This is a genomic window from Streptomyces sp. S3(2020), assembly GCF_013044505.1.
GTDB lineage: Bacteria > Actinomycetota > Actinomycetes > Streptomycetales > Streptomycetaceae > Streptomyces.
In genome coordinates, this window is record NZ_JABERD010000026.1 from 1 (window position 1) to 57,671 (window position 57,671).

The following is a 57,671-nucleotide window of genomic DNA, read 5'->3' on the forward strand; positions in this document are numbered from 1 at the left end:
GGGTTATGCGGCAAGCGGTGTGGAGAGACCCGCCGACCGGTTTCCCCTGACCTTTCGGCCTACCGGCATTCGCTTCCTGGACCATCCTGTTCCTGCCGGGGGTTTGGGCCTTCCTTGCGGTCGGCTTACCGGACGAATCCGGACCCCGACAGGGTTTCCGTGTTCCGCACGCTGAAGATGCGGCTGGGGTGGGCGCCCTCTCTACCCCGTGGCCGGCGGTGTCCCACTTCCGTTGTTGCTTGCACCGGAAGCCGCCTGTGCCTTGCAGCACCGGGCCCTCCCCTGCGAAAGCGAGCCATCTCAGGGGTCCCATATTCCGAGGCATTAACCAAGGGTTCACGCGTGTTCGCCCGTCCAGCCTTCCCCTCGCCTGTGGCCTTTCGATGGTCGAAGTGCCCTTGGGCTTGAACGCTCAGCTTCACACCCCGCCGTTACCAGCGACGCATGTGAGCGCGGGGACGCAATCGAGACACTAATTCGGAGGAATTCCTTGTCTGAACCTCTCCACGAGAATCACCTCACTTCCGAACGTGCGGCCTCACGTCGCACAGCAAGATGGAGGTTCGGACACTCCCCCGCAGGGGGAGCGCCCGAACCCGACCCCGCCCCGGGGGTGGCGAGGCCCGTCCGGCACCAAGGGGCGCCGGACGGGAGGGCTGCGACCGAAGGCGGATCGCAGCCGGGAAAGGCCGGCCGCACGCGCCGGACCCAGATCAAGGGGAAGGCGCGTCTGCGTGAGAAGAAGCAGCGTCCCGCTCAGAGCGTCCGCCTCAGCGATCACGAGCACGCCCTCATTCAGGCAGGCGCCGATGCCGTGGGCATGAGTCTGGCCGGTTTCCTCGCGCACTCCGCGCTGGCTGCCGCCCGGGACCAGTCCCGTACCGCTGCCACCATCGCCACCGAACGCGATGTGCTCACCGAGCTGTTTGCCATGCGCCGGCAACTCGGCTGGGCCGGCAGCAACCTCAACCAGGTGGCCAAGGCGCTCAACTCCGGCGGCGACGTGCCCTACGTCAAGGAGGTACTCGGTGACGTCCTCCGCGCGGCGAAGGCCGTGAAGAAGGCCGTCGACCGGGTCGCCAACCCCCAGGAACAGCAGGAGGGTGAGGCGGCTTGATCCCCAGCATCCACCGGCAGGGCAGCAGCACGTTCGGTCTGCTCCGCTACCTCTACGGCAAGGGCACGCACGAGGAGCACGTCGATCCGCACCTGGTCGCCTCCTTCGACCACCTGGCCCCCGACCCCGGCCGTGACCCCTCGGCCACCAAGCAGGACCTCGCTGACCTCCTCGACCAGCCCCTCCACCTCCTCGACCAGGATCAGCGGCCCGAGCAGCACGTGTGGCACTGCTCGGTGCGCGCCGCCCCCGACGACCTGGTCCTGACCGACGAGCAGTGGGCCGACATCGCCCGCCGCATCGTCGCGGCCACCGGCATCGACCCCGGCGACGGCGCGGGCTGCCGCTGGGCCGCCGTACGCCACGCCGACGACCACATCCACATCATCGCCACCCTCGTCCGCGAAGACGGCCGTCGCCCCGACCATCACCGCTCCGGCAAACGTGCCCAGGCCGAAGCCCGCCTCATCGAAGCCGACTACGGTCTGCACCGCGTCATCCCCGGCGACGGCACCGCCGCCAAACGCACCACAAGCGCCGAACGGCACAAGGCTCAACGCCAGGGCCGGGAACGCCCCGCCCGTGAGGAACTGCGCGAGACCGTCCGCCGCGCGGTCGCCGGCGCCGCCTCCACCGACGAGTTCCTCGACCGCCTCAAAGACGCCGGGCTCCTCGTGCGCACCAGGGTGCTGCCCTCCGGCGACCTGAAGGGCTACACGGTCGCTCTGCCCGGTGACCGCAATGGGGACCAGGAGCCGATCTTCTACGCCGGATCCACGCTCGCCCCCGACCTGTCCCTGCCCCGCATCCAGGAACGCTTCGCCACCGACTCCGCCCTGATGGAGACCATCGACGGTGAGCAGCCGGAACGCCCTACCAAGCCCTCGGCACCCGCAACGGCTCGGCGCACCACCACTCACGCGGCCTGGGCGGCACTGCTCGTCCTCGACCACGGCGACGACGAGGGAGCGGCTGCCGCCCAGATCGCCGCCACCGGCGAGGTCCTCGACGCCCTTGCCAAGACCTCCGCTCTCCACACCCGCGACGAACTGCGCCAGGCGGCCTGGGAGTTCGAGCGGGCCTCCCGCTCCCACACCCGAGCCGAGTTCCGCCACGCGCAGGACCTGCGTCGGGCAGCCCGCGACCTCGTGTACAGCGGGCCCGCGTTCGGCCGGGGCGAGGACGGAGCGACCACGGCCATGGCGATCGACATGGTGTTCTTCCTTGCCCTCGCCGCAGCCCACTGGCACGCCCAACGTCAACATGCCCAGCAGGCCGAGGCCGCCCTCCGGGCCGCCGAGCACCTACGGGCCGCCTACCAGCAGGCAGCCGCCGAACCCCTCACCGCGCTACGCGAACGAGGCCGCCGTATCGCCCCGTCCCTGCGCCGCCACCACGCCACCACCGTGCACACCGCCCTGCCCGACCTCGCCGACACAATCCTCACCGAGCCCGGCTGGGACGCCCTGGCCGCCACCCTCGCGGACGCCGAACGCGTCGGCCACAATCCCCGCGCCCTGCTCGCCGAGGCCGCCGCGCGCAGGGAACTGGACACCGCCGATTCCGTAAGTGACGTTCTCGTCTGGCGTATGCGTCGCGCTGCAGGTCTCCCGTTGTACGCCCCAGCGCAGGAAGCTACCCGGGCCAACCGCCCCAACCATCACGTGTCCGCCGCGCGGACGATGCCGGTACCGTCCGCATCGCGAGCACAGCGCCGTTGATCACGGCACAGACAGCGAAGGTGTTGAGGGGCCTGATTAGCTCTCGGTAAACACCATGACGGGTCCGACCACGGTGTGGTCGGACCCGTCATGGTGTATTCGCCCAACGGCCTACGTCGGTCGGGTGTCTCTCCGCGCCAAGAGCCCAACGCCTGTGTCTGTGCCTGCTGTCAGGCTGAGCACCAGCCGCCCTCAGATCTTCAGGAGAAGAGCATGAGTACCAACCTCGGTCCGCTGGTCATCACGCGCCGCAGCGGCAGTGAGCCCATACGGGCCAACGGTGAAACAGTCGGCAGGCTCAGCGACTTCTGGAGCTGGGCATGCTCCGACCTGGCCAACAACACCATGCGCGGCGTCTTGGCCGAGTACCTCGTAGCCACCGCACTGGGCGCGGCCACTGGCACCCGAACTGAATGGGACACGGTTGACATCCGTACGCCGGAGCGGTGGCGCGTCGAGGTGAAGTCGACGGCGTATCTGCAGTCGTGGGCACAGTCCGCGCTGTCGAAGATCTCCTTCGACATCTCACCGGCCTCAGGCTGGGACGCCCAGACGGGCGCCACCTCAGCCGAAGTACTGCGCCGCTCGGACGTGTACGTCTTCTGCCTGCTGCACCACCAGGACAAAGCGACCCTCGATCCTCTGGATCTCGACCAGTGGACCTTCTACGTCCTGCCCACCCAGATCCTGGACGAACAGTGTCCGAGCCAGAAGACGATCAGGCTGTCCAGCCTGGAGCAACTCAGCCCCCTGGAGACCGACTTCACCGGCCTGCCGAAAGCAGTAGCCACGTGCGCTGAAGGCTTGCGATAGCTGCGAAACGGCAGGCTCAGCCCACGCCGTGAGCCTTGTCGGTGGCCTTCGCCACGTGGGCGTCAACCAGGGCCGCGCTGCCAGAGACCACTACGACCACCGTCCCGGTACGGACGGCTGTCTGCTTGACCACGCTGCTGCGTCCGCCGACGGTGAAAGTGAGCAGTTGGCTCCACCTCTCCTCGCCCAGCTTCGGGGCTGGCAGCTTCCGCGTCGTGACCGTGACAGGAGTCGAGCCGACGAGCAGTTGGTACCTGGGACAAGAACTCATGGCTCCGAAGATCCGGCTCACGCCCTGGGAGAGCTTGTCCTCGGCACCGCTGTACAGCTCCTCGGCAACCTCCGAGTTGTTGTCGGCATACACGAAGGACGCCGCCTCCTTGCGGGGGAAATCGAGGCCGGACCCGGTGGCCGCGTCGCTGCCAAACTTCTCCAGCACCGGGCAGCCGATGACCGTGACGTCGTCGTGCCGAAGGGCGGGCTCGGGCTTTCGGGTGTAGCCCTCGCCCAGGTCGCTCTCGTTCAGCAGCCGTTTGTTCAGCTCGGCGGAGGACAGCAGCACGGACGCCGAGGAGGTGCTGGCGCCGCGGTGCGCGGGTCCGGAGGACGAGGACGAGGTGCCGACAGGCTCAGTGCTGCTGGAGCAGCTGGCCAAGGCAAGGACGGTGAGGGCACTCAGGGCGGAGGAGGTCGTGATGGAACGGAACACGCGAAAACCCCTTGGTGATGCGAGAGAAGTCGTCTGACCAGGTCGGCCCTCCCGGTACCGACGAACGCAAGGGTGGAAGCAGGGGCTTCGCGAGTTCAATGGCCGAGGTATCGCAGACCCTGTTCGAGGGTGGGGTGGAAGCGGTCGACCGGGCCGGAGTTGCGGTTGTACCAGGCGGCGTCCAGGCGCGACTCATGCGTCTCGTGCCCGGCCGCGCAGCGCAGCCAGACCGAGTCGTCGCGCAGGCAGAAGACAATCCAGTTCCGGTACGCACCGCAGTGGCACTGGTAGACCTCACCGTTGATGACGAGCGGCATGTCCCAGCGCATCATGAATCCGGAGACGTCCTGGCGACACGGCGCCCGGAAGTCCGGCGGCAGGAAGTCCGGCGGCACCAGGGCCGCCGGTGCCTCCGGGGACGGCATAGCGAACGGGCCGGGTCCGTCCAGCAACGGCCACTCGGCATGCATCGCCAGCGCCGCCTGGGCGGCACGCTGGACTTCGCGGAACTCTCGGTCCGCACGGTTGCGTCGGAACAGCAAGGTCGTCCTCTCTGTCGTCTTGCGTATACGGGGAAGGCACCTGGAGGCGGTGCTGAGGGCCCTGGACTTTCGTGCCGGGCGAGTCGTCAGGTCCGGCGGATGATGCTGAGCCGGTCGTGCCCACGCGCGGGCAGCGTCTGGCGGGGCACCGGTGCCGAGGAGGCCAGCGAGGAAGCGAATACGGCGACCAGGTCATTCGGGACGCTGGCGCTGAAGCTCGCGCACCACAGGTACGGATCACCGAGACCCAGCTCCGCCCAGGCTTGCCAGCCCGTCTGTCCAGGGCGCGGATCGGCGTCCCCGACGAGCGGAGGCAGCGGCTCCAGGGAGACGCTGGCGGAGAAGCCAGAGTCGAAGGCAGCGGTACGAGGACGATCCGCGTCGCGGAACCAGCCCCGAGAACCCAGCTCTCCGAGCACCACCTCCGGCCCGTCGAATCCCGCGTCCGGTGCCCTGCGGGCGTCGAGCGCCAGCAGGAAGTCGGTCAGCACCTCGTGCGGCACTCCGGCGGTGAAATACGCGTTCCACTCCGCCATCACGGAGTCGGTGTGCGACCGGGCACTCACCTGCCAGCCCACCGGCAGGCCGCCCAGCTCGAACGGGTACGAGGCAAGCAGCCATTCGGCGCCGCGCAGCCCGTCCGGGCTGACGTACAGCAGGGTGTCGCGCGCGGTCGGCCACACGCGCCAGTCAAGACCGGTCAGGGTGTCGCTGACCCGCTCGGCGAGAGCGCCGTCGTCACCGGCCAGGTGGCGCGGGGTGACCCAGTACACCGGGTCCTGCGAGTCGGAAGGGAAGGGTTCGTCGGAGTGACGCGAGTGCAGAAGCACCTCCAGGGGGATCGGCGTGAACTACCAGCAGAGCGTTGTACGTTGGCATGCTGTGCCATGTCGATCCAGTCATTCCGGGCTCTTTCTCGTCTGCCGTAGGCGAACTGGCAGAACGACGCAACGGTTGTCCCCGACGGGCAAGGGCCGGCACCTCACCCGCCCGGGCTCGTGGAGGCCGCGCACAGCCTGTGTTCGGACGCCATCAACCACTCGGTGCGCGATCGTGGAACCCTTGGAGCTGAGCAACGGAACAACCCGGGTGAGGCCAGCAGGCCGAAGGCCGGCCCTTACGGCACGCACCAAAGAGGGGCAGACGGCATGACGACGAGCGAGCTGATCTCGTTCGACTCAGCGGCGGCAGCGAGCATCCTGCGCAGAGCCTGTGGCCTGGCCGGGCTGAACGCCGACGGAGCGGAACTGGTCCGGCTTGGGGATCACGCCGTGTTCCGCCTCGATCGCGGCCGGGTTGTCTCCCGAGTCGGCCGCCACGCAGACCGCCTGCCGTCAGTGCGCCGTGAGGTTGCCGTCGCGCAATGGCTCGCAGCCGAGGACTACCCCGCCGCACGCCTCACCACGGAGGCAGAGCAGCCTGTCGTCGTCGATGGCCACCCCGTCACTTTCTGGGAAGGGCTGGGCGACGGCGAGACGTACGCGAGTACACGCGAGATGGGCGAACTCCTGCGGAGACTTCACCAGCTGGAGGCGCCTCCCTTCTCTCTCCCGGAACTCCGCCCCTTCGCCAAGGTCGACCGACGCCTGAAGCGCGCGGTGCTCCGTGAGGACACCCATGTGTACCTCTCCGCCCTGGCGCAGGAGTTGTCGGCCGAGTACGACGGGCTGGAGTTCGCCCTGCCACCGGGGCTTCTGCACGGTGACTACAACATCGGCAATGTTCTGCTCGATGCCGACGAGCTGCCGACGGTCATCGACCTGGACGGCTTCGTCGTCGGTCCCCGTGAGTGGGACCTCACGCAAACGGCCATGTACTACGACAGCTTCGGCTGGCACACGGAGGCCGAGTACACCGACTTCGTGGAGGGCTACGGCTTCGATGTCCGGCAATGGTCCGGGTACAGCGTGCTGCGGAGCGTCCGAGAATTGTTGATGGTCACTTGGCTCGCGCAGAATGCCGGCACGAATCCACGGGCGGCGGAAGAGGTTGAAAAGCGGGTCGAGTCGTTGCGCTCTGGCGGTTCTCGCCGGGATTGGGCCCCGTTCTAAGCTGCTTCGGCCTGCTGCCAGAGGCGGAAGGTGCGGGCTTGTTCCGCAAAGTGGCGGAACTCTCCGGCTCCCCTTATGTGTTTGGTGAGGCGTCCCTGAAACTCGCGCACATACTGCGTACAGCGCGCTGATTTCAGGCCCTCGCCGAGGCTGAGGGCGCTCATGGCGATCTCGCATCCGCGCCCTATCTCCCCCTGGTTGATGTACGCCTCGGCTTGCACCATGGTCGCGAAGAAGTCGCTGCGGTTGTTGACCCCGTCGCCGAAGATGGAGCCGGCGCCCCGCTGGGTCGCTTCCACGGAGCGCCCCAGGTCCCGGAAGCAGTGGATGATTTCGGCCGCCAGCTCGATCTCGTCGAAGTACGCGATGTAGGGCGGGTCGCTGTCGGCGGTGCGCAGGCTGAGCTTGTGCTCCGCCTCCACGAGGGCCAGATCGCAACCTCGCTCGTCGCCGAGGCGGGACAGGGCTCGCGCTTCCATGGCGCGGAACTGCGCGGTCATCGTCGGCCCCAGGCTTGCTCCCGGGCCGGTGTACGCGGCGCGGGCCAGGCTGACGGCCTCCTGGTAGCGCCCCATGAACGTGGCCTGGTGGCTCATCGCCGACAGGATGCTCCCGCCCAGGAGCCTGTCGCCGGCGGTTTGTGACATGCGCAGGGCCTGGATGAAGTACCGCTGGGCGATGCCGTGCAGACCGCTGTCGTACGACATCCAACCGGCGAGGAGGAGGGCTTCGGCCACCGCCGAGTGGAGCTGCTTGCCCACGACATCCGTGTACTGCCCGTCGAGCATCGGCCGGACGTCCGTGTGCAGGTACTGGATCAGCGCGCGTCGGGCGTGGCCGCCGCCGAACCGTCCGTCGAGCATGCTGAAGGCTTCTGCGGTTGAGCGCACCATCTCCACGTCTACGGTGCCGATCGCCCGGTCTCCTAAGCGTCTCTGCTCGCCGTCCGGTGGGGCGACGAGCCAGCGCAGGGCGGCGGCGTTCCATGCGGCGGAGTCCGGCAGCGCCCTGACCAGGGTCGCGGCTTCGGCTAGGTCGGCGCGCCATAGGTCGATCACAGTGCTGGCCGTGGTCTCGGGGCGGTCGGCGAATTCGAGTCCGAGCTCGGGGCGTACGGAGGAGACGGCCGCGTCGCCCAACCCGACGTCATCGATGGTCAGGTGCCGTCCGAGCCTGCCTCCGACGGCGTCCGCGATGAACTGCGGCATGTTGCCCCGCGGTATCGACCCCTTGAGCCACCGAGTGACGTACGTGTGATCGCAGGTGATGTCTTCGCCACGGCGGGCGCCGGCGGCGACTACGGCTCGGGCGAGCGACTTGTGGGAGAAGTCGGCTTCCTGCATGAGCGCGGCCAGCCTGGCGTTCTGCTCTGCCATCGGACCCCCGGGAGAACGGCCGTAGTGCCAGCTTGACGCGCTGTCACTCTACGCAGGTCACGGCCGGGGTGCAGGGCGTTCGGCACAGGAGTGCACGAGTGCACCCCCAAGTACACGCTCCCGAACTCGCAGCTGTGCGACGACAGTTGCATTCGTCGTCGCACGGGCTGGTCGGCGATTCCGAGCCCAACTCCCCCTCAAAAAGGGCCGGATAGAAATCCCAGCATGCCTCATTGCCACCACGGGCCTTTGATGGCGTGCGCCCAAATCCAGCCCACTATTCGTCCCCTCTGGGTTCTCCAGAAAGGTGGTCCCGTGATGTCAGCTCACCACCTCATCGTGATCGGTTTCGATGAGATCGTCGCCAACAAGTATCTTCCATGCATTCGCGATGCAATAAGGTCCGGCCACATCAATTCTTATTCGATCATCGACCTGGAGTCGCAGCGAACGGAAATCGACCGGCGTATCAGCACGGCATCCGTGAAGCCGCGAGGAGTCGTCTATCTCCCGGATTCCGGCGACCGCGCCCAGGAGACGCCGCAGGAGCTCATCGAGGCCGCTGTCCGGCGCCTGCGGGTACCCGGCGTACCGACGAAGGTCTACATCGCCACGGAGGTGCGGGCGCACGAGGCGTACCTGCGCTTCTGCGTGGAAACCCATCTCGACTCCCTGGTCGAGAAGCCCGTACTGGCTCCCGTCGTCGACGGCCGGTTCAGGCCGTCGGACATCACGAAGACCATGGAGGAGCTCATCGGAGCCGCCGCCGTGTCCACCGCGCAGCACTCCGTCATGACGCTCAGCCGGTACCACCAGATCTACAACGAGAACGTCATCGCCTCGCTGAGGGAGCGGATGGAGCGGTGGGAAGCGCCCCTGACGTCCTTCCATCTCAGGGCGGCCGGCGGGGTGTGGAATCTCCAGCGCGAGTTCGAGAGCCGTGACGATCACCCGTACAAGTACGGCTACGGGATGATGATGCACGGCGCCTACCACTACGTGGACCTCGCCACCCAGATCCTGGCCCTCAACGCGGACGTCTTCCCTGACCTCCAACTCCGGCTGGAGCTCAGCGCCTTCGGCGCCTTCCCCGTCGATCAGCACCAGCGCGTATCCCAGCCGCTCGCCCGTCGGTTCGCCGACGGCGGCGCAGGATGGCCGGCGGACTCGGATGCGGTCTTCCGCTTCGGCGAGACCGACGTGACCTCCACGTTCCGCCTCGTCGATGCCGCAACGGGAAGGACCATCTCCCTCGGGACGCTGTCATTCGAGCAGACCACCCCCTCCATACGCGACTGGGCCGATCTCCCGGACGGCCTCTACAACGTCAACGGCCGCACCTCCAGCGTCGACATGGAGGCCCAGTTGTCGACGCTGTTCTCCACGCACGTCCACTGCTACGACATCCCCCGTGGCTTCAGCGCGGACGGAATCGACGCGTTCGCCCGCGTGACCACACGCGCCAACGCCGCGCTGCTGCCGGATGAGCAGTACGTGGCAGAGGAGTCGTTCGACGGCCTCTTCCACAGCGACAGCAACCGGCAGCTGATGCAGCAATGGCTGCGCGGCTCCGAACGCCGCAGTTCCCTGGCCAGCCACCTTCGGCCCATGCAGGTCACCGAGGCACTCGCCTCGTCGGTGCTCACTCCCGGTCACCTGGTCTCGATGCCCTTCTAGGCACCGAGCCGCTCCAAACCACCCAGGTCAACGAGGAGTCACCCATGTATCAGCCCGTCTCGAAGGCATCCGTGCATGCCTTCTACGAGGACGCCCTCCGGCAGGGCCACAGCACCGCGGAGAACCTTCAGGCCGCCACCTCGGAGCGGTTCAACACGCTCCTGGAATCGATCGACGACCAGGCCCCGCGTACCGCACTGGATCTTGGATACGGGGCAGGGAACTACACCCTGGCCCTGGCACGTGCCGGGTTTCGCGTGGTCGCCGTTGATCAGGTTCCCTGCACCTGGCTTCTCCGCCGCATCGGCAGCGCAGGCGAGTGGGCCCACCGGATCGAACCACGCCGGTGCCTCGCGGAGGACTTCGCCATCGAGGAGGACTTCGGGGTCATCGTGGCCAAGGACGTCCTGCACTACCTCGACCGGCACAACGTCGAGTCCCTCCTCCGGCGCGCGGTAGCGCAGGCCCACGGAGCGAACCACCACTACCTCGAAGTCTTCACGAGCATCACCCGCAGATCGCCGAGCGGTCAACCGCTGCGCATCGAGGGCGAAGCCGACTACCAGCCGGATGCCTTCCAGCGCGTCATCGAGGAGATCTACGACGGCTGGGACCTGACCTTCCACTGGTCCGACCACGCGGAGCAGGACAGTCGAACCGGGCGCACGTGCTTCGAAGCGACCCGAGCCACCGTCATCGCGACCAACCCGGCCGCCTGATCCCCGACAGGGAGATGCCATGAAGACGAGCACGCCCGACGGGATCAGCTTCGTCATCCCGTGCTTCAACTCGGGGGACTACCTCCTGGAAGCCGTGGAGTCCTTGATCCAGCAGCCTCATGTGTTCCCCTACGAAGTCGTAGTCGTGGACGACGGCTCCGACGACGCGAACACCCTTCGTGCCCTCAGCCTGTGCGCCAAGCGCGCCGAGGTCCGAGTCGTCCGCCAGGAACACAGCGGGCATCACGCCGCGAGGAACGCCGGCGTCGACGCCGCGAGTTTCGCGTACGTGATGCAGCTCGACGCCGACGACAGGCTCGCCACCGACCCCGAACTGCTGAAGGCGGGAAGCTACCCGGACCGAGCGGTCAAGTTCCTCAAGGCACACCCCCACCTGGCCTTCGTCCACACCATGTCGCGAATGATCGGCGACTTCGACGGGCTCACGATCTCCTCCTACCCGTGCCGCGAGGAGCTGATCCTGCGCAAGCACCACGTGCCCACCTCGATCGTCTGCCGTCGTGACGACGCCATCCGCGGCGGTCTCTATGACCCTCAAGTACGGAAGTGGGGGGACTGGGCGTTCGCCGTGAACCTCCTCGCGGGACGCTTCCGCCGAGGAGCCGCCAACAACATCGTGTGCATCGCCGGACCACTGCACGAATACCGCGTCCACTCGCGCACCCGGCGGGTCTCGAACGTCGAGGTGTCCGAGTTCGACATGACCCTGTTGGTCGTCGAGAAGAACCTCGATCTGTTCCGCGACCGCTTCGACCGCAACGACTCCGCCGAGGACATCACGCGCGACGTGCTCGCCTCGAAACCGTGCAGACTCGTCGACCTGATCCGCATGGCCGAGTACGACCTCGACCAGGCCCTGGCCGTCGCCCGGCAGCGGGAGTTCACTCTGGCCAGCCCCTTCGAGGGCCTGGGCATCCCGTAACGAGAGCCCGTTCCAGCAAGTAAGCGAGCCCCGGACACACCCTGTGTCCGGGGCTCGCTTCTCTGCCTTACCTCGCCGCTACGCCGACGGCAGGTTGTCGATCTGGTTCTGCAGCCGGACGATATCCCCTTCGGCCTTCGCGAGACGGGTCCGGATCTTCTCGACCACGTTGTCCGGGGCCTTCGCCAGGAACGCCTCATTGCCGAGCTTGGCCTCCGCCTGGGCCTTCTCCTTCTCGGCCGTGGCAAGATCCTTGGCCAGCCGCTTGCGCTCGGCTGCGACGTCGATCGTGCCGGACAGGTCGAGCGCGACCGTGGCGCCGGCGACCGGGAGGGTCGCCGTGGCACTGAAGCCGTCACTCTCCGGCTGGAGCCGGAGCAGCTGACGGATGGCGGCCTCGTGGGCAGCGAGTTGCGTACCCGACAGGTCCAGGCGCGCCGGGACCTTCTGACCGGGCTGCAGGCCCTGGTCCGAGCGGAAGCGACGAACCTCGGTGATCACCTGCTGGAGGCTCTCGATCTCCGCCTCGGCCGCGGCATCGCGGAACCCGCTGTCCGTCGGCCAGTCGGCGATCACGACGGACTCGCGGCCGGTGAGCGTGGTCCACAGCGTTTCCGTCACGAACGGAACGATCGGGTGGAGCAGGCGCAGCGTCACGTCCAGGACCTCGCCCAAGACGCGTGCCGAGACCTTGGCCGCGTCGCCGCCGGCCATGAACGTCGTCTTGGACAGCTCGACGTACCAGTCGAAGACCTCGTCCCACGCGAAGTGGTACAGGGCATCGGCGAGCTTCGCGAACTGGTAGTCGTCGTAGTAGGCGTCCGCCTCGGCCACGACGGTGTTCAGCCGGGACAGGATCCAGCGGTCCGTGGCCGACAGCTGCTCGGCCGGGGGCAGCTCGCCCTCGATCGTGGCGCCGTTCATGAGCGCGAAGCGGGTCGCGTTCCAGATCTTGTTGGCGAAGTTCCGGGACGCCTGGACCCAGTCCTCGCCGATCGGCACGTCGGTACCGGGGTTGGCGCCCCGCGCGAGCGTGAACCGCAGAGCGTCGGAGCCGTACTTGTCCATCCAGTCCAGCGGATTGACCGTGTTGCCGAACGACTTCGACATCTTCTTGCCGTGCTCGTCACGGACCATGCCGTGGAACGCGATGGTGTGGAAGGGGACCTCGCCGTCCATCGCGTACAGGCCGAACATCATCATCCGGGCGACCCAGAAGAACATCAGGTCGTAGCCGGTGACCATGGCCGAGTTCGGATAGAACTTGGCCAGGTCCGCGGTCTTCTCGGGCCAGCCAAGCGTGGAGAAGGGCCACAGGCCGGACGAGAACCAGGTGTCGAGAACGTCGGTGTCCTGCTCCCAGCCCTCACCGCTCGGCGGCTGCTCGTCGGGGCCGACACACACGGTCTCGCCGTTCGGGCCGTGCCAGACGGGGATCCGGTGGCCCCACCACAACTGCCGTGAGATGCACCAGTCGTTGAGGTTGTCGACCCAGTCGAAGTAGCGCTGCGACAGGTCGGCGGGGTGGATGTCCACCCGGCCGTCGCGGACCGCGTCACCGGCCGCCTTGGCGAGCGTCTCGACCTTCACCCACCACTGCAGGGACAGGCGGGGTTCGAGGGTCGTCTTGCAGCGCGAGCAGTGGCCGACGCTGTGGACGTACGGCCGCTTCTCCGCGACGATCCGGCCCTCGGCACGCAGCGCGGCGACGATCGCGGAACGCGCCTCGAAGCGGTCCAGGCCCTCGAAGGGGCCGTGGACGGTGATGACGCCACGCTCGTCCATGACGGTCAGCGACTCCAGGCCGTGCCGCTGGCCGATGGCGAAGTCGTTGGGGTCATGGGCGGGAGTGACCTTGACGGCACCGGTGCCGAACTCCGGGTCGACGTGCCTGTCGGCGACGACGGGAATCGTGCGGCCCGTCAGCGGCAGCGCGATGCGTCGGCCCACGAGGTGCTTGTAGCGCTCGTCGTCCGGGTGAACGGCGACGGCGGTGTCACCGAGCATGGTCTCCGCACGCGTGGTGGCGACGACGACCGTGTCGTTCCCCTCGCCGTACTTGATGGAGACGAGCTCACCGTCGTCGTCCTGGTAGTCGACCTCGATGTCCGAGATGGCCGTCAGGCAGCGTGGACACCAGTTGATGATGCGCTCGGCGCGGTAGATCAGGCCGTCGTCGAACATCTTCTTGAAGACGGTCTGGACGGCACGGGACAGGCCCTCGTCCATGGTGAACCGGTCACGGCTCCACGCGACGCCGTTGCCCAGACGCCGCATCTGCCCGGCGATCTGACCGCCGGACTCGGCCTTCCACTGCCAGACCCGCTCGACGAACGCCTCACGGCCGAGATCGTGGCGGGACTTGCCCTCCTTGGCGAGTTCCCGCTCGACGACGTTCTGCGTCGCGATTCCGGCGTGGTCCATGCCCGGCTGCCACAGCGTCTCGTAGCCCTGCATGCGCTTGCGGCGGGTGAGGGCGTCGATCAGCGTGTGCTCGAAGGCGTGGCCGAGGTGGAGGGAACCGGTGACGTTCGGCGGCGGGATGACGATGGTGTACGCGGGCTTGTCGCTCTTCGCGTCAGCTTCGAAGTAACCGCGCTCTACCCAGCGCTCGTACAGCGTCCCCTCTACCTCGGCCGGCGTGTACTGGGTCGGCAGTTCGGGGGCGCTGTTCGGCCCGCTGTCGGGGCGCTGAGTGTTGTCGGTCACGACGGCCATTCTAGGGCCGCGGCACTCCTCGCCTCGCCTGACTATTACGCGCATGCCGTGCCACGGTCAGGACAGAGAAGTGGTCGCACGGAGGAATCCAAGTGTGACCAAGAACGCTCCCGTGCGACCGATTCTTAGCCTACCCCTCCGTCCCGACGGAACCGCAATTCTCCGGGTCACTCCAGGACGCCCGACGGCGCCACCCTGACGCATCACTTGAAGAAATGGGTCGTGGAGGTGTCGTGTTGTCGGCACTCTGGCGCGATGTTGTTGAAGCTGACCGGGTCCAGTTGCTCGGGTAAGACAACCTTGGCCTACGTTGCGGCTGCCCGGATGGGGAAGATCGCCGTGCACGACTTCGACGAGCTCGGTGTACCTGAGGACGCCGACCGGCACTGGCGCCACCGTATGACCGAGATGTGGGTGCAGCGGGCGTTGGCGTACCAGGACCGCGGTATCGATCTTCTGCTCACTGGACAGTCCCCTTTGGGCGAAGTGCTGGCCGCCCCCTCCGCTCCGTTGCTGGATGGCATCGCGGTGTGCCTGGTCGACGTCGCTGATCCAGTCCGGCGCACTCGCCTCGCCGAGCGAGACGCCGGACGGTGGGACTCCCAGGCGATCGACGCCTTCCTCGGCTGGGCCGAATGGCACCGCAAGCACGCCGTCGACCCATCTCACCGGCGCGACGTCATCATCGAAGGCAGCTGGCCCGAGATGGTCTGGAGCCGCTGGACCGAGTGGAATGCCGGTGATCCCCGGTGGCAGACCCAGCTGCTCGACACCACGGGCCAACCGGTCGTGGAATCCGCGGGCTGGGTAGAGCAGTGGATCGCCGACCAGCGTGACGCGCACCGGGTCGGTCAGCTCCCCCTGGGCTCTGGTTGGTCTTCGTGATCCGCACCACAGCCTTCGGGGTCCCCGCCCACTCCCACGGTGATCGGCGAAAACTCACCCGTATCCAGCGTGAGTACGTCACCATCTCTGCATGAACTGGGGAGGAACCTGTGGGTAAGCGCGAACGCCGTCGCAAGAGAGAACGCTCCAAGAAGAAGCACCAACCTCAACAGCAGCCGGCCACTGCGCAGCCCATCATCCGGGAATACCCGGAGAGCGACCCGCGCATCCGTATCGTGATCAAAGACGACGCGCCTGAGGACGCACAGAGGATCAGCCTCCTGTACTGGGAGATCAAGAACGACGGCACCTGGGCCCGAACCGTCAGCAGCATTGGAGTGGCCAGCAATATCGGTGCGATAGCGACGGCACACTCTCACGCCATCCTGCTCGGCTCCCCCTGCGCGAACTGCTCTGAGCCAATCACCGTCACCAACCGGTCCTGGGCAAACAAGGTTGGGGGAAAGTATCTCGACGTCGATTCCCCCTCCTACCTCTGCTGGGACTGTACGGCGATCCAGAAGCGCGAGGAGGCGGAGCAGCAGCGGATTGCCACCGAGCAGAAGCGGGTCGCGCTGGAGCGCGAGAAGGAAAAAGCCGAAGAACTCAAGCGCCTGATCACTGAGGCCATCGAGGACGAGGAGGCAAAGAACGACTCCCCCGGCTGCCTCCCTGAAGACAATCCGCTGGCTCTGGCCCTGTACGTGGCGATGGTCAGCTACGCCACTCGTATCCCTGGGAAGCCGCTTCCCAGTATCACGGGCATCGGATCCATGGGCTGGACTGGCGACACGGCTCGGGACAGGGATCTTCTGCTCGCGCTCTACCAGGCGAACGCGATCGCTATTTCCCGGGAAACCTCGGCTCAGGCTTTCAGTATTTCCAAGGACGGTGACGACATCGCGTTCGTGATCGACGACGTCGTTTGGCGGCTCATCGGCGACCGATCAGCCGCGCAGGAACGCGCCGAGAAGATCACGAAGAGCTTCAAAACCAAGCCTGGCCCTCAGGGCGCCGCAGCGCGCGAAGTCTTCACCTCGTTGACGGACGAGATGGAGGTCGCCGACGTCGTGTCGTACCTCAACGGCCTGCTCATAAAGAACTACGACTACCCCGAAGTCCCGGAAGCGCGGCGCGAAGAGCTCGCGGAGGTCATCCGCAGAGGTTTCGGCCACGGATACACCTCTGGACAGATGTTCTGTTTCGCGTGGCGGGCCGCAGACTCTGCCGCAGGCTGGAAAGAGCGCAACCAGCCTATGGGACCACCAGAAGCCGCATCTGCCTCGGTGACCATCCTGAACGGGAAGATCGACAAGGCGATCGAACTCCACCATTCCATTCCGGAGTTCGACGTCCCCCGCTGGCACGGGACTCCCCTCGCGCTCAGCAGCTTCCGGAGGCTGGCCGCAGATATCCGTTGGGTATACAGCCGTGAGGTCATCGACGCGTGTCCACACTGCGACCACAACGGCCTCAAGGAAACCCTTCATCCGGAGACCGAGGCGATCACCATGGTGCGCTGTACCCATCCCTTCGAGATTCGGGACGAGCTCCAGGATGAAGAGCCGAACTGGTGGGACGACGCACCTGATCCAGCAGACGTCTGAGCCCAATACCTGCTGGCCGAAACCAGGGCTCAACCGTGCGGGCCCTGGAAGACCCCGTGTACGACTTCACGTTTTCCCGGCAGCGCACAGAGAGGCAGCCTCGACGGAGCACGGGACAGCAAGAAGCCCGGCGACAACGACGAAGGGGACGACGGGCTCGCAGGCGTACCCGCCCGTGTGCAGTGCTCCGTGTCGGGACAGACCGAAGCTCAGGGCCTGATCCAGGAAGTGGATCAGGCCCCGAGCAGTTCATGGTGGTTGCGTGGGGGGACGTTAAGGAGGAGAAAGTGCTCCCTCTCCCCATCGGCGAGCGAATCCGGACCGTCTGTCACATCGGGCGTCTCGCTGCGCGCGTTCGCAAGTCCGGGATCACCGGTGTCTCGATGTGATGCTGTACGGACCGTCGCTCGATCGACTCAAGCCCGGCGTCGGTCGGCGGGAGAGTCCTATGGACGCGTCAGGCGACGCGTGCGGCGCCGGTGAGCTCGCAGGCGTATACCTTGCCCTTCCGGCTGCTCCCACTGACGTCGCCCTACTGAACGACCGGATCAATCGGATTCCGGATGAGCCCGGCGCGGGCAGTCAGGAAACGAGGTTCACCTGTCCGCCCTCAGGAGAGAACGGCTATGTCGCTGCTGCTCACATCCCGGCCAGCTCCGCCCGGATCCGGTACGTGGCGATGGCGGTGGCAAGCGTCTCGGCCGTGAAGCCACTGCGGGCCGGCATGCCGCGGGCAGGGCTGACGGCGCCGTTCTTAGGGCGGGTCACGCCCGCCGTGCGGAGGATCTTCGTGAGTTCGGTGCCGAGTTGTTGGGCTCCCACGCCCAGGGTCTCCGCGAGGTCCGAGCTGTACATCGTGCCGCCGGCAGCGACAACGACCTGGTGAGCTCGCACCAGGAGCGAGGGGACCGCACTGTTGGGATCGGGCTCAGCCTCGGTCTCCGACGCCAAGCCGTCCTCCGGCCGTGCCGTGGGGCCTTGCTGTTCCACCTGCAGTTCCGACGAGGACTGCTCCAGCCGGGGTGCCGGCACCGTCACTTCGGCGATCAGAGCGTACGTGTGCGCCACCGAGGCGAGAGCGGCGGCGCCCTCACCGTTTCCACGAGCGAGCGCCGTACGGGCTCGTCCCGACAGATCGTGGGCAACTTCGGCTGCGCTGAGGCAGCTTGGGGTACTCATGCCCGAGGAAACGCGAGGGGATAAACCCGGGAAACGGCTCCTCGGGTAGCCGACGCCGCGTAACGGCCGAATAGAAAGCCGTTCATACGTCTCAACATGGGGAAATAGCTATTCCGTGACGACAGCGAGCAAAGCGTTACACGCTCGTTTGCGCACCCGTGCGCCCTCGCTGACACCCACCCGGGGGACGCCCCCCGCGTGACCTTGCGCCGCTTCGACCGCCGCAGCCCTGGCCAGGAGTGACTTCGCGGGCAGCAAGGTGACCCCACTGACTGACGTGTGGCGGCCGAGAGCCGAGGGGCTGGACCGCGGCCAGCGCAAGATCTCCTGCTTTGGGTGGTGAGGCCGCGCCGCTCCACCAGGAGTGGGTTTCGGCCAGACACATCGCTGCCCAAGCGTCGATGGCTCAGATCATCTACTGGCTCGGCAAGCCGCTGCCTATCATCGTCGTCAAGTGTCCAAAGGTGCGGGGGAGTCGGTCATGGATCCAGAGTCGCTGGCGCAGACCGCCGCGATCACCGTCGTCGGACTGATGGCCACCGACGCATGGCAGCGGACACGCGACGGCGTGGTGGCCCTATGGCGTCGGGTACGCCCTGTGCAAGCTGACGAGATTGGCACAGCGCTGGAGGAGACACGCGAGGAGATCCTCGCGGCGCAGCAGGAGGGCGATACCGAAGGCACCCAGGACCTTGAGCGGGACTGGCGTCGCAGGCTGAGGCGCCTTCTTGCCGCCGATCCGTCCATCGCTCAGGACCTTGAGGACGTCCTGGCCGAGGCCAGGGCGTCCCTGCCGGAAGGTGAACGGCCTCCCGTTCCCGCAGTACAGATGCACGCTCACGCGTCCGGGCACGCGCGCATCTACCAGGCCGGCCGGGACCAGCACATCATCGAGCGATGACCGGCTACCCGGACGCTCCGCACGGGAGCCACGTCCTGCGGGCTGCCACCGACGGGCACAGCCAGGTGTACCAAGCCGGCGGCAACCAGATCATCGTGGACTACTCCGTCCGGCAGTCCGAACCACCCTTTCCCGGGCTCGGGTTGGAATGGGCGAGCCCCGAGTCGGTACGCACTCCCCTGGTCGCTCCGATGAGTTCACCGCTGCGGGACAGGCTCGAAGTACGAGAGGCGCTCCTCAAGGCGATCGCTGACCCGGCGACCGCGGAGAACGGCCTGCACGTCGTCCATGGCATGGCGGGCAGCGGAAAGACCGCGTTGTCCCAGACGGTGTTCGACGAAGCCGTCGTCCGCCATGGAGTCGTGGGGTTGTGGGTCAACGCCTCCGATCGCTCGTCGTTCCGGTCCGGGATGCTGGCGGTGGCCCACGACCGGGGTGCCTCGCAGCAGGAAGTCGATGCCGCGCGCGAGGGCCGCCGCGCGGACGCGGATTTCGTCTGGCACTACCTGCACAGCTCGCCCGAGCCCTGGTTGCTCGTCCTGGACAACGCGGACGATCCGTCCGTCTTCGGCCACGGTGCCTGGCTACGGTCGAGCAGCCGCGGCATCGTACTGATCACTACCCGGCTCCGGGACGCCGCCGTTTGGCGCCGGGCCGCCAGGCATCGACTCGACGTTCTCGACGTTTCCTACGCCGTCGACGTACTCCGGGACCTCGTGGTCAGCACGGAGGACACCGCCAAGCTGGAACTGCTGGCGCGACGAGTGGGCGGCCACCCGCTGGCGCTCTCGCTCGCCGGCAACTACCTCGGCCGACAACTCCTGGAGCCGGTCCCAGTGGACGAATACCTGAAGCGCCTCGACGCCGACCCGTCGCTGCTCGATCGCGGTGCGGAACCCGGAGAACAGGAACTGCGACGGTTGATCAGCTCCACGTGGCAGATCTCCCTGGACACCCTGACCGAGCAGGGCATTCCCGAGGCAACGACGTTGCTCAGGCTGCTGTCGTGCTTCGGTGCGGCGCCCCTGCCCGTCGGGGTGCTCTCGCCGACCGGTCTGGAGGACACCGGGCTGCCGCACGCTGTCCCACCGCTCACCGGCGAACGCGCCAACGTCGCGCTCGAAGGACTGGAAACACACACCCTCGTCTCGCTCATCAAGGCCGATGGCGGGACCGAGCGCGCCGCCGTACCCAGCGTCCAGGCTCACCCGCTGCTCCTGGAGACGGTCGCGTCGCGCATTCCGGTCGACCAGCGCGCACTGCTGCTGGAGTCCGCCGCCGCTCTGCTGCAACGGCTCCTGTCGACGGGCTCGGGCCGATACGTCGATCCCCACACCCTGCGCCTTTTCACGCCCCACGCCTCCGCCTTGCTGAAGCACGCCGCCGCACATCGTGCGGACGCGGCAACCGCGTCGGCCCTGGCCGTCGTCCGCGACCTGCGCGACCAGTCGTATGTGCGCGGCGACTACGCCACGACCCGTGCTCTCGCGGACGACGCCGCCCACGTCACCGATGGACAGGAAACTGCGGAAGCCCTGACCGACCGCCACGAGCGTGGCCGGGTACTGACCGCCCTCGGTCAGTTCACCGAGGCCGCCACGGTCCACCGGTCAACGCTGGAGGCGCGGGAGACCCTGCTCGGCGCCGAACACGAGGACACCCTGGACAGCACGCATGCCCTCGGCATCTCTCTGTACGGCCTCGGCCGCTGGGCGGAGGACGAGCGGTTCATGCGCCGCGCCGCGGACGGGCGTGCCCTCGTCCTGGGCACCACGGATCCGGACACGATCGACAGCCGAGGCCGACTGGCCGAGGCCATCGGCCAGCAACAACGCTGGGACGAAGCCCGTCAGTTGGCGGCCGAGAACCTCACCGTGAGCGAGCGGGCCCTCGGTGACGACCACCCGCACACCCTGCTGAGTCGTATTGCCCTCGCCTGGGTGCTCGCCGGCACCGGGGAGTTGGAGGAGTCGGCAGCCCACACCCGCACCACGCTGGAAGGCAGCGAGCGAGTCCTAGGCAAGGACCATCCCCGGACACTCGCCGCGCGACAGCGCCTGGCGGACGTCCTGTCCCGTCTCGGTCGGTGGGCGCAGGCTCTGGAGGCCGCACAGGCGGTACGTGCCGTCCGACAACAGGTTCTCGGACCGGAGCACCCGCACACGCTCTCGATCGAGATCGTCCTGACCCGCATCCTGCGGAGCACCGAACGCATCGCAGAGGCACAGGAGTTGGCGGCACGCACGCTCGAATCGTGCGTCCGCGTTCTAGGTGATGATCATCCGGATACGCTGGCGTGTCGTACGGAGTACGAGGCAGCGCTCGCAGCCTCCGCGGGAACACCCTTCGCTCGCAGCAGAGTAGTTGACCAGGAGGACGGAAAACCGTGACCGAGCCGATACGCGTGTGGCGCAAGAGCAGCTACAGCGGTGCGGACAACGGGTGCGTGGAACTACTCACCCCCCCCCGCTGCACAGAGCCCCCATTCGCGACTCGAAGTTGCCCCACGGCCCGGTGATCGACTTCTCGGACCTCTCATGGACGCCCTTCGTCGAAGCTGTACAGCAAGGTGAACTGCGTGGATCATGACTACTGGCAGGCTGATGAGAACTGGTCGTTCACGGCGCCGGACGCGATATCAGTCCCGGCGGTAGCGCGATGAGCGATACGTCCAAACCGTCGCCGCTGCATCCCGCCGCTGCCGATGTCTCTCTTCGGGATCACGCCCGCTTGGCCAGCGCCGCCCGGGATCAGTACAACGTGGAGATCGGGCAGTACGTCGTCCACCGCGATGCGAGTCCGGGTCCCGCCGCATCCGACCGGTCGGGGCCGGACTCGGTACGCATGCCGCTCGCCGTGCGGTCCCCCTCCCCCGTCCGGGACCGTCACGAGATTCGCCGTGACGTACTGCACGCCATCGGACATCCCGGCGTCTCACACTCGAAGTTCGTCCTCTACGGCACCGCGGGAAGCGGAAAGACCGTCCTCGCCGAGGACCTCTTCCACGAGGTCGTAGCGCGGGGCGTGGTGGGACTGTGGGTGAACGCGGCCACCGAGGTCGCGTTCCGGGCCGGCATGCTGGCGGTCGCTCTCGACCGTGGCGCCGATCCGGGTCAGGTGGAGGCGGCGCGGGTCGGGCGACGTCCCGCCGCCGATCTCGTCTGGCAGTGCCTGGATGCCGCCGCCGAACCGTGGCTGCTCGTCCTGGACAACGCCGACGACCCGAGCGTGTTCGGCGACGGCGGCTGGCTGCGCGGCTCTCGGCGCGGCACCGTACTCGTCACCACGAGGCACGGCAGCGCACCCCTATGGCGGGACGCCGACCGCCGCCGCCTCGACGTCCTCGGCCTGGACGACGCCGTATGCGTCCTGCGTGACCTCAACGTGACCGGCTACGACCAGGCCGCGTTGGAGAGACTCGCGAACGGCCTCGGCTGCCATCCCCTCGCACTCACCCTCGCCGGCGCCTACCTCGGCCAGCGGCGGCTCGATCCCGTCACCGTGGACGAGTTCCTCCGCCGTCTACGCGAGGACCCGAGCGGCATCCTGGACGAAGCCGCCGACCCGGACGAGCGCGACCTGCGTCGGCTGATTAGCTCCACATGGCAGATCTCGCTGGACGCGCTGGCCGACCGGGGCGTTCCCGAGGCGACACCGCTGATGTGGCTGCTGTCCTGCTACGCGCCCGACCCTCTGCCCATCGGCCTGCTCCACGCCCACCGGCTCGGGCTCACCACCCTCGCCCAGGCCGAACCGCCACTGCCTACGCGGAAGGCGGACGCTGCCCTGCGGGGCCTGATGTCGCAGTCCATGGTGGCGGACCTCGACATTCCTGGAGACGTCGGCCTGCCCACTGTCCCCTGCCTCCAGGCCCACGCCCTCCTTCTGGACACCGTGGCCGCCCGCATCCCCCTCGACCAGCGCGAGGGCATCCTGGCCGCCGCCACCCAACTGCTGGACCACCTGCTACACGAGGGCGAAGCCGAGGGCACCTGCCTCGACGCCCAGACCCTGCGGCTGTTCACGCCGCACGCGCTGGCACTGCTACGCCGCACTGTTGCCGCCCGCTCGGCCGCCGTACCGAAGGCCCTCGGCCTTGTCCGCTACCTCCGCGACCAGAGCCGCGCACGCGGCGACTACACGTCGACACACCTTCTCGCGGAGTCCGCCGTGCACGTCCCACCGTCCGTGTCCGCTGCCACGGAGGCCGAATTGCTCGACGACCGATACGAACTCGCCTGTTCTCTTGCCGACTTGGGACGCTACGCCGAGTCCGTCGAGATCCACCGCGAAGTCCTGCGCGCCCGCGAAACACAGCTCGGCGCCGACCACGTCCAGACGCTCGACAGCGCCCACGCGCTGGGCCTGGCCCTGTACGGGCTGGGCGAGTGGGCCGAGGACGAGCTGCACCTGCGCCGCGCCGTCGAGGGCCGCAGGCGGGTCCTCGGCCCCGAAGACGCCGCCACGATCATGAGCACCGCCTGCCTGGCCGAAGCCATCGGCGAGCAGCAGCGCTGGGACGAGGCCGAGGCACTGGCCCGCACCAACGTGGCCACCAGCGAAGCAGCACACGGCCCCACCAGCCCGTACACGCTCGCCGCACGCCACACATTGGCCTGGGCGCTGTATCGGCTGGGCCGTCTCGACGAGGCCGAGGCCCTTGCTTCCGCCACGCTCGCGGAGCGGGAACGCGCCCTCGGCTCCGAGCACCCGCGCACTCTCGTCATCCGGGATCTGCTCGCCGGCATCCTGTGCGCCCAGGAGCGCTGGACGGAGGCGGAAGCCGCAGCGCGCTCGGTCCTCACCGCCCGTGAAGAGGTGCTCGGCGCTGAGCACCCGCACACCCTGGCCATGCGCACCGGGCTGATCCGTATTCTCACCGGCGCCGGCGACATCACAGCGGCACAACCGCTCGCCGTACTGAATCTCGAAGCGTGCATCCGGGTCCTCGGAGAGGCACACCCCGACACACTCGACTGCCAACAGGCTCACCTTGACGCCTTCGGGTCAAACCTCCACGCTGACGAAGCGCCCCGGACTGGACATGACAAGGATGTACAGCGTTGACGGACACCGCACCGACCCGCATATGGATCAAGAGCAGCTACAGCGGGCACGACAACAACTGCATGGAATTCCTCACCCCCCCCCCCGCTGGGTAAAGCCGTAGTCCGCGACTCAAAAGATCCGCAGCAACGGGTAATCGTCTTCCGCGCCACTTCGTGGGCCCCGTTCATCCGCGCCTGGCGCGCAGGCAATCTGACGATGGAGGAGGCTGCTTAGGGGGAAGGTCACTTCCCGTACGCCCGCTTCCAACGTGCCCGGTGCCGGGAGTCGCCCTGCCCACGGCCGTTCACCTCACTCAGGGACAGCAGCGAGGCCCCGTTGTTCCACAGTCCCCGGTGATCCCGGTGCACGGCGAGAATTCCGTTCTGCACCGCGAACTTCTGGGAAGGGCCGCTGAACCGCGTGGTCGTGACGAACACGGCCAGGTCAGCCCCGCAGTGCACCTTGGCGCCGAGCAGATCACGCAGTTCACGGCTCGCGATCGTGCTGGTCGGTGTATAGCGCTTGCACTGGATGACGAGGGTCCTGCCGTCCGGAAGTCGGCCGACGACGTCGGCGCCGTTGTCGTTGGCGCCGCCCACACGCCGTACGTCGGTACATCCGTCCCGTCGGCACAGGCTTGCGACGAGATCCTCGAACTCGGTGCCGGTCATCGCGTCCACGTCGGCAAGTGTCCGGCGACCGGCCTTCACTACCTCTTCCTGCCGCCACAGACGATCCCGCGCACGCACAAGCCGGTCCGTACGCCACAGCCACCATCCGACCGCCGCGACGGCGCCGAGACTCACAGCCCCCGTGACGTACGGCCACACGACCGACCAGAAGACCACGAGCAGGACCAGTACCAGGCCACCGCCGACCACCACCGACTTCAGCCGCGTCGCCCGTCGCCTGCGAGCTGCCGCACCCCGCCCGCGCCTCGTCACCGTCGATGTCCTCCCCCACAGGTCCGTGTCCCGCAGTGTGGGCCGACCGAGGCAGTACGAGAAGGGCGCGAGTCGGCCATGGCCGGATCGGATGACCAGGAGGGACATGGACGTCACCTCGGACGTCAACGCCGACGGTCTCCGCAGCTCTTTCCAGTGGTCACAGAGCTGATCGACTCCGCAGATCCGGAATGGGCGGCAACACTCGCGCTGTGGCTGACAACACAGACGTGCCAGGTGAAGCTGGCCCTTCTCTGCAGAGTGACCCCAGACCAGGAGGAAGGGCTGCCACCCGCACCGGCCGCTTACGGCTCCAGTTCTGGCGCTGGGTACTCGCGCCTCGAACGACGTGGCTGGCCCGCCGCCTGGCAGCTGATTTCGGGCCGGGCATGGATGCCCACACCGCCTGGGTGATGGCACGAATGGCGCGGCACCCGGACGAGTTCCCCTATGCGATGCAACACCTGAACGGTGACGAAGACGCCATCTGATCCCGGTGCGAGAGCTCGTCGCCCATGCGGCCCTGACGCCACCATGGAACCATCGCTGACCAGGGAAAACACAAGTATCTCTGGTTGCAGTTCTGGTTGCATTCGCCTCCGTTCAGCAGCGTCCGAAACCTCCGCCACTACCCACTCCACGGCAGGTCAGGACACCCCCGAGCATCCCCGACCCCCCGGACGAACATTTGGAAAGCGTGTTGGGCCCATTCATGAGATCGAACCTCATATCGGCCAGTGATCGGCTCCAGATCGATTGATACCGGACGCCACTGACAACAGCGACACCGCCCGCGACCGGTCCCTGCCCGACCAGCTCATGTCCTACGCACCGGTGTAGACGAAACGCACAGGTTCAATGAGAACAGCTGCGGCGGTCTCCAAGTCGGCCAGCCGGGCCGACAGCGTCGCCTCCGCCAGGCGCGGCGGCAGCGCGTCCCCGAACTTCAACCCCCGCACCGCTCGTTCGTCGGCAGCGGGAAGGCAGAGTCGATCGGGGGCATCGCTCAGGGCTTCTTTCCACACTGGTGGGGTGAGGTTTTCCCGTAGACGGATCCAGTGATCATTGATCCGCTGGGCCGGCACCGCTACCCCCTCCAGCGTGGCGGACAGAGTGGCGTTCGCCCGGTGGCCTGCCCAGGTCCACCAACGCAGTTGTCCTCCGTCCCCCCGCACGATCAGCGTGCCGCCCGGGTGTACCTTCTCCAGGAAGACGTCGCGTGCCTCCTTGAGTGAAGTGATGGCGCGTTGGGTCAGGGCAACGGGCGGATCCGCCCCCAGCAGTACCTCGCGCACGGCTCGGGTGATCTCGAAGGAGGCGCCCTGGCCGAATCCCGTGCCGCTCCACTTCGCCTTGCCTCCGCCGTCGACCGGTTCGACGAAGCAGCGCTTACGTCGCCAGTCGATGTAGGTGACCTGCCAGTTTCGGCCAGCGAGAAGGAGGCGGCGGGGGCCGATGACCTGCTCGGTGAGCAGGGCGGGATCGGTACGGCCGATCTCGGTGCGGCCCTGGAGGACAGTGAACTGCGGGGGTGCGGTGAAGACGGCGGTGAGGTTCATGAAGTGGCGGTGGCCGAAGCGTCGTTCGGCTTCGGGACCGATGAACAGCATGCCGCCGTCCTGGTCCAGGTATCCCTGCTCGACCAGATGCCGGACGATCGGTTCCGCCGACCCGCCGAACGGTCCCAGGCCGTTCCACCACTCCTGCCAGAGCCGGTCTCCGACACGGTGTTCCTGAAGGCAGAGGGCGAGCAACTGCTGGGCGACGATGTGCCGTGGCTCAGGCGGTGCGGTCACCGGTTCCACCCAGCCTCGCGACCATTGCAGAAGCAGTCCCGCGGCGGCCAGGAGCCCACCTTGGTCGAGGGCGAGGAAGAGGCAGTTGCGGGTTGTTCCCGCGCGGCGCCCGGTGCGCCCCAAGCGTTGGAGGAAGGAGGCGACGGAAGCGGGCGCGTCGATCTGGATGACCCGGTCGAGGTCTCCGACGTCGATGCCCAGTTCCAAGGTGCTTGTGGAGATGATGACGCAGTCGCGTGCTTCGGCGAAGGCAGTCTCCGCGCGTCTGCGTTCATCGAGGGACAGTGAGGCGTGCGACAGGAAGGTGGTCACGCCCTTGGCGCGCAGTTTGGCGCCCAGTTCTTCGACGAGACGTCGTGACTCGCAGAAGACAAGACGCTTCTCGCCTCGGTGGAGGGCACTGATGACCGTGGCCGCGTTGTCGAGCGAGCCGACGTAGTCGAGCTGGATGTCACCGGGCGGCACGGAGGTCGGCGCGGTTTGCTGCGCGGGCTGCGCCTCGGTCAGGTGAGGCGCTACCACGCGGCCGGGGCGTTTTCCGGCACCCGAACCCTGGAGCCAGGTGAGCAATCCTTCGGGGTTGCCCACGGTCGCGGAGAGGCCGACGCGCTGTACGGAGCGGCCCACGACTCGTTGGAGGCGTTCCATAACTGCCAGCAGGTGCCAGCCGCGGTCGTCGGCGGCGAAGGCGTGGACCTCGTCGACCACCACGGTGCGCAGCCCGGAGAAGAAGGAGGCGTGGTCGACGTTGACGCTGACCAGCATGGCTTCCAGCGACTCGGGAGTGGTGAGCAGTACGTCGGGCCTGGCCGCAAGGATGCGCCGTCTGGTACCGGCCGGTGTGTCACCGTGCCAGAGAGCCGCCGTCCGGCCGAGCCAAGCGGTGTACGTCTCCAGCCGCGGCAGCAGGTTGTTCAGCAGTGCCTTGAGCGGGCACACGTACAGCACCGACGTGCCGGACCAGCCCTGGGCGTGCATCCGGGACAGCAGCGGGAAACAGGCTGCTTCCGTCTTCCCGCCCGCCGTCGGTGCCAGCAGCAGGGCGTCCTCACCCGCGGTCAGCGGCGCGACAGCGGCCTCCTGGAGCGGGCGCAGTCCCTTCCAGCCCAGGGTGTTCACGATGTGGTGGACGAGCGCCGGTTCCAGGGCGTCAGCTGCGCTCATGGCAGTTCCAGCTCGACGGCGTCCGCCCGGTCAGCGGCTGCGTTGCGTTCGATGTCGGTGAGTTCACCGGACGAGACGGTGAGCTGGTAGTGCTCACGCGGGTCGAAGTCCGCGAACTCGTCGACGCGGTCGAGGACGTCGGCGACGAGCTTGCGGAGAAAGACCCGGGGGGCGATCCCGACATTGCCACCCAGTCCTCCGGTGACGGCGGTGGCCAATTCACTGACGTAGGCGTCGTCGACCCGCGCGGCGACCCGGTCGGGATGGTGTGCCGCTCCCCGGTAGAGGTCGCGCGTCTTCCGGCCGAGTTCAACCAGGCGCGGCAGGTCGAAGCCGGGCAGTCGCAGCTGGACAGCCCTGGGTGAATCGAAGCGGGCGTCGGTCGTGAAGTCGGTGGCAAGCCTCTGGGCCAGGGGCGGGAGCCGCTGGACGCCTTGCTGCCCGTCGTAGAACGCGGGGGTTCCCGTGATGACGAGGAAGAGTCCGGGGAAGCGTCCGGCGTCGATCTCGTCCAGGAGCTGGCGCAGCGCGTTGAGCCCCTTCTCCCGGACGTCACCACGGACGCGTTGCAGGGTCTCCGTCTCGTCGAGCACGAGGAGCAGTCCGGGATGACCACAGTCGCGCAGCACGGTCAGCAGTCCCTGGAGGAACCCGAGCGCGGCGAAGTGGTCCAGGTCTCCGCGCACACCGGCGGCCCGGCGTGCGGAGGCGGCCACGGACTTCTGGCCGCCGAGCCAGGCGATCAGGGCTTCCGCGGTCGCGCCGTCCCCGGCTACGACGGCCTGACGATAGCCGCGCAGGGCGGCGGCGAACGCGGGTGTGGTGCGGGCGACGTCGGCGAGCCGACGCTCCATCAGGGCGTCCACGGCCGCGGCGAGGGCTTCCTCGTCGTCCTCGTCGATCTCCGAGCCGTCGAGGACCTCCTCCTCCAGGGTGTAGAACCACGAGTCGACAACGGCGCGCAACGCGCTGGGCTGGTGAGTCCCGGTGGCGAGGCGTTCAGTGAGCCTGCGGTAGACGGTCTCCAGCCGGTGCAGCGGCGTCTCGGTTTCGGAGATCTGCACTTCCGAGGTGGCGAGTCCAGCGCGCTTGGCCCGCTCGGCCAGCCACCGGGCGAAGAAGGTCTTGCCGGAGCCGTAGTCGCCACGCACAGCGTGGAAGGCCGCGCCACCGCGCGTGACGGTGGCCAGATCGTCGTCCAGGGCGGCTTCGAACCGGTCCAGTCCCACCGCGAACAGGTCGAGGCCGGACTGCGGGACGGTGCCACGGCGCAGGGCGTCGATGACCTCGCGGCGGCGGACCGCGCTCACGGAGGCGGAGTCGGTCATGCCGTCTCCTCCTGCTTCCCGCCCTCGGCCATGTCTCCGTTCTCCCCGTCCTTCTGCTTCGGCAGGAACTGCTCGCGCAGGAGGGGCACGTCGAGTTTCACGGCGTGCCCACCGTCGATGAACCCCAGGACGGGGTAGCCCTCGACGTTGAGCAGCCGTTGCACCGTCGCGATGAACCCCTCGATGTTGCGGCGGACCCGTCCGGTCGCGGAGATCGCCGCGGCGAGCGCGGCCGGGGACATGGTCCCGCCCGCGCTGACGAGTGCGTCGATGACCGCGGACACCACGTTCGCCTCGGGCGCCTTGCGGACGTACTCCTTCTGTGCCGAGTACACCTCGCTGGTAACCACCGTCGCTCCCAGCGACCCGGCGGCCCGGCGGCCGGCCTCCGGTCCTGTGGACGGCCGCGCCTCGGTGGCAAGTGCGTCCTGCGAGTGCGACGCCGGTTGCGCGGGCCGCTCGTGGGCGACAGGTAGCGCCTGGCCGGTCGCCACGGCAGCAGAGGCCGCAGCGGCACCGGCAGCAGGTGTCCGCCACCATCCCGGCGTCGACAGCTCGCGCGGCAGCGGTACCCAGTCCTTCGGGGCCTCCTCCCCGGCCGGGAGCAGGACGAGTACCGGGACGGTGACCTCGGCCAGCGACGCGCCACCGTGATACCCGGCTCGACGTCCGGTGTAGCGGATGTCCTCACGCCACGGCAGGATCACCGCCCCCGAACCTTCCCGCACGCGCCGGCCGTGGACGGCGACCTCCCCCTCGCCCGCCGAGCCACCGGTGCGCCAGCGGGCCGCCTCCGCACCGTCGGCCTCGACCGTCGGGGTGTCGTCGCGGCTGCCGCGCTCCAGGACGTGTCCGTGGTCGGAGACGATGACGACGGGACGGCCGTAGCTGCGGGCGGCGGCAAGCAGTTCGCGCAGATGGGTGACATCGGTGAGAGACCAGGTGGTGCCGCGGCCCTGCCGGCCGTTGTCCAGGGCGTCGTCGATGGTGTTGAGGACCACGCCCACCACCGCGTCCGAGGCGAGCGTGATCAGAAGTTCGTGGGAGAGGGCGTGGCCCGCTTCGCCACCGATGGCGGCCTTGTGGAAGAGGACTGCCGCCTTGCGTCGCCGCTTCCACAGGGCGTTGAAGCCCGCGGTCTCGGCGGACTGGCCTCCTTCGGTCGCCTCGCCGGCCAGCAGCGATGCGCGGCTGACCCTGGTGATCGAGGGCAGCATGGAAACGGCCGCGAAGCGTGCCGGGGCCTCTCCCGTCTCCGGGCGGGGCACGATCTCGCGCCAGCCGTCGCGTTCGGCTTCCTCGCCGAGCTGGGCGGCTACGGCACTGCTCATGCCGTCGAGGACGAGGAAGAGCGGTGCGGTCCGGCCCGCCAACGGGCGTACGACGGTGTCCAGCACGTTCTCGATGACGAGGCAGCCCTCGGGGTGCTCGGCGGTGGCGTGTACGGCCCAGGCGGCGAGCCGCGCGGCGAACTGTTTGTCGAGGCGCTGTCTGCGATCGCGTGCCTGCTCGTACAGGGCGTTCAGGTCACGGCCGGTTTCCAGGTCACCGTCGGGGTCGCCCGCCCACAACACGGTGAGCGCGCGGTCGGCCCAGCCCCAGTCGGAGACATGGGCTCGTACCCCGGCGGCCACGGTGGGGACGGTGGGTTCGGGGCCGCTGAGCCAGCGTGCGACCCGCACGGCCGTCTCGGCGGCCTGGATGTGGTCCGGGCGCAGGGCGGCCAGGCTGTGTCCGAGCAGGTCGTCCAGCGCGGCCTCGCCCGCAGCCGGGGAGACGCGGGCGTCCGCGACGGTCCTGCGGAGCTGTGCCGTGAAGCTGGACGGGAGGAAGCGGCTTGCGGCGAGCCCCGGGGTGAGGCCGGCCGTGTCGGCCAGTTCGTCGGCCCGTTCGAGTACGGCGACGACCCTCCGACGGGCGTCCTCACTGGTCCGGGCGTCGGCGATCCAGCGGGTGAGGGTTCCCTCCACGGCGTCGGTGAACGCGGCGAGTTCCGACCGGCGGGGCATGACCTGCCCGAACAGGCCGCCGAGCGCGAGTACCGTGTCGGGTTCGACGGACGGGTCCCGCAGTACCGCGCCGAGCAGGCCGAGCGCCAGGGCATCGTGCCCGAGCCCGGTCTCGGCGAGGGACAGGAGAACGGGGACGGCGGGCCCGGCGACTTCCGCAAGCCACTTCTTCAGCTCGGTCCGCTCGGTGGCGCCCAGTTCGGCGAACCGCCGGGGGCCGGCGGGAGTGCGCGACCAGGCGAGGAGTGTGTCGGCGTCGAGCGTTGCCTGCCCGTCCTGGCCGCTGGAGCCGCCCGCCGTGCGCAGCCCGAGCCGTTCGACGGTCAGCGCGCGTAGTGCCGCGTCCCGGGTCAGCACACCGCCGACCCGGGGCCAGCCGCTGTCAGCGGGCTCGGCTTCGACAAGGGCGTCCAGAAGCCATCGCTCGCGGTACATGCGCGGGTCCAAGGCAGTGGCGCCAAAACGCTGGAGGACGACCTCGGCGTTCTCGACGGTCAGGGTCTTGCGCCGTACGGCCCTGCCGCGCACGTCCCAGCCGAGCTGCTCGTCGTCGACGCCCGTCGTGACCACTAGTACGTCGGCAGAGGAGGCGGAGGCAGAGGCCGTGCTCCGGTGCTCGTGCAGGGCGGTGAGGACACCGAGGACGGAGGCTTCGTCCCGTACCTGGACGCGGCGCGCCTCGCCGTGCAGGGTGACGGTGAACCGCATCGGGGCGCCGGGCGCGTACTGACCGTGGACGAGCACGAGGGTGCGCTCGCGCAGCGCCTCGGCGTTCGCGGCGAGCAGGGCCTCGACGGTACGGCGGCCCACCCGGGGCAGGGCCGGGGGCATCAGTCGGTGTCCCCGTCGCCCGGTTCCGTGGCGGGTCCGTTCGAGCCCTCGGACTCGGTGACTGGGTGCCAGGAGACCTTGATACGGGTGCCGGGATGGGCCGCGATATAGGCGCGGATCTCCGTGCCGAGCTCGGCGACCGTGCTGGCCAGCGACGTCTCCAGATGGGTGGGCTCGATGAGGTGGACGGCACGCGGGCGGGCGTTCTGCGCGTCGCCCCCGTTCCGGGTGGTGTCGTCGGGCTCCGACGCGGAAGGCTGCGTGGGGGTGGTGGGCGTCGCGGGGGCAGGGGGACCACCGGGGGGGGGGAAGCGGATGTCCTCGGCGGTCGGCTGGGGCGTGACCGGCGGAGCGGTCGGCTGGGCGGGCTGCGCTCCCTGAGTGAGACGGGTGGCTTCCCGCATCAGCGCCATGACGGTGTCGGGGAGCCGGTCCAGAACGGGCACGAGCGAAACGGCCTGCTCGTGCTCACGGGCGGTGCGGTGCACCTCGTCGCGGAACCGGGCCGCCCGTTCGCCGACGCTGTCCTCGCGTCCGGTGAGGTCGCGTACGGTCTCCGCCAGCAGGGACCACTCGGTGCGGCGCAGCGCGGCGGCGACCTCCGGAGCGTACCGGAGGGCCGCGGCGATCTCCTCGTCCGTCACGTCATACGCGGCGGCGGCCAGCTCCCGCACGAACGGGGCCGGTTCGGTGGTGCGCAGCAGCCGGGCGACGAGATCGGCCGCGGCCTTGGTGGACTTCATGCGGGGCGCGTCGGCGCCGTCCGGTCCGGTCAGTCCGAGGTGAGCGGCGTTCTCCGTCAGCAGGGTGCGTGTCTCGCCGAGGGCCACGCGGTGTTCCTCCGCGACCGCGCGCACGCCTTCGGCGAGCCGGGCGACATTGCGGGCGAACAGGACCCGCGAGACGGTCTTGCCGAAGATGGTCCCGGCGCGGCCGAGCGCGGTGTGGAACTCGTCCTCAGTGGGCAACTCGACCGCCCGCAGCCCGTATCCGGAGGCGATCCGTTCCAGCTCCGGGGCCTTGGGCAGGGGCGAGATCTGGTAGACCCACGTACGGTCGTCGAGCAGGGCATACGTGGCGATGATCAGGTTGCTGACATGGCGGTCCAGGCCGGTGTAGCCGAGGTCCTCGATCCAGCGACGGATGTCGTCGACGGACAGGTCCGGACCGGCGTCCGGGGTTTCCGCCGCCTTCTTGTTGATGCGCAGGCGCCAGTCGGTGGTGACGTTCAGCGGCCCGTCGTGGACCTCGCCCAGGCCGAGGGCGTGCACGATCTTGCGGACCATCGGGATCTGCTGGCTGTCGACCACGACGCGCCGGGAGCCATCCTCCATCGCCCTCGTGATCCATTCGAGCGTGGTCTTCAGCTCTCGCGTGGTGATGGCTTTGCGGGTGAGCCGCGGGTCGAAGTCGGGGTGCTTGGGGTGCAGGGCGCCGAGGAGCCCGTCGGCGAGCAGGAAGAGGTTCTCCTCGAAGCCGACCGCCGGTTCGGGTCTGGTACGGGTGAAGCCCGGCTGGAGCGAGATCAGGTGATGCCCCTCGGGCACCTCCGCGCCGGCGGTCCCGGGCTCGGTGCGGGCGATGCCGTAGAGCTGGAGCAGTGCCTCTGTGAGCTGGCTGGTCAGGCTGTCGCGGGACGCCTTGAGCTGGTTGCGGATCTGGACGCGTTCCTCGGCGGGACGGGTCGCCGTGTGGTCGTCGAGCCGGTCGCGCTCCAGCAGATAGTTGATCTTCAGCAGGCGGCCGAGGTTGCGGGCCTTCTGCTCGGACAGGAAGTGCGGCAGCCAGACGATCGTCGGTGCCGTCCTCCCGGCCCGCTTCATCCGCTCCACCCGCTGTACGTCGTCCATCGGTGAGCGGCCGTGGTCGTCGAAGGGGTAGTCGAAGACGAACCGGATGTTGCCCTCGCTCTGCGGCGCGAACTCTGCGTCGGGCAGGTGCGGATCGCGTACGTTGCCGAAGACGAACTCGACGGTGCGCTTGGTGCCACGCCAAACGACCGTCCGCTCGCAGACGAACGCCTGGGCGTCGGAGATGCCGAGCGCCGCCCACAGCTGGTCCTTGATCCACTGACGGCGGTAGCCGTCCTGGTCGGCGACGCCCTGCACCTCTTCCAGCAGCGGCTCCACGTCCAGGTCGGACAGGTGAAGATGGAAGACCGGGTCGGCGGATTCGCCCTCGCTGCGCAACTCGCCGTCGAACCCCTCGGCCTGAAGCTCCTGAAGGCGCTGGACGGCGATGCTCCCAGCGTCCCCCACCCGGGTCCTGATGGTCCCGTGGTTCAGCGCGGCGAGCCGACCGCCGGTAAGCCGGGTCAGGGCGGGCACGTTGGGCGCGAGCGAGGCCAGCAGCAGCGTCTTCACCAGCCGGTCGTCGGTCTGGAAGCGCTTGTCGTCCTCGGAGCCGTACTTGGTCAGCAGGTGGTCGCGGACGCGGCCGTGGAAACGGTGGGCGATCTCCGACTCCTTGCGGAGCTTCGCGGTGAACGCCTCACCGGTCCGCGCGGCGATGACATCCCACAGGTCGCCTATCGGGACGAGCTGGCCGAGCCGCAGGTCGTCGCGCCGCCGACGCAGCAGCTCCTGCACGAGCTTGAGACCGGTCCGCTCGCGCTGGAGAGCCCCGGAGAGGTCGACCAGCACGTTGAGCAGGGCCGGCGAGAGCGGGTACAGGGTGCGGAAGTCGTCCCAGTCGGCCTCGGTGCGCCCCTGCGCGTCGAGCAGCACCTGCCGCACCTCGTCCCGCGACGACTCCACGATCTTGAACGCGTCGTCACGTGCCTGCTCCATGCCCGGACGGGGAGCGAGCACTCGGTGCTTGATGATCTCGACGAGGTTGCTGTCCTCCAGCTCCACGACGTCGATCCGGCCGGCGAGGTAGTCGACCTGCTGCTCCAGGTTCTGTACGTCCGCGCCCGCCACGTCGGAGCCGATCAGCTGGGACAGGTCACGCTGGCGGGAGACGAAGGACACGATCGGCACGGGCCGGCCGCTGTCTGCGGACTCGATCAGCTTGACCAGCCGCTGCACCTGGTCGCGGACGAAGTCCTGGTCGCCCATGTGCGCCTGGAGCCACAGGATCAGCTCGTCGAGGAAGAGGACGACGCCGTCGTAGCCGAGCGACTGGGCGTGCCGGGAGATGACCTTGAGGCCGTTCTCCAACGGGATGAAGGAGCGGGCGTCGCCGCGGGCGGCCTGGGTGTAGGCGGCCATGGGCCCGGTCAGCAGCGCCGACACCAGCCGCTCGCGGTCCTCGCTGCCGGGCGGCGCGGCGAAGGCGCGGTCTAGTTCGGCGGTGCTCCAACCGCCCGCGCCGGACAGGTCCGCGCTGCCGTCGATGCCCGGCAGATCGTCCTCGTCGTCCGCTCCGGACGCCCCGCCTCCGTTAGACGCGGTCGCGTCCGCGCCGGCCCCGAGCCACTGCCGGAACTTGTCGTCGTCACCGAGGAACGTCCGCTGCCGGTCCGCGTCGGCGAGCAGCGCGTCCGCCCGGTAGACGGCAGGGGTCGACTCGTCCGGGTGCAGCTCCCGCACGGTGTGCACGTAGCCGCCGAGCAGCGCCGAGTCGAGGTCGGTCGACCCGACGAGGTGGTAGGGGACCATCAGGAACCGCTTGCGGCCCAGCCAGTCGCCGTGCTCGGCGACGGCCTCCTTCAGCCCCCGCTTGTTCAGGGCCCCCTCATGGCCGTTCAGCACGGCATGCAGCACGGTCAGGAAGTGGCTCTTACCGGCGCCGAACGAACCGTGCAGGTAAGCGGCGTGCGAGTCGCCAGTGCGTACGGCCTTCGCGACGAGGCCGAGCGCCGCACGGAACGCCCTCTGCAACTGCTCGGTGACGACGTACTCCGCCACTCGCTCGTCGGCCTCGTGGAAGCCCTGGGAGAGATCAACCTTGAAATCGCCCGCGTGGACGTCCTCCTTGATGTCGATGACATCGCGGAGGAACAGCTCTGTGGTCGACATCAGGTGATCAATCCCTCACTGTGCTGGCGGCCGGCCGGACAGCGCCCCCCTCGGTGCGGCGCACGGTCCATCTTGCCAGGTGGGTCCGACGGCGGGAGAGGAGATCGCAACGGGTTTCATGGCAGGGGATCACGGTGGGTGACGGGACTGGGATGGATCGCCCGGTGTGACTACCCGGGGCACCTGGCAGCGGCCCCGTCTGGAGGTCCACCGCCGCCCAGTCTGGCGCGGTCGCCGGTGCGCCAGCGGGAGGACTGGGCGCCGAGCAAGGGCAGGCTCCGGCCCATGGCTGCGGGCTCCGTGACATGACCGCGGCGGACTACACCAGCAGGACGGGGTGTGTGTCAGACACTTCGACGTGTACCAGCGCGGCAGGATGTGAAGGAGGCGTAGTGCGAAGCTCGCCGGGCGCGATCCAACGATGACCCTGTTGATCCCGCTGCAGGCAGCTCAGGGGAGAGCGAGACCTCTCTCCCCTTACACCGCTCTACTCGTCGTCCAACACGGGCTGTTCAATCTGCTCATTGGGCTGCGCCGCCTTCCGACCGCGCGCCTTCCGCACCGGACGCCAGTCCTTCATCTGCGCCTCGCCCACGGCGTGCGTCCGCAGCATGCGCCGGAACTCCGCCTCCAGTTCCTCCGCCGGTGAGCCGCCCTCCCACTCGTCGTCGGGCGCGCTGTACCACTGGTGCACCCACGGCATGACCTCACGCAGTCCCGCGAGCATCGGAACGAGACGGTCAGCGCCCCAGGCGTCATTCCTGACACGCGCCTCGATGAGCTGTGTGATGGCCACCGCCTGATCCTTGTGGTCCCAGCCGGCCCAGCCAAGCATCAGCGTGGAGTCACTGTCCGGGCCTGCCTCCGGGTAGGAGATGAACCGTTCCTTGGGTACGTCGAGTTTGCCTCGGTGAGTCCAGAAAGACTGCTTGAGGAAGTCCGCAGGTTTGAACTTCGTCGGCGGATCAATATTGAGCCGCTGGCCGGTACGGTCCTCCTCACGCTGCTTCTCCCAGACCTTCTCCCACTCCTGGCGGGTACGCAGGCCCGAGTCCTTGTAGCGCATTGCAGCGAGGTAGGGCACATGTTCGTCGGCGATAACCTCACTAAGAATCTGCGCGAGGGGGAGGTCCGGCTTCTTCAGGTGATCGGCGGCGTAGAGGGCCGCGACGGAGACGAAGTCGTGGTCTGAACCGAGCCTGTCGGCAAGGTTGTTGACGGATAGCGTCCGGGGGCGGCGCAGACCGTCATGTACCTCGAACCACAACTCCTTGTCCTCGCAGCGGTCCAGTAGCCAGTTCCGCAGCGCGGTTCGTTCCTTCTTCTCCCACGAGTCAGCGGCCCAGCGCCTCTTGCACTCCGGGCGCTCGATGAGGGCAATGTCCTTGCGGTTACTAATGAGATCGATGCGGGCTTGGACGATCTTCTGATACCAGTCCGGCCAACGGGCGGGAATCTCAGTGACGGGATTCGAGTCGTGGCGTCGGAACCACTCGCTCACAGCCTCGTCTTCCATTGCTCGTGATGCGATCGCCACCTCGAACGCCCGTTCACCTAGCTTGACTTCGGGAATGTCGGCGAGGCGACTCGAAGGCGTCACGGTTCGGGCGATCTCGGCGTCGCTGAGTAGCCCGTACAGACCATAGACCTGCCAGTCCAACTCCTCTTGCTGGGCGATCATGCGTCGGTGGACCTTGGCCTGTTCGGCCTTGGCGGTATCGAGCGTTCGCCGCGTGGGTACGCCGTCAACGGCTACAACCGACGGTTCCAAAGCAGCGAGCTCCTGTGCCAGGGCATCGAGGACGCGGCCGAGGTGGAGCGGAAGCTTGGCTGGGAGGGGGAACTCTTGCAGCTTGGTTCCGGTGAACTCGTAGAAGCTCTCCCACGCGTACCTTCCAGTCGAGCGCTCCCCTCCCCGATTCCCCTTGTCCTGACTGACCTGCTTCAACCAAAAGCAGGCCGTCGAAGAATTGAGCGCCCCCAACAACTCCATGTGCTCATCTTCCTCAGACCCCACCGGCAGCTTGATCACTGGAGCGGAACGGTTGAACACCTTCCCACCTCGGTCCAACACGAAGTGGTTGTGCGTTGACACGAACGCGAACGCGATTCCCAGCGGCACTGAGTAGCGTTCCGGATGCCACCGACTCCATTCGTACCAGGTAAGCCCGATCTCCTCGTGGGTGCCGCCAGGCTCCCGCCGTAGCCTGAGCATGCTGCGTTGCGCCCACAACACCCGCTGAATCGCGGCATCAGATAGGTCTGGGGACAGGTCCTGACCGTAAGGAAACAACGCCTCGGTCTCAGGTTCCAGGCCCCAGTCCCGAATGACGTTACCCTCCACCAAGGGCACCACGCGGCTCTGTGGTACTGCGTGCCTAGCCCAGCTACCGGGCGGGGCGAAGTACGCCTCGTCCGCACCTGTGTGAGTCGTACGCCCAATCAGCTTCACACGTGCGCCAAGCAGCTCCGCTCCCGCAGCTGTAAGCTGGCCGAACACCTCCGAGGCACCGCCCCCGCTCAACGACCAGGGTGCCCCGGCGAAGCGATCACGACCGTAGTCCGCTACCGAGACCCACTCCGACTCACTCCCCGGCGAACCGACGCGGCTGACGATCTCCTTCCAGACTCGCCCCTCGGCAGCGATCTTGGGCTGATCAGGCTCCCCCCGCACCCCCAACACCGCCCGAATGGTTCGGCTATCACTGGGAACCCGGTTGCGCCCTACCAGAATGACTGTGGGAGTTCCGTGTCCTGGAATATAGGCACCCGAGGTGTCGATGACGTGCGAAAGCTCCACCCTGTTCCGAAATACAACCTCAATCAGATTGCGACCGAACTCGCGCTTCATAAACGAGTTGGCCGTAATCTGGCCGACGAATCCTCCACCGCCCTGTCTGCCGCCCGGCCCCTTCACCGCAAGCTCGAACATGCGCTGGGCGAAAGGCACTGACAACGCGAAGAGGCCCACACACGCGTCGTAACCCTTCTTGTAGTTCTCCTTCTCCTGCTTGTCCTTCACCGTGATATACGGCGGATTTCCCACCACCACGTGATACGACCCCCGCCCCAGCAGGTCCACCTTCTTCGCGTACTCCCACACATCCTCCGTGGTATACGCATAAGCCCCCTCCTCGCGTCCCACGACCGCCTCCGCGAACAGCGTGTCCAGGTCGGTCTGGATACCCGCCGCGTCGCGGCCGTGCAGCAACGAGTCACCGACAGCCACGTTGATCGGGAACGGCCGTACGTCCGCCAGCCGCTCGGCGCCCGCTGCGCGCATCGCGGCGACCAGGAGCCGGAAGCGGGCGATGCTCACCGCGAAGGGGTTCTTGTCGCAACCGTGCACCGACTCCAGAACCCGCCGGACCAATGTCCAGTTGTCCGTGCCGGGTTCCGCACGCCGCCACTTGTCGAGCAAGCGGTCGAAGATACCGAGCAGGAAGTGACCGGAGCCGCACGCCGGGTCGATGGTGCGCAGGCCGCGACGCTCCCTGCCGTCGGGGCCGGTCCAGACGGGGTTCAGGCCGAAGCCCTCCCCATCGTCGGCGATCGCCGGTTCCAGGGTCAGGTCAAGAATGAACTCCTCGACAAACTTGGGGGTTTGGAGCAGCGCGTACGTCTTGCGGGCGTGCTCGCTGAGGTCCTGGTAGAGGTCGCCGAGGAAATGCGTGTCCCACTCAGGGTCGGTGAAGTCGTAACGGATCTCGCCGTCCGCGCCCCAGCGGCGCCAGAACGTCAGGAGTTCCGTGGCCGCTTCGTAGCCGGGGGTGAGGCTCCAGAGCGGGTTGCGTGCCTCGTCGAAGAGGCCAGCGGCCGTCTCGTTAGTACTCGCCAGGTGGCGGAACGCCGTGATGAGCCAGTCGCGATTGTTGTGGTGCGGGTAGGTGCGGAAGTGCGCCTCGTGCCTCGCCTCCGCCTCAGCCAGGCGTTCGCCGGGGCCAGCGAGGAACAGCTTGTCGATCAAGCCGTTGTCCTCGCAGAAGCGGACGAAGACGCAGCCGAGCACCCACGCCACCGCCGCCTGAGTCACGCGCTCGTCGCGCCAGGCGGGATATGAGAGGGCGGTACGCTGGGCCTCTTTAGCCTCACGCCACTCGCGGTCCAGGCCGGTGCGGAACTCCTCCTCGGACTCGCTGCGGGCTCGCAGGTCGTCCTCCAGCTTGACGACCAGCTTCTTCAGGTCCTTGAGCAGGGCCACCTTGTCCACGCCCTGAGCACGCTCGGCACCCTCAGTCGTCACCGTCACTCTTCGCTTCCTTCTCCATGCACCGCGTCAGCACCCCACCGCGTCCCCGCGGACCGGACCTCCCATCCTGCCGCACCCGCGCCCCCGCACGAGGGCTCAGGGCCGTCGCGATCTGGGAAAAGCCCCCGCCACTCCCTTGGCCAGCTCGTTAAAGTGATCGTCGTGACGGCCTCGACATCCTCCGCAGCCACCGCGGCACAGCCGCCCGCCTTCGCGGCGGCGAGCAGGAACCACTATCGCGCGGCCACGCTGGCCTCCGAGAAGGACCTGCGGATATCTGCCGACCATCTGGCCGGGCTGGCGGCTGAGTGTGCCGTCAAGGCCATTCTGATCGACTTCCTGGGCTCCCGGCTCAACGCGCGGAACATGCCAGAGCATCCAGAGGTGAAGTACCTGGACCGCTCTCGGAGGACGCCGCAATGGACGAACAAGCACGGCCACCTCCCCGAGCTCTGGGAACACCTCACCGCCGTCGCCCACCGCCGCCGAGGCGGCGGGTCGGGTGCGCTGTTCACACAGCTCATCTGGGAGAATCCATTCGCCGACTGGGACGTCGGAGACCGCTACTGCGACGGCACCGCGATCACCGACACCATCCTCGAGCGGCACCTGAAGGCCGCGTACGACCTCATCGCCGCCCATGAGCAGGCCGGCATCCTGGGAACGAGGACCCGCGCATGAGCCGTACCCCCGTGCGGTTCGACACCGCCTGGCAGGCCGCCCTCGACCACGCCCGGCAGGCCGCCGCGCAGTTCAGCATGGATGTCGTCGTGACCCGGGACGTGCTGGGCCGGGCCTGTCTCATCATCGATGACCGGGGAAACCCCCTCACGCACGACGACACGCGAGTGGTGGCGCTTCGGGACACGTTCACGGCCGCCACGAAGCCGTTCAACGGACTCGAACCGCTCCTGTACGGCGACAAGTTGTTCGCGCCCGAGCTGTACTTCGACGCCGACGACCGCGTCGAGATCAGCCCCCCGCAGGGCTCCGGCACCGGCAGTGTCCACGCGCTGGAACGGACCGTCATCGGCACCGACTGGGCCCGAACCGCACCTTCGCCCTCCACTGGGACCGCCGGGCGCCGGGACCGGCGGGTGGCGATGTACGGCTTCAAGGGCGGCGTCGGACGCACCACTGCCACCGCCGTCCTCGCCCGGCACCTGGCCGGACAGGGCCGCTGCGTACTCGTGGTCGACCTCGACCTGGAGTCACCGGGCATCTCGAACCTGCTGGAGGACCCCGCCGGTATCCCCCGCCACGGCATCGTCGACCACCTGATAGAGGCCGGGGTCGGGAACGCCGAGGGGCTGGAGCTGGTGGCGCGCAGCACCGCGTTGCGCTTCAAGGAGGGCAACGGGGAAGTCTGGCTCGCGCCCGCAGGTGGCTCCCCGCTGGCGGGAGAGTCGTACGACTATCTCGCCAAGCTGAACCGCATCTACAGCGACCTCGCCGGGCTCAGCCCCGGTGACGGCGAACGCCCCTTCTCCCTGCGGCTGGAGCAGGCGATTGCCGCCTGCGAGGACCAGGTGACGGAGCTGTCGCGACCACCCGACGTCGTCCTACTCGACAGCAGGGCCGGTATGCACGACATCGCGGCGGTCACCCTGACACATCTCAGCGGGCTCGCGCTGCTGTTCGCCGTGGACAACCCCTCCACCTGGGAGGGATACCGGATGCTGTTCGCCCAGTGGCAGCATCGCCCCGCTCTGGCCCGGGAGTTGCGTGAGCGGCTGCGGATCGTGGCGGCCATGTTCCACTCCGCCGGGGACGCGAAGCGGCTGCCCGCCCTGCGTGACCGCGCCCAGCAGCTGTTCGCCTCGACGCTCTACGACCAGCTCGACACGGACGCCACCGACAGTGGGGACGAGGACGAGGAGCCGTACCACCCTCCTCTGGAGGACGACGACGCCCCGCACTCCCCCATCCCCATCCTGTTCGGCAACGACCTGGTCGGCCTCGACCCCCTCCGCAGCCGCGACTGGCCCGAGCTACCGTTCGTCGAGGCCGCGTACCGGACGTTCACGACTACGGTGGAGCGTCTGCTGCCAGACCTACACCCCGCCCCGGAGTCCTCATGACCGCCGTCCCGACCACCGACGAGTACCGCACCCTGATCACCAGGGCCCTCGGTGTCGCGCTCGACGCGGACACGGAGGGTCCCGACCTGCGGCGGCTGTTCACCCCGTCCAGTCACCGCCTCGCCCTCGACCCGGACGTGACCGTGGTCCGCGGGGCGCGCGGCACGGGCAAGACGTACTGGGCGAAGGCGTTGACCGACCCCGATCTGCGGGAGGTGGCCGCGAGGTCGTACATGATGCCGCGGCTGCGGCGGGTCCGGGTCACCACGGGGTTCACTACGGGGGGCAACACCGGAACCCCGTATCCCGGCAAGCGCAAGATCGCCCGGCTGCTGGGGGAGGGAGCCGACCCCGAGGTCTTCGAGCTCTTCTGGCACTCGGTCGTGATGATGGCGCTCGGCGTACCGGAGATCGCGAGCATCCCCGACTGGGCCGACCGCATCCGGTGGGCCAAGGAGAACGAGGACGCGTACGACGACGCGCTCAGCAAGGCGGACCGGGAGGCCCGGGACAGCGGCGAGACGCGCGTGCTGCTCTTCGACGCCCTGGACCACCTGCACCGAGACCGCAGGACCGCCGACCTGCTGGTGTCGGCGCTGTTCCAGGTCGCGCTGGAGCTGCGGCTGACCACGGGAGCACTGCGCGCCAAGATCTTCGTACGCCCCGACATGTACGACAGCGCGCCTAGGACATTCCCGGACGCCTCGAAGCTGGGGGCGAACGCTACCGACCTGGAGTGGAGCCGGGAGAACCTGTACGGGCTGCTCTTCCACCAGCTGGGCAACCACCAGAGCCCGGAGGCGGAGAAGTTCCGCGAGCAGCACGGCAAGTGGCAGCCTGAAGGCGAGGGACGGTTCATCGCCCCGGTCGACGTCATCGCCGACGAGAAGCGCCAGGAGCAGGTCTTCATCACACTGGCCGGGCCCTACATGGGAACCGACCGGCGCAAGGGCCACACGTTCACCTGGGTGCCCAACCATCTCCAGGACGGCAAAGGGCGGGTGAGCCCGAGAACCTGGCTGCTCGCCCTGCGCACCGCCGCGACCCTGACGGCCGAACAGCATGCCGGGCACCCGCAGCCGCTGCACTACGAGGCGATCCGAGACAGCCTGCACGCCGCTTCGAATCTGCGGGTGGCGGAACTGAGGGACGACATCGGTTGGGCCGCCACCGCGATCGAACAGTTCGAGGGCGTACAGGTGCCCATGGAGCCGTCCCAGGTCCGGTTTCTGTGGGAGCGGGGTGGTCTCACCGACATCCTGCGGGACATGGCCGAGGCCGACGGAGGCGGCGAAGGGTCCGAGGACGAGGAAGAACCCGAAGGCGGCAGCGGCCCCCGTGACCCCGGTGACCCCTTCGCGCTAATAGAGGAACTCGTGGCCCTCGGCGTACTCACCGAACGCGCCAGTGGCGCCCTGGACCTGCCCGACGTATACCGGCTGGCGTTCAACATCGGCCGCAAGGGCGGGGTTCCGCGCAAGTCGTGAGCCGCCGACCAGCGTCGGCGGCTCACCCCCGAAGCGGCTCCAGCGACTTGAGGAACTCCCCGTCCAGAGGCTCCTTTTCCCCGTCCCCACCGATCACCTCAACCGTGCGGCCGTCGAGTGCCGCGCCCTGGGCACGGTTCTCGACCGGGCACAGCAGCCACAGGCCGTGCGGCACGTCGGCCGGGCGGCGGGCCGCGTTCTGGAGCCGGACCAGGAAGGCGTGACCGCCCTCGTCCCAGTAACGGGCGATCAGTCCCGCGTCGTGGAGGAACAAGACAGTGCGCGGCGCGTCGGCCCGTGCGAGCACCGTCTGCTCCACGCGCTGCCAGACCACCCGCACGAAGGACGCCAGTCCCGGCTTGATGCCACCGGGAGTGGAGAGGCTGTCGGCGCGCAGGACCTTCTCCCAGTCCTGCCCCTTCTCGGCAGCCAGGGCACGGAAGGCGGTGAGGAACACAGCCGAAAGGTCGACCGCCTCGACCGGGAAGGCGGCAGCCACCGCCTCCGCCGCCCCCGCGAACGACGTTCCCTTCACGGTGAGGGCGAGGAACCCTCCCCGCTCCGCCAGCCCGGTGAGCCGGTCGCGCAGCGGGCCGTGCGGGTCCTCGCGGTCGGCGCGGGTGCGGGGGGTGGGCGGCTGGTAGCTGGTGAGGGCGCCGGTGGAGCTCCACGGACCTACCGACTCCGGCGGCCTGGGGATGAACTTCTCGGCCTCGTCGTCGTACACGAGGTCGAAGCGCGCGCCTTCCAAGGCGTCCAGCAGCTCCACGTGGGTGGGTTCCTGTCCACCCGACAGCAGGTCCAGGGCGGGGAAGCGTGCGCGCAGGCGGGCCACGAGCTCGCCGACGGTGATCCCCCGGTCGCGGCGGATGCCCGCGCCCGCCTGGGAGATCCGCAGTGCCCGTTCCAGGCTCAGGTCACGCGGATACAGCTCCAGCCGGGGGGTGGCCGCGACGCCTGGAGCTGTCGCGGCGGCCAGGGAGACCAGGCGGGTGTCCGCGAGCGGGGCCAGTCCGTCGGGCGCAGGCACGGACCGCAGGATGCGCAGGACCTCGCCGCGACCGGGCAGGGGGTCCTGTCCGGCCAGCCGCTCGGCCGCCTGGCCGAGGAGCGCCGCGTAGTCCGCCAGCTCGCGCGGGCTGGGATCGTCTGCCCCCGGCAGAGACTCGGAGGCGAGCAGGACCGTGTCGCCACGCCGGTGCACGGCGAACCTGGGCTCGTGCTGCTCGGCGGCGTCCTCGTCCTGGCGTTCGGCGGTCTCCGCGTCGGTCGCGGCCCGTACGACGGCCAGGGCGCCGGCGAAGGTCCGCTCGGCCGTGTCGGACCCGGCGCCGTGCCGGGCCCGCAGTTCGACCGCGGCCTCGTCGGCGGTCATCACCCGGCCGACAGACTGGATGATCTCGGTCAGCTCGGTGCGGACCGGCGCCAGCCAGTGCGTCTCCGCCCATTTCCTGATCTCGATGCGGTGGTGCCGGGAGACGGATGTCTGTTTGATGCCCAGGTGATCGGCGATCCGGGCCTGCACGGGCCAGAAGCCGAGGGGGGAGAGTCCGCCGTCTTCGGGCGGCAGCCCCAGGGTGAGGCGTACGACCTCAGCGCGGTGCGAGCCCTTGCGGCCGGGCTCGGGAGCGAGAAAGGCAGCCATGTCGTCTATCGACAGGATGCGGACCTCGTCGGAACCGAGGGTCGGTGGCGTGGGGGCAGTGTCGTCGGGTGTGCGCCGAGGGGGTGCGTGGGACGCCGCCGGGCGCAGCGCGGACGCCCACTGCTTGCGGCGCCGGTTGAGTTCCTTGCGGACCAAGGCTCCCGCGCCCCGAGCCTTCGAGATCGCGTACGGCTGGATGTCCAGCAGCTGGCCGACCGTGGTGGCGCCCAGGCCGCCGGCCACCGACACGGCACGAGGGGACAGCCCAGCGGCCTCCAGCGGCGTCGTCAGTTCGGCCGCCGCAGCAGCGCGGTCGCGGGCCTCCTCCGGGTCGTCGGACGACGTGCCGACGGTGGAGGGAGTCGTGGCGGGCGCAGTCGCGTCGGCCGCCCGGAACACGGCACGCCAGGTGTCCCACATCTGCCGCAGAGTGTCGAAGCGGTACTCGGTGTCCCGGTGCAGCGCACGCTGGAAGAAGGCGGTGAGTCCGTCGCGCAGTGCGGGCTCGAACAGCTCGGTGGCGATGTGCAGTTGTGCCGACTCGTTTGTCAGCGGGTCGAGTTGTCCCTCGCCCCACAAGGGGCGCTCGCCGCTCGCCATCTCGTGGAGGGTCACGGCCGCGGCGTACCGCTCGGCGTGGTCGTCGTAGTGGGCGCGGCGCATCGAGCCGAGGAACGGATCGAGATAGCCGCGCGTACCGGCCTTCACGTCCCGGTCGGAGGCGTCGGTCAGGGAGAAGTCGAACAGCTTGAGCTGCCAGGTGCGGTCCTTGCGGCGCTGGATGCCGAGGTTGTCCGGCTTGATGTCGCGGTGACGTACGCCCTGCGCGGCGAGCTGGTCGAGGGCGTGGAACAGGTCGTCGGAGAAGCGCTCCAGTTCGTGGTAAGTCAGCCGCCCCTTGCCGCGCAGGCGGGCGCCGAGCGACTGCTCGCCGGCGTACTCCAGCTCGAGGACGGTCCGCCCGCCGAGTTCCCGCAGCCCCTCTCCACGCAGCTGGACGACGGAGCCGCCGCCGACCTTGCGCAGCGCCCGTTCCTCGGCGCGCAGCCGCCCGGCCTTCTCCTCGTCGAGGGCGACCTTGAAGACGTGCTCGTCGATCTGGGTGCGACCGTCCTCGTCCTCGGTGGCCCGCTCCACGAGCAGGGCGCGGGCGGTGGCGCCGGTGCCCAAGACACGGCGGACCGACCATTCCGCGTCGAGCGACTGTCCGGGCACCGCTTCCAGCGGGTCGACGCAGGCCGCTGCCGGTGAGTCCGGGAGGATACTGGCGCGTTCCGCCTGGTCGAGCAGGTCCAGGAACGCCTCGGCCGATCCGAGCCTTTCGTTGACGTCGGCTCGGGTCGCCCGGAAGACCAGGTCGTCGAGTGCCTCGGGCAGGCCGTCGGTCACCGCGAACAAGTGCAGCCCCGCATCCGTGCGGAGCCGCTCGGCCAGGCCGCTGCGCTGGGTGGCCGGGGGCTGGCCAGTGAGGATCAGGTAGGCGACGGCACCGAGGCCGAAGATGTCCAGATCGGCCGGGTCCGCGTACGGCTGGTCCGACTCAGGGGCGAGATAGACGCGGGCCGCGTCCTCGATCAGGGCGGCGTCGAGGGCGGAGCCTCCGATGGAGCGGAAGAACGTGGCGTTGCTGTCGAAGTCCCGAGCCGCGGTCTGCCAGTCTGTGATCCGCAGCTCGGGGCCCGCCCCGTCGGCCCGGAACGATACGTAGACGGAGCGTGCCGCGAGGGCCCGGTGGTAGAGCGAGCGGTTGTGCGCGTAACGGACCGCCTCGGCGAGCTGCCTGACCAGGTCCAGACGGATCTCGGGCGTGAGCCTGCCACCATAGGTGTCCAGGTACTGGTCGAGGCGGAGATCACCATGACGGTGCCGGAAGAGAATCGCCGGTCCGCCCTGGTGCTCGCGGTAGTCGAGGGCGTCGACGATGCCGCGGTGCGTGATGCCCTGCAGCACCTGGTATTCGCGGCGTGCGGCCCGTTCCGTGGCTCTGCGGGCCGTTTCCGTCGCCATCTGGCTCACCAGATAGATACGGACGCGGCCCTCCTCCTGGACGAGCCCGTCGTCCCGGGTGGCCAGACGGTCCTCCCAGGACGGTCCCGCGTCGAGCGGGTGCGGCTCCATCTTCCAGGCATCGCCGAAACGGAGGTGGGCCGTGGACTGGCGGATGCCGATCGCCTTGAGCAGCTGCGGCAGGGTGTGCCGTGAGAACTCCGGGGTGACGCGTCGCTCGGGACGGTCCGGGGGCAGGCCGAGGAAATCCTGCCAGATCCGCTTCAGGCCGCTGCCGCCGTCGTCACGGCCGTAGACCTTGATCCGCTGGACCTCGTCCAGATGGCTTTCCAGGTCGGGCGATGACAGGAACACCGCGGGCTCGACGCGCGGTACCGCCCGCTCGGAGATGCCCAGCTTGCGCGCCGCCCACTGGAGCTGGCTCTTCAGCTCCTTGGACTTCAGGTCGGTCAGGTGCAGGGGGTTGTTGATGGTCCGCATGCGGTCGGGCCCCTGGAAGTTCCAGGTCGACCCGGTGTTGCGGAGCCGCCCTGGGTGTCCCTTGATCTCGACGAGGAACAGACCGGCAGGAACGGCGATCAGCAGGTCGCACTCGTTGACCCGGCCGGACATGGCGGTAAAGGAGAACGTGGCCCAGGCACGGTAGGGCTCGGCCTGCGGCATCAGCGCGCGCACCTGGTCCAGTGCGTCCTGCTCCCACGGATAAGGCGAGGGGCGCTCCTGGAACCACTGGCGGGCAGGGCGCGGCGGACCCGGCTTGGGCGCACCGGCCCCCGGTGCCGACCTGCCTCCCTGAGCTGTCACCGTCCGGCCTCCCCAGGCTTTCCTCACGGACCACTGTGCAAAGTGCCTGGTCGAGCCTATCGCGCACGGAACCGGCCGAGACCGGTTTGTGGACGGAGGACGAGCCCTCGTCAGGCGCGGGTCCATGCCGTCTCGGCCACGCACTGGCGGTGACCGCATGCGCCGTACGACCACGCGGGCCAGTGGCGCCCTGGCGCGGCATCGGAAGCATGTACGACGACGTGTGCAGCGGCAGGAGCGAACGCACGCGCACCCCCGCCACAAAGCCGAAGAGACTGGGCCCGGACCGCAAGGGGGTGTCCAGGCTCGTCGCTACCTGGGGTAGCGGCAGACCCGCGGGAGCCGTGATGCCTTCAGAAGGCTCTCCAGCGACGGGATCGCTTCATCGTGGAACGCCGAGCCCGATGCGCCTGGCAGGAGCCGGCGCAGGGCACGCGTTGCGATGTCGGCAAGGACGGCTCCGGTGTCGGCGCCTATGTCGATGGCCAACGTGCCGATGAGGTTGACCTCGTGGTAGTCCCGCTCGTCGATGTGTTCCGTGACGAAATCCACCGTCACCGACTGTCGGCGGGCAAGAAGGAGCAGTTCACAGGCGTGTACGGCGTCGAGGAGATCGAAGCCGAGACGCGCTGTGACGCGCGAGGGGCCGGGGCCGGGCTCCTGGCAGGTGATGACGACCTCGTCGGCGTCACGGCTCTTCGCGGTGACGCCCATCTGCATGCCACCGCGGGCAAGCAGTTCCTGCGCCGCCGACTGTTCGCGCTCGCCGTGCAGGGCGATCGACCACCATGGAAGGGGGCCCCACATTCCGTGTGCGGTCACGTGCTCGGGGAAGGGGTCGAAGGATCGGTACCGCCCCCGCAGATACTGCTGGAAGGTGACGAGACACCTGTCCTGGAAGTGCTCGTCCCGGCTGCGCTCGCGCACCAGCTCGTACTCGATGGCACTCATACCCTCCACTGCCAGGGCGATGTGCTCCAATTGCTCCTGAATGATCTTTTCAGCCCGCTCAAGAACACCGCTGAACTCATCGCCGGGGGGAGCCTGATCGAGAAGGCGCCCGAGAGCACGCTGCGCGGCCTGGCAGCGGGCGAGATCTCCGCCGAGGCGGACCAAGTGGCGCGCCTTGAGAATGCTCCAGGTACGGGTGGACCTCCACCGATCCCAGGCACGGTCGCCGCCACCACGCTCCCCGAGCACCAAGGCTCCTACGTTTCCGACACGGAAGTCGGGCTCGTCTTTCAGCCTCTCCCACACGTCGGGGTATGCCTCCAGCGGGGAGGACGGCAACGCCGAGAGTGCCTCATGAACACGCGTGTCAGTGCTGTCCCACAACTCCCTCAGTTCACGCTCCACGCGTGTGCGGAAGACCGTACGTCCTCGCTGGGCAGTCCAGTATTCGAGGAGGAGCATGTCCGTGCTCTCCGGACTCCAGGGGATCAGTCCCAGGCCGTCGAGGACCACCACGGTGGTGGCCAGCCCGTCCCGCTCGAAGCCGGACTGGACCTTGGCGATGAGTTCGGTGAGCTCATCGCGGTCGGGGCCAGGCGCAGTGAAAAACGGGCTGTCGGCGAGCGTGTCACGGATATGCGCTGTGCTCTCACCACGAGCGAGCTGGGCGGCGATTCGCACTACCAGCAGGGATCCGACGAGATTGGGCGCGCCGAAGTCGGTGCGCAGTCGGCCCTTGCCAAGTGCCGGGATATTCCTGACATGCCAGAGCAACCCCTCTTGGATAGCGTGGAACCACTCCTCACGCAGTGCCGCGAGCGTGGGCTTCTCCTGAGGCGGCCTCCACTTGTTTCGGAACAGCGCGATCGTGTGCCCCTGGTCACCGGCGCGTTGCTGAGGTTTGGGCATGCCCTTTGACGACAGTTCGCGGCTGACGTGACGATAGAGGGAGTTCGTGTCGAGTGGACCGAGCACGTCTGGGACACCCTCGGAAATGGCTTTCACGAGTTCACCCGTGAACGCGGTGTAACGCGCGTCCGCAGGAGCCATGGCGGCCTGCGTCGCGGCCGAGGCGGTCATGACACAGGTGCCCTCGATGGCGGTCTGGTCCGCAAAGTCGTCCGCCCCGCCCATGTAACCCTCCAGAGCGGCACCGCTGTAGCAGCAGTCCAGGATCACGACCTTTCTGGGCGCCGTACTTTCCAGTACTGCGGCGCGGAGATGGCTGAACGCCACCGACTTGTACAGCTTCCGGCCTTGCTCGGAATAGCCCAGTGCGAGGTGGAGAAGGCCATCGGGCGATCGCAAACCGTGGCCGGCGAAGTACACCACCAGCGTGTCCGTCGCCTCGCTCGAGGCCTGGTGGACGACGTCGAGTACCTCCTCGTAACCGGCAGGATTACACACCGTCACGCAATGTCCTGTGGGTATACCTCCTACGTCCGAGGACCTGAACAGCTCTGCCAGCCTGGCGAGGTTGTTGCGCACCGCCGGCAGGTCCGGGAAGTTCTGGTACTCGTCCGCGCCGATCAGCACCACACGTGTTGCCTCAGGGTCAGGCAGCCCCATCACCGATTCCCCGAAACTGACGTGGCGGACGGCTGTCCCGGACCAGCGAGTTCCGGGTTCCCCCTGTGGGGTTCGGGAGCCAACAGCACTGCGACTCGGCGCAAGGTTTCGTCCGACGTATCGTGCACGGTCACCGTCATGCCTCCGCGTTCGAAAGTCACGGCTCCCGGCGGCGAAGGGCGGGCCGCTCGCCAGGCGACCACGATGTTCACCAACAAGCTCGCAGCAGCAATGCCGTTGCTGACGAACATGTTGATGATCTCGCCCGCGCTCATGCGGTCAGAGGCTTCGTGGGCTCGTGCCAGTTGGACCTCCGCGTGACGCCGGAGTTCGTGATCCTGGCGGAGCCAGTAGTACAGATCATGTGCCGCTGCGTCGTCGCCCTGCGCATCGACAGTGATCTGGATCTCCACGACGTCTCCCCCTGTTGCCTCTGCTGCCCGACGCTCACGGCAAGGAACGGATACAGACCGTCATTCCTGCCGCAGCTCTCAGCCCGGAGAGAAGAGTACGTCCCAACTGGCCTTCGTAAATGCGCTGTTGGCTCTCACTCCAGGTTGCCGCCTACGCCGCGTCAGCGTCCCCCGCGACAGCCGCGATCCGAAGCAAGCGCTCCAGCTCTTCCCTCCCCCGCCTGATCAAGTCGAAGGCAACCGCCGGATCCATGTCCCGCGGCAGCGGAGTATCGGTGAGGACATCCGTAAGGGTGTACTGACCCAGCAGCCACCGCTGCAACGCCCGCCAGTCGGCACCTCGATCAAGCGGTAGACCGTCCGCCCACGGCAATGCCTCGTACCGGGTGCCGTCAGTGCCGTTGGCGTGGAGTAGTCCGGAGCGACGCACGAGACACGGGAAGCAGACGCCGCAGTTGGCGATGGGAGGGCCGCCGCTGCGGCGGGTTGGCGGCTTGCCGCAGCTCAGAGTGGACTCCAGGTCGGACGGGGTGAGGCCCGCAGTACGTCCGGCCTTGCACACCTCGCCTTTCGTGAGCTGTGCCAAGGGGTTGACCACCTGCACCGTGCTCTCCGTGTCGCTCACGGCAGTTACCAAGGCGTTCAGACTACCCAGCGTCCGCGGGTGCACGGAACGTGTGGAGCAAGCAGCCGAACGCGCTGGTGTCAGGGGCGGATTGAGAGCGAGCTGGCCGTTCTCGGGGATGTGGACGGTGTCCACCCCGTGTGCAGTAGCGGCGCGGATCGCGCCCGCCGCGTACAGCAGGCCACGCGTGCGGGAGGAGGTCTCCAGCCGTAGCCCCGAGCCGTCGCCCGCCGGGGTCTGGCTCATCGGCAACAGCAGCACCGGTCGTGTTCCGCCCAGTCGTTCGACGGCCTTGTACACCCGCTGCTGGAGACGCAGCAGGCCGATCTCGCGGAACATCACTAGCAGCAGCGGTCGGGAGCCGTCGGCGCGCGAACGGGTGGCGGCCCAGCTGAGCGAATCCAATCCACCGGAGAACAAGGCGACTTCCGAGGCGCGCGGGTCGTCCGGAGAGACCAGCGCCTCCTCGACGTGGTGACCGGTGAGAGGCCGGAATTCCACATTCCATAGGTCCCCGGTGAGGACTTGGAGAAGCGCAGCGAGGTGGGTACGGACTACTGCGCTTCCCCATCGCTCGTGTTCCGTTACGGGTACGGCGAGGCTGATACACCGGGTCCACCGGTCCCGTACTCCGGTCCGGCGTACGTACTTGTCGGCGATGAAGGCAGCCCTGGCGACGCGAAACAGATCCTCGGCCCAGTCGGGGACGGGACCGGGCAGATGGTGCCGGCCAGTAATGCGGCGCTCCTTTTCCTGGAAGGCTTCCTCGCCGATCTCCGTCCAGCGGTCGCCACGAGGTCGGTCGCCCTGGGGGCCGCGCCACCACAGGAAGTCGTCGGAATCGGTCACGCCGCAGCTCCCTCCTCTCCGGTGATCTCCTCAGTGATCAGGCCAAGCGCCTTTCCGACCGCCCGCGGTACCAACAACTCGGCGATCTTGGGCAGTGCAGCCGCCGGATCCTGCACAGCGCCCACCACCGACTGTGCGGTATCCACAGCCTGTGCGAGGTCTGTCGCTTCGGCGGACTCCTCACAGGGATTCGGCACCAGGTCCACCACTTTCTCCGCGACCCAGTCGGCGATCCTGCTTTCCGGATCGGTCGCGATGAGCACCGGGACCGCCAGCTTGACGTGCTCGGCGACAACGGACCTGAGGAACTCCCCCACCATGTCGGCGAAGAACACCTGGTAGAGGTCGCACAGGATGTCCCAGGTGAAGCCACCGCCGGCGGCGCCTCCGCCCATGGCGTCGTCCAGCTCGGGATGTCTGCTCCGGACATCGCGGACCGCCGCGGCCATCCCCCTGCGCACCGCGGCGTCGGCGAGTGTGCCGCCGTCCCCTCCGACCTCCGACACGAGACGTGCGACGAGCGCGTCCTCCGACTCCGCGCCCTCTGTGGCCAGCGATCCCAGAGCCCCGGCGAGCCTTTCACCGGCCGCACAGGCCGTGTCGTACAACCCGAAGGCCGATCGATCGGCACGGAGTGTCTCGTGCAGGGCGCTCAGGTGGTCCGCCGCGATCTCCTCCAGCCGCTGATCCGCGTTGCGCGAATCATCCCGCCAGCGCGCCAGCCGCCTCCCGGCGGAGCTCCACGGATCGCCGTTCGGCCCCTTCCATCGCGTGGATGTCCCCACATCGCCCCCAACGATGGTGCTCCAACCTGCACTTCGTCCATGGCATCAGACCGGACGATCCCCAGGTAGGGCGGGACTCGGCCAGGGCCTCACGGACCAGCCAGGTGCTGAAACAGCCGGGGGGGGCATCACTTCCCGTGACACCTACACCTGGAAGCGTGACCAGCCGTAGCGCTGAGTCACAGACATCACGCAAATCCCCGTTCAGGGCAGGTGCCGGGCTGGCAAGATTGCCCCTTGCGTCATATGCCCTGCTGTTCATGCCCTCTGTAGAGGGCTCGCTGACAGCATGTCAAATCAGCAACCTCCAACTGCCCGCACCGGACGCCATCAGTCGCCTGAAGGCCGCTTGCGATCCGAGCCCGGTCGCAAGTTGTCATCCGGCACACGGGCAGCCGGCAAACGGGGCGGCCACGCCAGCATGGATTCCGCGGTCGTGCACAGGAACCCGGCGCAGCGGAGGGTGAAGCCCATGGCCAAGCTCACGGAGGAGCAGAAGCGGCAACGAGCCGCCAAGCGTGCTCTGCGCTCGGCCCTCGAAGCAGAAACGGATGACCGGCGGCGCCGCGAGCGGGATGAGCAGTGGGAGCGAGAAGATACACGCCTCAGCTGGGCGGAGTACGTGGCCGGTGAGCCCTGCCGCGGTTGCGGGCTGCCCATGACGGATGAGCTGGGGAGCTGGCCACCCCTCATGAAGTTGTCCGAGGTGGAGAAGCGCGAATACGAGGAAGCCAACCAGAAGTTCCGCCAGCGGCACACCGACTGCCGGGCCGCCCGGTGGACCGTCAGCGGTTCTCGGGTAACGCACTGCTGTTTCTGTTGCCCGCCACCGCCGATGGGGCCGAAGCAGCTGGAGAAGCTCGCCAAGCTGTTCGCTTCCTGGCCCTCACGGGAGGAACGCAAGAAGGACCTCGATAGTTGGGATCTCACTCTCCGTTGCGACCACGTGGTGCCTTACATTCAGCATCGCGAGAACACCCGCGTCTCCACCCGCGTCGTCGACTGCCCAGAATGCGGAGAGCGTCGCGGCGTAGTGAGCAGTGAGCGGGTAGGGCCGGCGTACCGCGATGACGGGACCATCCGTGAGCGGGCGGCAGCTGACCGGGAGCGGCTCGCCCGGGAACTGGCAGCCGCTGAGGCGAAGCTGACCCGTCAGCAGAAGAACGCGGCGGCAACCCAACAACGCATCGCCGAGCTCCAGGAAGAGCTCGGCAGTGAGTCTTGATGAGACGAAGCGCAGGCAGCGATGCCAGGTCATTCCCCTCATCGATTCCAAAGGGTTACTGGCCGGGAGCCCTCGTGTATCGAGATGTCAGGACTCAGCGGTCGAATTGCGCCTCGGCCAGTGCTTCGGCGGGGCGACGGCCGGGTCCGTGATCCGGAGCCGGTTCTGCCGGGTCGGGTCGATCGATGTCAGGGCGACGAGACGCTGGCCGTCGGCTGTTTCGAGTTCGGACAGGGCGTGAGGAAGGGCCGCGCAAACAGTGGCGATCGCCGTGCCCAGACCCACCAAGCCACCGTGCTTGTTGTTCTGGCGGTACTCGATGCGATGCAGGCCCGACTGTGCAATGGCCGCCACTTCGAGTGGCCGGCTGAGCTGCTTGGTGTCGTTGGTGATGACGACCTCGAAGCCGTCGGCCTTGGCCTTGGCGTACAGCTCGATGTCCTTCGTGCCCGTCCAGCCCTTGAGCTCGTGGACGTGTACGACTTCATGTGCCTTCAGCAGGATGCGCACGATCTCGGCCATGGGGCGGGGCACGTTCTCGTCGAGCAGCAGTTTCAAGCGACAACCTGCCGGGGCTCGCTGCTGCCATAGCTGTCGACGTACTCGCTGAAGTCGGCGGCGTCCCGGGCGGCCTCTGCCGTCACTCCTGGGTAGAACTCACCGATCTGGTCCGGCGGGATGCCGTCTCTTACGAGGGCAGCGACATCTGACGCCGGGATCCTGGTGCCTTGGATGACCGGTTCTCCGCCGCGGACCGACGCGTCGACCGCGACGTGCTCACGGGGGGTGAGCAGAGCGGGAATGCTACGGCCGTCCTTATAGAAGGGCGCGAGAACATCCACCATCTGGTGGATGACCACGTTGCCCCCCTTGATCAGGTCTACGGCGGGGTCGGGTTCAGCCAGATAGATCGTGTCCGGACCCGCGACAAGTTTGTACGAGGAGAGGTGCTTCGACTCGCCGAGGTCTTCCCGGAGCGTGTTCAGCGCACGGCGGATCTTCTGCAACGAAGCCTCTTCGCGCAGCTGCACACAGATGCGGAGTGCGACAACGTCGCGGAACGAGTAGAGGATCGGCCTCTCGCTGGACATCTCGGGGACGAGCACGGCGCCCTTGGGCCCAGAGGCTCGGCGCCAGTGGGACAGCTGGCGCAGCGTCGCGCCGGAAAGAGCCGCGGCAAGTTTGGGTTCGTACGACACCGCGTGCCTCCTTCCGTCTTCCGCCCCCATCGATATCGGCCTGAACGTACCCCATTCTCCTGGAGGCCACTCAGCACAGAAACCGAAGGGCCCATTCAGGGTGAGCCAGTGACGCCGGACGCCCCCATGCCGCGCACGCCGCTGCCACGGGAATCGCCACATGCCGGCACACGTCCGTGGGATTTTCGGCCACCCACCGGCGGCGCCCGTATGCGCCGCGTAACCTCACGGGCATGGGGGCATCAGCATCCGGTGCAGGTCAGGACGCCGACGAGGAGGCGCGGCGGCGGCTGAACGCGTACACGTACCTCAGCGCGCCCGAGCGGCTGGAGCACGTCGCGATCATGCGGGTCTTCTGCGGAACGCTGCTGGCGGACCTCGCCGTCCCGGACATCATGGCGAAACTGCGCCAGGCCAGTGCTTCCGCCGCAGGACTCGACGCCGACACCCTCACGGTCCGACTGGAACAGCTGGTCCAGTGGGGAAACCTGCTCCGCAGCAGCCACACGGTGAACGCGTCCAGCATCAGCGAGTACCAGCGTTCCCGCTCGCGCTACCAGCTGTCGAAACTGGGCGAACGTATCCAGCGGGACGCCGACGGAGTCCTGGCCGAAGCCGACGCCGCCCGCGAGGTGAGCAACGAACTGCTGGCACTGGTTGAGCGCGGACTACGGGAGCTGGCCGACCTCGTGACCGCGCCGGGCGGCGTCGAGCCGCAGAACGGACTGGAGCGGATCAGCACGCTGTTCGTGCAGTTCACCGAGTTCGCGGACTCCATACGCGACTTCTACGCCTACCTCGGCCAGGTGCTCTCCCGCTACGACCTGGACAGCGCCGAGTACCAAGGCTTCAAGGAGCTGCTCCTGGACTACGTCGAGGCGATCACGGAGGACGTGGCGTTCCGCGCGCCCCGGATCTCGGCGGCGTTGGACACCCTGTGGCCGCACATCCCGGCTCTGCTGGACCGGCTGGACTCCCACGCCCAGGGGCTCACCGGGCTCTCGGCGCAGGCGCAGGGCGAAAGCCGCCCGGAGGTCCGGATCCAGCGCAGCCGGGGCCGCGAATTCGCGGACTGGGAGGGCCTGCGCGGCTGGTTCAGCAACATCGACGGTCAGGGCAGCCAGGTCGACCAGCTACGCGATGCCACCCTGCGCGCGTTGCAGTCGTTGCTCGCCAATGCCAAGCGGATGCTGCGATCGGCCACCGGGGAGATGTCCCGGCGCAAGGATCTGCTGCGGTTGGCCCGCTGGTTCGACGAAGCGGCGCCGCGGGACGCACACGACATCGCCGTCGCCGCCTTCGGGCTGTACGGCGCCCGCCATCTGGGCATACCTCCGGCCACCGACGAGGTGGTGCCCGCATACACGAGCTGGTGGACCGGTCCGGTGGTCGAGGTGCCGGTGGCCCTGCGCGAAAGAGGCAGCCGAGCCCAGCGTGGCCGGGCCTCAGCGGTGGAGGACCACTCCGCGCAGAAGCAGCTGCTGAGGGAGGCAGCCCGTCAGCGGGCGGCGGCCAGAGCAGCGGCAGCCGACGAACTGCGCAGCGCGTCCGGCCGGTTCGCCGAGGTACGCCTCACGTCAGCGGCGCTCGGCCTGCTCTTGGAGCTGCTGGCCACAGCGCTCGGAAACGCACAGCTCAGCAGGCCCGTCAGCACGGACGGGGAGTGGACGGCGGGGTTCGACCTCGACTCGGCCAGCAGTGAAGACGCCGAACTGCGTATCCGCCTCACCGTGCGCCGGAC

Annotated in this window: 38 protein-coding genes (1 of these 38 running past the window's edge); 19 read left to right on the forward strand and 19 right to left on the reverse strand. The window is 68.2% G+C overall.

The window, feature by feature from the left end; all coding sequences use genetic code 11:
• Positions 1-820: 820 nt before the first annotated feature.
• From mobC to HLK59_RS11540, 3 genes are all read left to right on the forward strand, one after another.
• Positions 821-1,117, forward strand: a complete 297-nt coding sequence (mobC, locus tag HLK59_RS52350; protein ID WP_346779706.1) for a plasmid mobilization relaxosome protein MobC — start codon at positions 821-823, stop codon at positions 1,115-1,117.
• Positions 1,114-2,838: a relaxase/mobilization nuclease domain-containing protein gene (locus HLK59_RS11535; protein ID WP_171141264.1), complete on the forward strand. Its 1,725-nt coding sequence runs from the start codon at positions 1,114-1,116 to the stop codon at positions 2,836-2,838. Before mobC ends, HLK59_RS11535 begins: the two co-directional genes overlap by 4 nt.
• Before the next feature lie 213 nt (positions 2,839-3,051).
• The gene (locus HLK59_RS11540; RefSeq protein ID WP_171141265.1) at positions 3,052-3,651 is read left to right on the forward strand and encodes a hypothetical protein; all 600 of its coding nucleotides are present in this window, start codon (positions 3,052-3,054) and stop codon (positions 3,649-3,651) included.
• Between the two features lie 16 nt (positions 3,652-3,667).
• Here HLK59_RS11540 and HLK59_RS11545 read toward each other — a convergent pair whose 3' ends face one another.
• From HLK59_RS11545 to HLK59_RS11555, 3 genes are all read right to left on the reverse strand, one after another.
• The gene (locus HLK59_RS11545) at positions 3,668-4,360 is read right to left on the reverse strand and encodes a hypothetical protein (RefSeq protein ID WP_171141266.1); all 693 of its coding nucleotides are present in this window, start codon (positions 4,358-4,360) and stop codon (positions 3,668-3,670) included.
• A 95-nt stretch (positions 4,361-4,455) separates the two neighbouring features.
• Positions 4,456-4,902 carry a hypothetical protein gene (locus HLK59_RS11550; protein WP_240982347.1) on the reverse strand — a complete coding sequence of 149 codons (447 nt, stop codon included), beginning with the start codon at positions 4,900-4,902 and terminating at the stop codon, positions 4,456-4,458.
• Positions 4,903-4,988: 86 nt separating this feature from the next.
• On the reverse strand, positions 4,989-5,675 hold the full coding sequence (locus HLK59_RS11555; protein WP_171141303.1) for a DUF317 domain-containing protein: 687 nt from the start codon (positions 5,673-5,675) through the stop codon (positions 4,989-4,991).
• A gap of 375 nt (positions 5,676-6,050) precedes the next feature.
• On the opposite strand from HLK59_RS11555, the gene HLK59_RS11560 reads away from it, so the two are divergent.
• Complete coding sequence (locus HLK59_RS11560) at positions 6,051-6,953, forward strand: aminoglycoside phosphotransferase family protein (RefSeq protein WP_171141267.1); 903 nt, start codon at positions 6,051-6,053, stop codon at positions 6,951-6,953.
• Here the strand turns inward: HLK59_RS11560 and HLK59_RS11565 are convergent.
• Positions 6,950-8,329 (reverse strand): hypothetical protein, encoded by a 1,380-nt coding sequence (locus HLK59_RS11565; RefSeq protein WP_171141268.1) that lies wholly within the window; start codon positions 8,327-8,329, stop codon positions 6,950-6,952. The two genes, HLK59_RS11560 and HLK59_RS11565, sit on opposite strands and share 4 nt — an antisense overlap.
• 483 nt (positions 8,330-8,812) lie before the next feature.
• Here HLK59_RS11565 and HLK59_RS11570 point away from each other — a divergent pair, with 483 nt between their 5' ends.
• From HLK59_RS11570 to HLK59_RS11580, 3 genes are read left to right on the forward strand one after another with little or no spacing between them, the layout of a single operon-like run.
• Positions 8,813-10,006, forward strand: coding sequence for a hypothetical protein (locus tag HLK59_RS11570; RefSeq protein WP_171141269.1), 1,194 nt, complete (start codon positions 8,813-8,815; stop codon positions 10,004-10,006).
• A 44-nt stretch (positions 10,007-10,050) separates the two neighbouring features.
• Positions 10,051-10,725, forward strand: coding sequence for a class I SAM-dependent methyltransferase (locus HLK59_RS11575; RefSeq protein WP_171141270.1), 675 nt, complete (start codon positions 10,051-10,053; stop codon positions 10,723-10,725).
• A gap of 19 nt (positions 10,726-10,744) precedes the next feature.
• Positions 10,745-11,668 carry a glycosyltransferase family A protein gene (locus HLK59_RS11580; RefSeq protein WP_171141271.1) on the forward strand — a complete coding sequence of 308 codons (924 nt, stop codon included), beginning with the start codon at positions 10,745-10,747 and terminating at the stop codon, positions 11,666-11,668.
• A 78-nt stretch (positions 11,669-11,746) separates the two neighbouring features.
• Here the strand turns inward: HLK59_RS11580 and HLK59_RS11585 are convergent, their stop codons facing one another.
• Positions 11,747-14,377, reverse strand: coding sequence for a valine--tRNA ligase (locus tag HLK59_RS11585; RefSeq protein ID WP_171141272.1), 2,631 nt, complete (start codon positions 14,375-14,377; stop codon positions 11,747-11,749).
• Between the two features lie 264 nt (positions 14,378-14,641).
• Here HLK59_RS11585 and HLK59_RS11590 point away from each other — a divergent pair, with 264 nt between their 5' ends.
• Both HLK59_RS11590 and HLK59_RS11595 read left to right on the forward strand, forming a co-directional pair.
• Entirely contained in the window at positions 14,642-15,271 is a 630-nt protein-coding gene (locus HLK59_RS11590) for a hypothetical protein (protein ID WP_171141273.1), read from the forward strand.
• Between the two features lie 110 nt (positions 15,272-15,381).
• Positions 15,382-16,878, forward strand: a complete 1,497-nt coding sequence (locus HLK59_RS11595; RefSeq protein ID WP_206327032.1) for a hypothetical protein — start codon at positions 15,382-15,384, stop codon at positions 16,876-16,878.
• 639 nt (positions 16,879-17,517) lie between these two features.
• On the opposite strand, the gene HLK59_RS11600 is transcribed toward HLK59_RS11595, so the two are convergent.
• Positions 17,518-17,946 carry a hypothetical protein gene (locus HLK59_RS11600; RefSeq protein WP_171141274.1) on the reverse strand — a complete coding sequence of 143 codons (429 nt, stop codon included), beginning with the start codon at positions 17,944-17,946 and terminating at the stop codon, positions 17,518-17,520.
• Positions 17,947-18,538: 592 nt separating this feature from the next.
• Here HLK59_RS11600 and HLK59_RS11605 point away from each other — a divergent pair.
• The 5 genes from HLK59_RS11605 (at position 18,539) to HLK59_RS11620 (ending at position 24,025) form a co-directional block, all read left to right on the forward strand.
• A complete protein-coding gene (locus HLK59_RS11605) occupies positions 18,539-18,958 on the forward strand; it encodes a hypothetical protein (protein ID WP_171141275.1) in 420 nt (139 codons plus the stop codon).
• Entirely contained in the window at positions 18,955-21,348 is a 2,394-nt protein-coding gene (locus HLK59_RS11610; RefSeq protein ID WP_171141276.1) for a tetratricopeptide repeat protein, read from the forward strand. Before HLK59_RS11605 ends, HLK59_RS11610 begins: the two co-directional genes overlap by 4 nt.
• Positions 21,349-21,362: 14 nt before the next feature.
• The gene (locus HLK59_RS52355; protein WP_346779709.1) at positions 21,363-21,476 is read left to right on the forward strand and encodes a DUF397 domain-containing protein; all 114 of its coding nucleotides are present in this window, start codon (positions 21,363-21,365) and stop codon (positions 21,474-21,476) included.
• Entirely contained in the window at positions 21,473-21,547 is a 75-nt protein-coding gene (locus tag HLK59_RS52360) for a hypothetical protein (RefSeq protein WP_346779710.1), read from the forward strand. Before HLK59_RS52355 ends, HLK59_RS52360 begins: the two co-directional genes overlap by 4 nt.
• Before the next feature lie 141 nt (positions 21,548-21,688).
• Complete coding sequence (locus tag HLK59_RS11620) at positions 21,689-24,025, forward strand: tetratricopeptide repeat protein (protein WP_171141277.1); 2,337 nt, start codon at positions 21,689-21,691, stop codon at positions 24,023-24,025.
• 224 nt (positions 24,026-24,249) lie between these two features.
• On the opposite strand, the gene HLK59_RS11635 is transcribed toward HLK59_RS11620, so the two are convergent.
• From HLK59_RS11635 to pglX, 6 genes are all read right to left on the reverse strand, one after another.
• Positions 24,250-25,059: a restriction endonuclease gene (locus HLK59_RS11635; protein ID WP_240982348.1), complete on the reverse strand. Its 810-nt coding sequence runs from the start codon at positions 25,057-25,059 to the stop codon at positions 24,250-24,252.
• A gap of 716 nt (positions 25,060-25,775) precedes the next feature.
• Positions 25,776-27,911: a DEAD/DEAH box helicase gene (locus HLK59_RS11640; RefSeq protein WP_171141279.1), complete on the reverse strand. Its 2,136-nt coding sequence runs from the start codon at positions 27,909-27,911 to the stop codon at positions 25,776-25,778.
• A complete protein-coding gene (brxD, locus tag HLK59_RS11645; RefSeq protein WP_171141280.1) occupies positions 27,908-29,239 on the reverse strand; it encodes a BREX system ATP-binding protein BrxD in 1,332 nt (443 codons plus the stop codon). Before brxD ends, HLK59_RS11640 begins: the two co-directional genes overlap by 4 nt.
• On the reverse strand, positions 29,236-32,079 hold the full coding sequence (pglZ, locus tag HLK59_RS11650) for a BREX-2 system phosphatase PglZ (RefSeq protein ID WP_171141281.1): 2,844 nt from the start codon (positions 32,077-32,079) through the stop codon (positions 29,236-29,238). Before pglZ ends, brxD begins: the two co-directional genes overlap by 4 nt.
• On the reverse strand, positions 32,079-36,041 hold the full coding sequence (locus HLK59_RS11655; protein WP_171141282.1) for a PglY protein: 3,963 nt from the start codon (positions 36,039-36,041) through the stop codon (positions 32,079-32,081). The genes pglZ and HLK59_RS11655 overlap by 1 nt, the downstream gene beginning before the upstream one ends.
• Positions 36,042-36,528: 487 nt before the next feature.
• A complete protein-coding gene (pglX, locus tag HLK59_RS11660; protein ID WP_346779707.1) occupies positions 36,529-40,290 on the reverse strand; it encodes a BREX-2 system adenine-specific DNA-methyltransferase PglX in 3,762 nt (1,253 codons plus the stop codon).
• A gap of 162 nt (positions 40,291-40,452) precedes the next feature.
• Here pglX and HLK59_RS11665 point away from each other — a divergent pair, with 162 nt between their 5' ends.
• Genes HLK59_RS11665 through HLK59_RS11675 form a run of 3 tightly spaced genes read left to right on the forward strand, consistent with a single transcriptional unit; the run spans position 40,453 to position 43,858 of the window.
• On the forward strand, positions 40,453-40,971 hold the full coding sequence (locus HLK59_RS11665) for a hypothetical protein (RefSeq protein ID WP_171141283.1): 519 nt from the start codon (positions 40,453-40,455) through the stop codon (positions 40,969-40,971).
• Positions 40,968-42,371, forward strand: coding sequence for an AAA family ATPase (locus tag HLK59_RS11670; RefSeq protein WP_171141284.1), 1,404 nt, complete (start codon positions 40,968-40,970; stop codon positions 42,369-42,371). The genes HLK59_RS11665 and HLK59_RS11670 overlap by 4 nt, the downstream gene beginning before the upstream one ends.
• Positions 42,368-43,858, forward strand: a complete 1,491-nt coding sequence (locus HLK59_RS11675) for a hypothetical protein (RefSeq protein WP_171141285.1) — start codon at positions 42,368-42,370, stop codon at positions 43,856-43,858. The genes HLK59_RS11670 and HLK59_RS11675 overlap by 4 nt, the downstream gene beginning before the upstream one ends.
• A gap of 22 nt (positions 43,859-43,880) precedes the next feature.
• On the opposite strand, the gene pglW is transcribed toward HLK59_RS11675, so the two are convergent.
• From pglW to HLK59_RS11700, 5 genes are all read right to left on the reverse strand, one after another.
• Positions 43,881-48,314 carry a BREX system serine/threonine kinase PglW gene (pglW, locus tag HLK59_RS11680; RefSeq protein ID WP_346779708.1) on the reverse strand — a complete coding sequence of 1,478 codons (4,434 nt, stop codon included), beginning with the start codon at positions 48,312-48,314 and terminating at the stop codon, positions 43,881-43,883.
• Positions 48,315-48,626: 312 nt separating this feature from the next.
• Complete coding sequence (locus HLK59_RS11685; RefSeq protein WP_171141287.1) at positions 48,627-50,834, reverse strand: caspase family protein; 2,208 nt, start codon at positions 50,832-50,834, stop codon at positions 48,627-48,629.
• Positions 50,834-51,247, reverse strand: coding sequence for a hypothetical protein (locus tag HLK59_RS11690; protein WP_171141288.1), 414 nt, complete (start codon positions 51,245-51,247; stop codon positions 50,834-50,836). Before HLK59_RS11690 ends, HLK59_RS11685 begins: the two co-directional genes overlap by 1 nt.
• A gap of 151 nt (positions 51,248-51,398) precedes the next feature.
• Positions 51,399-52,721 (reverse strand): 7-cyano-7-deazaguanine synthase, encoded by a 1,323-nt coding sequence (locus HLK59_RS52365; protein WP_171141289.1) that lies wholly within the window; start codon positions 52,719-52,721, stop codon positions 51,399-51,401.
• Positions 52,718-53,506, reverse strand: a complete 789-nt coding sequence (locus HLK59_RS11700; protein ID WP_171141290.1) for a hypothetical protein — start codon at positions 53,504-53,506, stop codon at positions 52,718-52,720. Before HLK59_RS11700 ends, HLK59_RS52365 begins: the two co-directional genes overlap by 4 nt.
• A gap of 472 nt (positions 53,507-53,978) precedes the next feature.
• Here HLK59_RS11700 and HLK59_RS11705 point away from each other — a divergent pair, with 472 nt between their 5' ends.
• Positions 53,979-54,731 carry a hypothetical protein gene (locus HLK59_RS11705; RefSeq protein WP_171141291.1) on the forward strand — a complete coding sequence of 251 codons (753 nt, stop codon included), beginning with the start codon at positions 53,979-53,981 and terminating at the stop codon, positions 54,729-54,731.
• Between the two features lie 87 nt (positions 54,732-54,818).
• On the opposite strand, the gene HLK59_RS11710 is transcribed toward HLK59_RS11705, so the two are convergent.
• Positions 54,819-55,289 (reverse strand): DUF5615 family PIN-like protein, encoded by a 471-nt coding sequence (locus HLK59_RS11710; protein WP_171141292.1) that lies wholly within the window; start codon positions 55,287-55,289, stop codon positions 54,819-54,821.
• Positions 55,286-55,930, reverse strand: coding sequence for a DUF433 domain-containing protein (locus HLK59_RS11715; RefSeq protein ID WP_171141293.1), 645 nt, complete (start codon positions 55,928-55,930; stop codon positions 55,286-55,288). The genes HLK59_RS11710 and HLK59_RS11715 overlap by 4 nt, the downstream gene beginning before the upstream one ends.
• Positions 55,931-56,163: 233 nt before the next feature.
• Here HLK59_RS11715 and HLK59_RS11720 point away from each other — a divergent pair, with 233 nt between their 5' ends.
• Positions 56,164-57,671, forward strand: the 5' portion of a protein-coding gene (locus HLK59_RS11720) for a TIGR02677 family protein (RefSeq protein ID WP_171141294.1). The gene runs 121 nt beyond the window's last position; the window shows 1,508 of its 1,629 coding nt (coding positions 1-1,508); its start codon is at positions 56,164-56,166; its stop codon lies beyond the right edge, outside the window.

What these genes read in the sequence shown, in the direction of transcription:
- HLK59_RS11675 (WP_171141285.1), top strand. Translation starts at nt 42,368, where the DNA reads ATGACCGCCGTCCCGACCACCGACGAGTACCGCACCCTGATCACCAGG.
- HLK59_RS11575 (WP_171141270.1), top strand. Translation starts at nt 10,051, where the DNA reads ATGTATCAGCCCGTCTCGAAGGCATCCGTGCATGCCTTCTACGAGGAC.
- HLK59_RS11590 (WP_171141273.1), top strand. Translation starts at nt 14,642, where the DNA reads ATGTTGTTGAAGCTGACCGGGTCCAGTTGCTCGGGTAAGACAACCTTG.
- HLK59_RS11670 (WP_171141284.1), top strand. Translation starts at nt 40,968, where the DNA reads ATGAGCCGTACCCCCGTGCGGTTCGACACCGCCTGGCAGGCCGCCCTC.
- HLK59_RS11705 (WP_171141291.1), top strand. Translation starts at nt 53,979, where the DNA reads ATGGCCAAGCTCACGGAGGAGCAGAAGCGGCAACGAGCCGCCAAGCGT.
- HLK59_RS11635 (WP_240982348.1), bottom strand. Translation starts at nt 25,059, where the DNA reads ATGTCCCTCCTGGTCATCCGATCCGGCCATGGCCGACTCGCGCCCTTC.
- HLK59_RS11610 (WP_171141276.1), top strand. Translation starts at nt 18,955, where the DNA reads ATGACCGGCTACCCGGACGCTCCGCACGGGAGCCACGTCCTGCGGGCT.
- HLK59_RS11640 (WP_171141279.1), bottom strand. Translation starts at nt 27,911, where the DNA reads ATGAGCGCAGCTGACGCCCTGGAACCGGCGCTCGTCCACCACATCGTG.
- HLK59_RS11560 (WP_171141267.1), top strand. Translation starts at nt 6,051, where the DNA reads ATGACGACGAGCGAGCTGATCTCGTTCGACTCAGCGGCGGCAGCGAGC.
- HLK59_RS11565 (WP_171141268.1), bottom strand. Translation starts at nt 8,329, where the DNA reads ATGGCAGAGCAGAACGCCAGGCTGGCCGCGCTCATGCAGGAAGCCGAC.
- brxD (WP_171141280.1), bottom strand. Translation starts at nt 29,239, where the DNA reads ATGACCGACTCCGCCTCCGTGAGCGCGGTCCGCCGCCGCGAGGTCATC.
- pglZ (WP_171141281.1), bottom strand. Translation starts at nt 32,079, where the DNA reads ATGCCCCCGGCCCTGCCCCGGGTGGGCCGCCGTACCGTCGAGGCCCTG.
- HLK59_RS11685 (WP_171141287.1), bottom strand. Translation starts at nt 50,834, where the DNA reads ATGGGGCTGCCTGACCCTGAGGCAACACGTGTGGTGCTGATCGGCGCG.
- HLK59_RS11605 (WP_171141275.1), top strand. Translation starts at nt 18,539, where the DNA reads ATGGATCCAGAGTCGCTGGCGCAGACCGCCGCGATCACCGTCGTCGGA.
- mobC (WP_346779706.1), top strand. Translation starts at nt 821, where the DNA reads ATGAGTCTGGCCGGTTTCCTCGCGCACTCCGCGCTGGCTGCCGCCCGG.
- HLK59_RS11580 (WP_171141271.1), top strand. Translation starts at nt 10,745, where the DNA reads ATGAAGACGAGCACGCCCGACGGGATCAGCTTCGTCATCCCGTGCTTC.
- HLK59_RS11655 (WP_171141282.1), bottom strand. Translation starts at nt 36,041, where the DNA reads ATGTCGACCACAGAGCTGTTCCTCCGCGATGTCATCGACATCAAGGAG.
- HLK59_RS11540 (WP_171141265.1), top strand. Translation starts at nt 3,052, where the DNA reads ATGAGTACCAACCTCGGTCCGCTGGTCATCACGCGCCGCAGCGGCAGT.